The organism is Streptomyces sp. MS06 (assembly GCF_047200655.1).
Classification (GTDB): Bacteria; Actinomycetota; Actinomycetes; order Streptomycetales; family Streptomycetaceae; genus Streptomyces.
The window spans coordinates 1-51,561 of sequence record NZ_JBJZOJ010000054.1 but is presented as its reverse complement, the minus strand read 5'-3'; the positions used below and the strand labels follow the sequence as shown (position 1 = coordinate 51,561).

The 51,561-nt window shown below is 74.5% G+C and carries 47 protein-coding genes; 25 read left to right on the top strand and 22 right to left on the bottom strand.

What is annotated here, in order from left to right; translation table 11 throughout:
• Window positions 1-59: 59 nt before the first annotated feature.
• From ACL02U_RS25210 to sigK, 4 genes are all read right to left on the bottom strand, one after another.
• Window positions 60-722 (bottom strand): fasciclin domain-containing protein, encoded by a 663-nt coding sequence (locus tag ACL02U_RS25210; RefSeq protein ID WP_412793218.1) that lies wholly within the window; start codon window positions 720-722, stop codon window positions 60-62.
• A 95-nt stretch (window positions 723-817) separates the two neighbouring features.
• Window positions 818-2,575: a molybdopterin-dependent oxidoreductase gene (locus tag ACL02U_RS25205; protein WP_412793215.1), complete on the bottom strand. Its 1,758-nt coding sequence runs from the start codon at window positions 2,573-2,575 to the stop codon at window positions 818-820.
• 424 nt (window positions 2,576-2,999) lie between these two features.
• The gene (locus ACL02U_RS25200; protein WP_412793214.1) at window positions 3,000-3,752 is read right to left on the bottom strand and encodes an anti-sigma factor domain-containing protein; all 753 of its coding nucleotides are present in this window, start codon (window positions 3,750-3,752) and stop codon (window positions 3,000-3,002) included.
• Window positions 3,749-4,333: an ECF RNA polymerase sigma factor SigK gene (gene sigK / locus ACL02U_RS25195; RefSeq protein ID WP_412793213.1), complete on the bottom strand. Its 585-nt coding sequence runs from the start codon at window positions 4,331-4,333 to the stop codon at window positions 3,749-3,751. The genes ACL02U_RS25200 and sigK overlap by 4 nt, the downstream gene beginning before the upstream one ends.
• A 400-nt stretch (window positions 4,334-4,733) precedes the next feature.
• On the opposite strand from sigK, the gene ACL02U_RS25190 reads away from it, so the two are divergent.
• Entirely contained in the window at window positions 4,734-5,732 is a 999-nt protein-coding gene (locus ACL02U_RS25190) for a potassium channel family protein (RefSeq protein ID WP_412793212.1), read from the top strand.
• Window positions 5,733-5,869: 137 nt separating this feature from the next.
• On the opposite strand, the gene ACL02U_RS25185 is transcribed toward ACL02U_RS25190, so the two are convergent.
• From ACL02U_RS25185 to ACL02U_RS25165, 5 genes are read right to left on the bottom strand one after another with little or no spacing between them, the layout of a single operon-like run.
• Entirely contained in the window at window positions 5,870-6,829 is a 960-nt protein-coding gene (locus ACL02U_RS25185) for a YihY/virulence factor BrkB family protein (protein ID WP_412793211.1), read from the bottom strand.
• Entirely contained in the window at window positions 6,819-7,409 is a 591-nt protein-coding gene (locus ACL02U_RS25180; RefSeq protein ID WP_412793210.1) for a hypothetical protein, read from the bottom strand. Before ACL02U_RS25180 ends, ACL02U_RS25185 begins: the two co-directional genes overlap by 11 nt.
• Complete coding sequence (locus ACL02U_RS25175; protein WP_412793209.1) at window positions 7,409-8,821, bottom strand: DUF6286 domain-containing protein; 1,413 nt, start codon at window positions 8,819-8,821, stop codon at window positions 7,409-7,411. Before ACL02U_RS25175 ends, ACL02U_RS25180 begins: the two co-directional genes overlap by 1 nt.
• Window positions 8,818-9,003 carry a hypothetical protein gene (locus tag ACL02U_RS25170; protein ID WP_412793208.1) on the bottom strand — a complete coding sequence of 62 codons (186 nt, stop codon included), beginning with the start codon at window positions 9,001-9,003 and terminating at the stop codon, window positions 8,818-8,820. Before ACL02U_RS25170 ends, ACL02U_RS25175 begins: the two co-directional genes overlap by 4 nt.
• Before the next feature lie 58 nt (window positions 9,004-9,061).
• Window positions 9,062-9,568, bottom strand: coding sequence for an Asp23/Gls24 family envelope stress response protein (locus ACL02U_RS25165; RefSeq protein ID WP_412793207.1), 507 nt, complete (start codon window positions 9,566-9,568; stop codon window positions 9,062-9,064).
• A gap of 327 nt (window positions 9,569-9,895) precedes the next feature.
• On the opposite strand from ACL02U_RS25165, the gene ACL02U_RS25160 reads away from it, so the two are divergent.
• The 3 genes from ACL02U_RS25160 to ACL02U_RS25150 are packed head-to-tail and all read left to right on the top strand — an operon-like array spanning window position 9,896 to window position 11,705.
• Window positions 9,896-10,513, top strand: a complete 618-nt coding sequence (locus ACL02U_RS25160) for an RNA polymerase sigma factor (protein ID WP_412793217.1) — start codon at window positions 9,896-9,898, stop codon at window positions 10,511-10,513.
• A complete protein-coding gene (locus tag ACL02U_RS25155) occupies window positions 10,510-11,313 on the top strand; it encodes an Asp23/Gls24 family envelope stress response protein (protein ID WP_412793206.1) in 804 nt (267 codons plus the stop codon). The genes ACL02U_RS25160 and ACL02U_RS25155 overlap by 4 nt, the downstream gene beginning before the upstream one ends.
• Complete coding sequence (locus tag ACL02U_RS25150; protein ID WP_412793205.1) at window positions 11,310-11,705, top strand: hypothetical protein; 396 nt, start codon at window positions 11,310-11,312, stop codon at window positions 11,703-11,705. The genes ACL02U_RS25155 and ACL02U_RS25150 overlap by 4 nt, the downstream gene beginning before the upstream one ends.
• Window positions 11,706-11,815: 110 nt before the next feature.
• On the opposite strand, the gene ACL02U_RS25145 is transcribed toward ACL02U_RS25150, so the two are convergent.
• Window positions 11,816-11,941, bottom strand: a complete 126-nt coding sequence (locus ACL02U_RS25145; RefSeq protein ID WP_412793204.1) for a hypothetical protein — start codon at window positions 11,939-11,941, stop codon at window positions 11,816-11,818.
• 354 nt (window positions 11,942-12,295) lie between these two features.
• On the bottom strand, window positions 12,296-13,747 hold the full coding sequence (locus ACL02U_RS25140) for a WGR domain-containing protein (protein ID WP_412793203.1): 1,452 nt from the start codon (window positions 13,745-13,747) through the stop codon (window positions 12,296-12,298).
• A gap of 435 nt (window positions 13,748-14,182) precedes the next feature.
• Here ACL02U_RS25140 and ACL02U_RS25135 point away from each other — a divergent pair, with 435 nt between their 5' ends.
• A complete protein-coding gene (locus tag ACL02U_RS25135; protein WP_412793216.1) occupies window positions 14,183-15,472 on the top strand; it encodes a phosphatase PAP2 family protein in 1,290 nt (429 codons plus the stop codon).
• Window positions 15,473-15,704: 232 nt separating this feature from the next.
• On the opposite strand, the gene ACL02U_RS25130 is transcribed toward ACL02U_RS25135, so the two are convergent.
• Window positions 15,705-16,238 (bottom strand): cysteine hydrolase family protein, encoded by a 534-nt coding sequence (locus tag ACL02U_RS25130; protein WP_412793202.1) that lies wholly within the window; start codon window positions 16,236-16,238, stop codon window positions 15,705-15,707.
• A 332-nt stretch (window positions 16,239-16,570) separates the two neighbouring features.
• Here ACL02U_RS25130 and ACL02U_RS25125 point away from each other — a divergent pair, with 332 nt between their 5' ends.
• The 12 genes from ACL02U_RS25125 (at window position 16,571) to ACL02U_RS25070 (ending at window position 34,193) form a co-directional block, all read left to right on the top strand.
• Window positions 16,571-17,881, top strand: a complete 1,311-nt coding sequence (locus tag ACL02U_RS25125; RefSeq protein ID WP_412793201.1) for an NAD(P)/FAD-dependent oxidoreductase — start codon at window positions 16,571-16,573, stop codon at window positions 17,879-17,881.
• Window positions 17,878-18,657 carry a DUF1365 domain-containing protein gene (locus ACL02U_RS25120; protein WP_412793200.1) on the top strand — a complete coding sequence of 260 codons (780 nt, stop codon included), beginning with the start codon at window positions 17,878-17,880 and terminating at the stop codon, window positions 18,655-18,657. Before ACL02U_RS25125 ends, ACL02U_RS25120 begins: the two co-directional genes overlap by 4 nt.
• Window positions 18,654-19,955 carry a class I SAM-dependent methyltransferase gene (locus tag ACL02U_RS25115; RefSeq protein WP_412793199.1) on the top strand — a complete coding sequence of 434 codons (1,302 nt, stop codon included), beginning with the start codon at window positions 18,654-18,656 and terminating at the stop codon, window positions 19,953-19,955. The genes ACL02U_RS25120 and ACL02U_RS25115 overlap by 4 nt, the downstream gene beginning before the upstream one ends.
• Window positions 19,952-21,256: a class I SAM-dependent methyltransferase gene (locus tag ACL02U_RS25110; protein WP_412793198.1), complete on the top strand. Its 1,305-nt coding sequence runs from the start codon at window positions 19,952-19,954 to the stop codon at window positions 21,254-21,256. Before ACL02U_RS25115 ends, ACL02U_RS25110 begins: the two co-directional genes overlap by 4 nt.
• Entirely contained in the window at window positions 21,253-22,056 is an 804-nt protein-coding gene (locus tag ACL02U_RS25105; RefSeq protein WP_412793197.1) for a DUF1295 domain-containing protein, read from the top strand. Before ACL02U_RS25110 ends, ACL02U_RS25105 begins: the two co-directional genes overlap by 4 nt.
• Window positions 22,057-22,229: 173 nt before the next feature.
• Window positions 22,230-22,946: an alpha/beta family hydrolase gene (locus ACL02U_RS25100; protein WP_412793196.1), complete on the top strand. Its 717-nt coding sequence runs from the start codon at window positions 22,230-22,232 to the stop codon at window positions 22,944-22,946.
• Window positions 22,947-23,026: 80 nt separating this feature from the next.
• Window positions 23,027-23,971 carry an RNA polymerase sigma factor SigJ gene (gene sigJ / locus ACL02U_RS25095; RefSeq protein ID WP_412793195.1) on the top strand — a complete coding sequence of 315 codons (945 nt, stop codon included), beginning with the start codon at window positions 23,027-23,029 and terminating at the stop codon, window positions 23,969-23,971.
• Between the two features lie 292 nt (window positions 23,972-24,263).
• Window positions 24,264-25,463 carry an NAD(P)/FAD-dependent oxidoreductase gene (locus ACL02U_RS25090; protein WP_412793194.1) on the top strand — a complete coding sequence of 400 codons (1,200 nt, stop codon included), beginning with the start codon at window positions 24,264-24,266 and terminating at the stop codon, window positions 25,461-25,463.
• Window positions 25,464-25,774: 311 nt separating this feature from the next.
• Window positions 25,775-29,506: a sodium/proline symporter PutP gene (gene putP / locus ACL02U_RS25085; protein WP_412793193.1), complete on the top strand. Its 3,732-nt coding sequence runs from the start codon at window positions 25,775-25,777 to the stop codon at window positions 29,504-29,506.
• Between the two features lie 193 nt (window positions 29,507-29,699).
• Entirely contained in the window at window positions 29,700-31,277 is a 1,578-nt protein-coding gene (locus tag ACL02U_RS25080) for a hypothetical protein (protein WP_412793192.1), read from the top strand.
• Between the two features lie 127 nt (window positions 31,278-31,404).
• On the top strand, window positions 31,405-32,790 hold the full coding sequence (locus ACL02U_RS25075; RefSeq protein WP_412793191.1) for an AAA family ATPase: 1,386 nt from the start codon (window positions 31,405-31,407) through the stop codon (window positions 32,788-32,790).
• Entirely contained in the window at window positions 32,787-34,193 is a 1,407-nt protein-coding gene (locus ACL02U_RS25070) for a DUF2201 family putative metallopeptidase (protein WP_412793190.1), read from the top strand. Before ACL02U_RS25075 ends, ACL02U_RS25070 begins: the two co-directional genes overlap by 4 nt.
• 183 nt (window positions 34,194-34,376) lie before the next feature.
• Here ACL02U_RS25070 and ACL02U_RS25065 read toward each other — a convergent pair whose 3' ends face one another.
• Window positions 34,377-35,006 carry a hypothetical protein gene (locus ACL02U_RS25065; protein WP_412793189.1) on the bottom strand — a complete coding sequence of 210 codons (630 nt, stop codon included), beginning with the start codon at window positions 35,004-35,006 and terminating at the stop codon, window positions 34,377-34,379.
• Window positions 35,007-35,166: 160 nt separating this feature from the next.
• Window positions 35,167-35,823, bottom strand: a complete 657-nt coding sequence (locus ACL02U_RS25060; protein WP_412793188.1) for a TetR/AcrR family transcriptional regulator — start codon at window positions 35,821-35,823, stop codon at window positions 35,167-35,169.
• 147 nt (window positions 35,824-35,970) lie between these two features.
• Here ACL02U_RS25060 and ACL02U_RS25055 point away from each other — a divergent pair, with 147 nt between their 5' ends.
• Window positions 35,971-37,149: a medium chain dehydrogenase/reductase family protein gene (locus ACL02U_RS25055; protein WP_412793187.1), complete on the top strand. Its 1,179-nt coding sequence runs from the start codon at window positions 35,971-35,973 to the stop codon at window positions 37,147-37,149.
• Between the two features lie 208 nt (window positions 37,150-37,357).
• Here ACL02U_RS25055 and ACL02U_RS25050 read toward each other — a convergent pair whose 3' ends face one another.
• On the bottom strand, window positions 37,358-38,878 hold the full coding sequence (locus ACL02U_RS25050; protein WP_412793186.1) for a hypothetical protein: 1,521 nt from the start codon (window positions 38,876-38,878) through the stop codon (window positions 37,358-37,360).
• 421 nt (window positions 38,879-39,299) lie between these two features.
• On the opposite strand from ACL02U_RS25050, the gene ACL02U_RS25045 reads away from it, so the two are divergent.
• Window positions 39,300-40,208, top strand: a complete 909-nt coding sequence (locus tag ACL02U_RS25045; protein ID WP_412793185.1) for an ADP-ribosylglycohydrolase family protein — start codon at window positions 39,300-39,302, stop codon at window positions 40,206-40,208.
• A 245-nt stretch (window positions 40,209-40,453) separates the two neighbouring features.
• On the top strand, window positions 40,454-40,675 hold the full coding sequence (locus ACL02U_RS25040; protein WP_412793184.1) for a hypothetical protein: 222 nt from the start codon (window positions 40,454-40,456) through the stop codon (window positions 40,673-40,675).
• Between the two features lie 510 nt (window positions 40,676-41,185).
• Here the strand turns inward: ACL02U_RS25040 and ACL02U_RS25035 are convergent.
• A complete protein-coding gene (locus ACL02U_RS25035) occupies window positions 41,186-42,727 on the bottom strand; it encodes a sigma-70 family RNA polymerase sigma factor (protein ID WP_412793183.1) in 1,542 nt (513 codons plus the stop codon).
• 935 nt (window positions 42,728-43,662) lie between these two features.
• Between ACL02U_RS25035 and ACL02U_RS25030 the strand changes: the two genes are divergently transcribed.
• Entirely contained in the window at window positions 43,663-44,070 is a 408-nt protein-coding gene (locus ACL02U_RS25030; protein ID WP_412793182.1) for a CAP domain-containing protein, read from the top strand.
• Window positions 44,071-44,228: 158 nt separating this feature from the next.
• On the opposite strand, the gene ACL02U_RS25025 is transcribed toward ACL02U_RS25030, so the two are convergent.
• Window positions 44,229-44,693 (bottom strand): ArsI/CadI family heavy metal resistance metalloenzyme, encoded by a 465-nt coding sequence (locus ACL02U_RS25025; protein WP_412793181.1) that lies wholly within the window; start codon window positions 44,691-44,693, stop codon window positions 44,229-44,231.
• A 28-nt stretch (window positions 44,694-44,721) separates the two neighbouring features.
• Window positions 44,722-46,107, bottom strand: a complete 1,386-nt coding sequence (locus ACL02U_RS25020) for an NAD(P)-binding domain-containing protein (protein ID WP_412793180.1) — start codon at window positions 46,105-46,107, stop codon at window positions 44,722-44,724.
• A 147-nt stretch (window positions 46,108-46,254) separates the two neighbouring features.
• Between ACL02U_RS25020 and ACL02U_RS25015 the strand changes: the two genes are divergently transcribed.
• On the top strand, window positions 46,255-46,632 hold the full coding sequence (locus ACL02U_RS25015; RefSeq protein WP_412793179.1) for an ArsR/SmtB family transcription factor: 378 nt from the start codon (window positions 46,255-46,257) through the stop codon (window positions 46,630-46,632).
• Here ACL02U_RS25015 and ACL02U_RS25010 read toward each other — a convergent pair.
• The 3 genes from ACL02U_RS25010 to ACL02U_RS25000 are packed head-to-tail and all read right to left on the bottom strand — an operon-like array spanning window position 46,563 to window position 48,864.
• Window positions 46,563-47,702, bottom strand: coding sequence for an ArsO family NAD(P)H-dependent flavin-containing monooxygenase (locus ACL02U_RS25010; protein WP_412793178.1), 1,140 nt, complete (start codon window positions 47,700-47,702; stop codon window positions 46,563-46,565). The two genes, ACL02U_RS25015 and ACL02U_RS25010, sit on opposite strands and share 70 nt — an antisense overlap.
• Window positions 47,699-48,559 carry an aquaporin gene (locus tag ACL02U_RS25005; RefSeq protein WP_412793177.1) on the bottom strand — a complete coding sequence of 287 codons (861 nt, stop codon included), beginning with the start codon at window positions 48,557-48,559 and terminating at the stop codon, window positions 47,699-47,701. Before ACL02U_RS25005 ends, ACL02U_RS25010 begins: the two co-directional genes overlap by 4 nt.
• Entirely contained in the window at window positions 48,556-48,864 is a 309-nt protein-coding gene (locus tag ACL02U_RS25000) for an ArsR/SmtB family transcription factor (RefSeq protein WP_412793176.1), read from the bottom strand. The genes ACL02U_RS25005 and ACL02U_RS25000 overlap by 4 nt, the downstream gene beginning before the upstream one ends.
• Before the next feature lie 91 nt (window positions 48,865-48,955).
• Between ACL02U_RS25000 and ACL02U_RS24995 the strand changes: the two genes are divergently transcribed.
• From ACL02U_RS24995 to ACL02U_RS24985, 3 genes are all read left to right on the top strand, one after another.
• The gene (locus ACL02U_RS24995; protein ID WP_412793175.1) at window positions 48,956-49,369 is read left to right on the top strand and encodes an arsenate reductase ArsC; all 414 of its coding nucleotides are present in this window, start codon (window positions 48,956-48,958) and stop codon (window positions 49,367-49,369) included.
• Window positions 49,366-50,361, top strand: a complete 996-nt coding sequence (trxB, locus tag ACL02U_RS24990; protein WP_412793174.1) for a thioredoxin-disulfide reductase — start codon at window positions 49,366-49,368, stop codon at window positions 50,359-50,361. The genes ACL02U_RS24995 and trxB overlap by 4 nt, the downstream gene beginning before the upstream one ends.
• Window positions 50,362-50,518: 157 nt before the next feature.
• On the top strand, window positions 50,519-51,238 hold the full coding sequence (locus ACL02U_RS24985) for an alpha/beta fold hydrolase (RefSeq protein ID WP_412793173.1): 720 nt from the start codon (window positions 50,519-50,521) through the stop codon (window positions 51,236-51,238).
• 43 nt (window positions 51,239-51,281) lie between these two features.
• On the opposite strand, the gene ACL02U_RS24980 is transcribed toward ACL02U_RS24985, so the two are convergent.
• Window positions 51,282-51,561 (bottom strand): hypothetical protein (locus tag ACL02U_RS24980; RefSeq protein ID WP_412793172.1); only part of this gene is annotated, 280 nt, incomplete at its 5' end.

The window sequence follows — 51,561 nt, the reverse complement described above, 5'->3', positions numbered from 1 at the left end:
ACCCCTTCGGCTCCCCCCCCCCCCCCCCCCCCCCTTCCCCCCCCCCCGCGGTCCCGGTGTCAGGAGGTCGGCATCAGCACCGAGTCGATGATGTAGACGTTGGCGTTGGCGGTCTTGACGTTGCCGCAGACCACCTTCGCGGAGTCGTTGACGGTGTACGACTCGCCGGAGCCGGACGTGGTCAGCTTCGACTTCTCCAGCGTCTCGAAGGAGCCGTTCTGCAGGTCCTGCGGGGTGAGCTTCTGGCCCACGACGTGGTACGTGAGGATCTTCGTCAGCTCGGCCTTGTCGTTGAGGACCTTGTCCAGGGTGGCCTTGGGAATCTTGGCGAAGGCGTCGTTGGTCGGCGCGAACACGGTGATGTTCTGGGCGTTGTTGAGGGTGTCGACCAGACCTGCCTTCTTGACCGCGGAGACCAGCGTCGACAGGGCCGGGTTGTTGGAGGCGGCCGTGGCGACCGGGTCCTTGGCCATGCCGTCGAAGGAGCCGGCGCCGCTCTCGGGCACCGCCGAGCAGGCCGGCCCGAAGGGGCCGTCCATGGCGGAGGCGGTGCTGCCGGAGTCCGCCATGGCGTCGCCGGAGGCGGTGGCCGAGGCGGCCGCCTTCGCCGAGGTGCCGGAGTCGGCGGAGTCACTGCTGTTGTCGGAGCAGGCGCTCAGCGCGAGCGGCAGCACGGCCGCGGCGGCCAGCGTGACGGCGGTACGGCGGGCTCGGGTGTTCATCCTCATGGTTTCTCTCCTGTTGCTCGGGGCGGCGCCTGCTGCGCTCGCCTGCGCGGGTGAGGGGTGCTTGCGGGGGGTGGCGGACGGCTCGTCGGTCAGTCGACGGTCACCACCACGGAGTGCCATCCGGACGCCCCGTCGGGGATGGTCCGGGTGCGTTGTTCGGTCTGCAGGCGGCCGGTGCGGTCGGTGGCGCGCACGGTGAGGGTGTGACTGCCCGGGGTGGCCTGCCAGGGGTAGGACCACTGGCGCCAGGTGTCGCGGCTGTCCTCGGCGGCGAGACGGGCCTGCTGCCAGTCGCCGTCGTCGATCCGGACCTCGACCCGGTCGATACCGCGGTGCTGGGCCCAGGCGACACCGGCCACCATGACCGTGCCGGCCCGGGGACGGGCGAACGGCTTGGGCGTGTCGATGCGGGACTCGGTCTTGATCGGCGCCCGCCGCGCCCAGCCCCGCTTCACCCAGTAGGGGTCGTAGGCGTCGAACGTGGTCAGTTCGATGTCCTCGATCCACTTGCAGGCGGAGACGAAGCCGTACAGGCCGGGCACGACCATGCGGACCGGGAAACCGTGCGCGAAGGGCAGCGGCTCGCCGTTCATCCCGACGGCCAGCAGCGCGTCCCGGCCGTCCATCACGTCCTCGACCGGGCTGCCGATGGTCATCCCGTCCACCGACCGGGCCACCAGCTGGTCGGCCGGTCCGCCCCGCGAAGGCGGTACGACCCCGCAGCCGGCCAGCAGCTCCGCCAGGCGCACGCCGATCCAGCGGGCGTTGCCCACGTACGGCCCGCCGACCTCGTTGGACACGCAGGTGAGGGTGATGTCCCGTTCGACCAGGTCGCGCCGGAGCAGGTCGGCGAAGGAGAGGGTGACCGGCCGGGTCACCCCCTTGCCGTGGATGCGCAGCCGCCATGCGGTCGCGTCGACCTTCGGCACCACCAGGGCGGTGTCGACCCGGTAGAACGAGGCGTTCGGGGTGAGGAAGGGGGACACCTGGGGGATCCGCAGCCCGGCTCCGCGGGGTACCGGGGGTGCCGGGGAGGCGGGCTTCGGCAGGGCCAGCCGGTTTCGGGAAGCCACCGCGTCCTGACCCCGGTTGCCGTTCAGGGTCCGGCCCAGCAGCCCCACCCCGGCGGACGCGGCAGCGGCAGCGGACGCGGCGAGGACGAAACCCCGTCGATCCCAGTCACCACCGCGCGCAGCGCGCGCCACGCCCGCCGGGGCAGCTCCGTCCGCGGGACGCGCGCCGCTCGCGTCCTCCGCGGGGTCCGGGTCCTTCGCGGGGTCGGTGCCGCCGCCCTCCGCGGGGTCCGTGCCGCTTCCGCCGCCGGCGGGGTCCGTGCCGTCCGTGCGGGCGGTGGACCCTGCGGCTCCGGGCTCCCGTGCCGGCCGGCGGGCCAGGCGGCCGGCGAGGACGTAGAGGAGCAGGGCTCCGACGACCCCGCCCACCGCGGACGGCAGCGCGTCCAGGCCGCCCGCGTCGGGCCTCCCGGCCGCCGCCACCGCTCCGACCAACCCGAACACCAGGACACCGGCAGCACCGACGCGCCGGAAACGCAGGGAGAGCATTCCGAGCGCCAGCGCGAAAAGAGCCAGCACGGCGAGAATTCCGGACTTGAGAACCAGCTTGTCGTCGGTTCCGAAATTCCGGATCGCCCAGTCCTTCACCGCGGCCGGGGTGCGGTCGATCGCCGCACCGCCCACCGCGACGACCGGACTGGCCTGCGGGCGGACCGCCGCGGAAGCCAGCTCGGCCGCGGCCAGCGCGGCGAATCCGGCAACGGCGCCGCTCAGCGCGCCGGCCACCGGCCGCAGCCAGTCGCGGGGAGCGTCTTCCCTCTCGGTGTCGGTCACGTGGGGAATACGGCTCCGCCTGCGCGGCGGATTGGTCGTGCACCGGATCGGATGAATTTGTTTCTTGCACCCATCCGGAAGGGCTTTCGCTCCGTATTACCACCGGGTACTGAAAGGTAATCGGACTTTCTGCTTGCTCCGGCCGGGAAAAGGACCGGCGGCGCGCCGCCGCTCGACGGGCGTGAGCGACGGGCGTGAGCGACGGGCGTGAGGGACGGGCGTGAGGGAAAGGGTGACGACCGGGAACGAAAACGCCCGCCTTCCCCCTCCGGCGGAAGGGGAAGGCGGGCGGGAGAAGCCGTTCCGGCGTTACGTCACCGGCGTCACCGGCGTCACCGGCGTCACCGGCACCATCGGTGCGGGGCCCCGGGGGGAGGCCGGCGGACGAGGTGCTGCCGTCATCTCAGGTCGGGAAGCCGTCACCTCAGGTCGGGAAGGGGAGCAGGGCGAGCGGCGCGGAGGTGGGTTCTTGCGACCCCCCGGCCGGTTCGACCGTCACCCCCATGCCGGAAGCGCCGTCGACATCGCCGCGCAGCAGCACGGCCTGGTCGGTGAGGCCCGGGTTCATCAGACCCGCGGACCGCATGGTGCCGCCGTCGTTGTACCAGAGCTGGTAGACCTTCCCACCCGGCGGAGGCGCCATCCCGGACACCACGAACACGGCCCGGTCCCTGCTGGCGGAGACGACGACGGTGCCGGTGGCCCCGCCTTCCAGCGCGGCCGTGCTCGTGCGGGCGTCGGGCGCCGCGAGTACGGCGGCGATCCGGTCCGTGCTCTGCTCCGCGCGTTGCGCCTGGCGGAGGGCGTCCTCGGCGCGCCGGTGTTCCCAGACCGCCGTGCCGCCGAACGCCGCGGCGGCCGCCACACAGGCGGCCAGCGCCCACCGGGACAGGGCGCGGCCCCGCAGTGCGGAACGGCCCGGCCGGACCGCGGCCAGGGGGCCCGGCGCCTGCTGCCGGACGGTGGAGATCCTGCCCAGGACCCGGGCGCGCATCTCCCCCGGGGGCGTCACGGTGACGGCGAGCCCCAGCCGGGTCGCGGTCGCGGACAGCTCCCCGGTCTCCTGGGTGCACGGCTCGCAGGACGCCAGGTGGCGCTCGAAGGCGTCGCGCTCGTCGTCGGGCAGGGCGTTCAGGGCGTAGGCGCCGGTCAGTCGGTGCAGGTCGGCGGTGGTCATGCGGTCACCCCCAGGCAGTCGCGCAGTCGGATCAGCCCGTCCCTCAGCCGTGTCTTCGCGGTACCCAGCGGCAGGGTCAGCGCGTCCGCCACCTGGCGGTAGGTCAGCCCGCGGTAGTAGGCGAGCGTGACCGCCTGCCGCTGGATCTCGGTCAGGGTGCGCAGGCAGCGCCGCACCTGCTCCCGCTCGAGCCGCGCCTCGACCTGCTCGGTCACCTCGTCGAACTCGGGCGTACGGTCCAGCAGCGCGGCCTTGTGGTCGCGGGCCGCCGCGGCCTCCACGGAGCGCACCCGGTCGACCGCCCGCCGGTGCGCCAGGGTGAGGATCCAGTTGATGGCCGTCCCGCGGTCGGCCCGGTAGCGGGGAGCGGTGCGCCAGACTTCCACCAGGACCTCCTGGGCCACCTCCTCCGACTGGGCCCGGTCCCGCAGCACGGCACGCGCCACGCCCAGGACCGGTCCCGCGACGACGTCGTACACGGAGGCGAAAGCGTCCTCGTCGCCCAGCGCCACGCGGCCGACCAGCTCTTCCAGGTCGGGTTCCGACGAGGGATCTCTGCCGATGTACACGGCTTCTTTCACGGGGGCCTCCGCGGTTGGGACATCTCCGGACGTAATCCGGTCCCGACGGGACGACGGATTGGTCGGGGGAACGAGGAAAACGACCGGATTCCCCGTGGGTCCGGTCGCCCACCGCGGGCCGGCGGGGCCGGCCGAGCGGCCGGAAACCGGCCACCCCGAAGTCTGCCAGCCCGCCCGGCGCCGACGGGCCCGCCCGGACCGAAGGGCCCGCCCGGACCGAAGGGACGGCCCGGAGGGGACACCGCCGAAAGAGCCACCGCCGCATCAGCCACCGCCGCATCAGCCACCGCCGAATGAGCCACCGCCCCGGGGCCGTCCCGGGGTCCGGCGTGGCGCGCGATCGAGTCCGCGCGCTGTCCGACCCATGCTTGACCCGAGGCAGGCGAGACCGGGAGGTCGCATGGATTGGCTGGTCACACTGATCGGCGCCGCGGTGGTGCTGATCATGTTGCGGGACGTGTTCCACACCCTGTGGCATCCCACCCGCCACGGCGGGCTGAGCAGGTTCGTCATGACCCGGCTGTGGCGGCTGTCGATGCTGGGCGGACGGAGCAGCCGCACCGCCGGGCTGGCGGGGCCCGTCGGCATGGTGCTCGTGGTGGGCACCTGGGCCTGCACCATGGCCGTCGGCTGGTCCCTGGTGTACTGGCCGCACATGCCGGAGGGGTTCTCCTTCTCCAGCAGGCTGCAGCCCTCCGAGCACTCCGGACCGGTGGACGCCCTCTACCTCTCCCTGACCACGGTGGCCACCCTCGGCCTCGGCGACATCGCGCCCGCGGCCGCCTGGCTGCGCATCGTCGCACCGCTCGAAGCCGTGGTCGGCTTCGCCCTGCTGACCGCCACCGTGTCCTGGATCCTCGGCATCTATCCGGCCCTGGCCCGGCGGCGCGCGCTGGCGCTGCGCATCTCCCAGCTCCGCCGCGCCGCACACGCGGCCGGGCAGGCGGCGGCTCGTCCTGCGGCCGGACGGGCGGCGGGATCGTCGGAGGGACCGGCGGAGGGACCGGCGGCGGGACCGGAGCCGGGACCGGAGCTCGGGCCGGAGCCGGGACTGGTGGCCGGACCGGCGGAGGGCCCGGCGGCCGTGGTTCCGGGGCCGGCCGTCCTGGACCGGCTCGCCTCCGACATCGCGCGCACCAGCGTGGACTTCCTCCAGTACCCGGAGTCCTACTACTTCCACGACGGTCCCGGGGACACCTCGCTGGCCCTCACCCTCGGCTACGCAGCCGACCTCGCCGAGCGGACGCGCCACTTCGGGACCCCGGAGGCCCGAGGCGCCGCGGCCGTGCTCGCCACCGCCCTCGACGACCTCGCGACCGTGGTCGACGAGCGCTTCCTGCACACCGGGGGCCCGCGCGAGCGGATCCTGGCCGCCTACGCCCGCGACCACGGCTTCTGAGCAGCGCGGAGCGGTCCGTTCCGCGCCGGCGCGGCCGTCGTCGGGCCGTACGAGCGGTGGCGTCACGTCCCGTCCGCCCGCGAACGGACCGACGCACCCGCGGTCCCGGGAACCGCGGGTGCGTCGGGGCCGGGCTGCTACGGAGCCGCGGCGCCGTCCGCGGCCCGGTCCGCGCCGCTGCCCGAGGCCCGGTCCGAGGCCCGGTCCGCGGCGCCGTCCTTGGCGAGCTCCGCGGTGAACTGGGCACCGGTGAGGAGCGCCAGGTTGGACAGCCACAGCCAGACGAGGAAGACGACGACGCCCGCGAGGGAGCCGTAGAGCCTGCTGTACGCGCCGAGCACGGACGTGTACAGCGCGAACGCGGTGGAGACGCCCAGCCACAGTGCGGCCGCCAGGACACCGCCGGGCAGACTGTGCCGGCGCCTGCGGGCCGGGGCCGGGCCGGTGTGGAAGACCACCACCACCAGCAGCGCCACCAGGCACAGCAGCAGCGGCCAGCGCAGCACGCTCCAGCCCCAGGCGGCGGTGCTCCCCAGACCGAGCAGCCGGCCCGCCGCCTCGGCCAGCGGCCCGGTCAGCAGCAGGGCGAGGGAGCCGCTCAGCAGCAGCGCCAGCAGCACCAGCGCGGTCAGCACGATGCGGTGCATCCGGCGCCACGTCGAACGCCGGTCCTCGACCCGGTGCATGCCGTGCAGGGCCCGGCGGAAGACGGCGAGGTAGCTGGAGGCGGACCACAGCGCGCTGGCGGTACCTGCGACCAGCAGGGGCCAGACGCCGCCGTCCGCGCCGAGCACGCGAGACAGCACGGCATGCAGGTCGGCCGCGGACTCGGCGGGCGCGTAGGCGGTGACGTGCGCGACGAACTCCTCCGCCGTACCCGGACTGATCAGCCCGAACGCCAGCACGGTGACCAGCAGCGCGGGCAGCACGGCGAGGATCGCGTAGTACGTCAGGGCCGCCGCGTGGTCCGCGATGTCGTCGTTCCACAGGGACGCCGGTGTGCGCCGCAGCGCCGGCCACCACTCGGCGGGCAGCCGGGAGGCGACCGTGCGGCGGACGGCGGGGCGGGCGTTGCCCGCGTACGGCTCAGCGGACACGGCGTCTGCGGCGCGGTGCGGCGGCGCTGAGCCGGATACGGGTGTGCGCGGTGTACGGCGCCGCAGACTCCTCCGCCTCCGCCGCGACCGCGCACAGCAGGGGCAGCACGGCCTCCGGGGACGCGTCCGGGCGGAGCCACACCCGCACCCGCACCTCCAGCCTGCGACGCGGCCGGGGCAGCACCCGGGCGCGGCTGCGGACGACTCCGGGCACCGCCGCCGCACGCCCGGTCAGTGCCCGGGCGAGTGCCTGCGCCCGGACCGTGCCGCCCGGACCGGCCGGTCGCAGCGGTCGGCGCCGGCCGGAGTGGAACCGGGTCAGGGACCAGCATCCGAGGAGCGCGGCCAGGGCGACCGCGGCCGCGAGGACGGAGGGTGTCCACCAGCTCTCCGCCCGCAGCCGCGCCAACCGGGCCGGTGCCAGCAGCGCGTGGTGCCCGGCGGCGGGCCCGGGCCACCAGGAGGGCAGCCGCCCGGCGACCGCGCTGCCGGTGACCGCGAGCCAGGCGCCCGCGAGGAGTAGCGAGAGGCCGACCGCGCCGAGGGCGAACCGGTTGACGGCGGTACGGGTCTGCCGCATCAGGCCTCCCCTTCCGCAGCGCCGCCGAGGGCGCGGGACGCGGGATGCCGTTCGGGTGCCGGCGGCGGTGCCGACCGCGGTCCGGGGGGCGGCGCCGGGTGCGGCGCGCCGGCTGCTCCCGCGTCCGGTTTCGTGCCGCGGGGTGAGTCCGGTGCCGCGGCGGCCGCCGAGGCGAACTCCGCGTCGGCCGCCTCGCGCGATGCCGGTGCCATTGCCGGTTTCGGTGCCGGTGCCGGTGCTGTCGCCCGGGCCGGGGTCTGCCGGGCTGCGTCGGCCGCAGTTCGGATCCGCACCCGCAGCCGCGGGACGCGGCGCAGCCCGCAGGCGGCCACGGCCTCGCCCGCCGCCGCCTCGATGTCGGCCCGTGCCTGCGCGCCCTCCCCGAAGCGGAGCCCGGCGCGCACGGTGATACGGCGCCGACGCACCCGGACCCGCACCGTCCCGACCCCGGCAACCCCGCGCACCGCGTCCTCGACCAGCGTCGCGACGGCAGCCCGGTCCACCGCCGCGACGACGCGCGGGGACCGGGTGCGCACGGTCGAGCGGCGGCGCAGACCCGGTGTCACGGCGAGCGTGAGCGACCACAGCCCGAGCAGGGCCGCCAGCACGCCCGCCACGACCACGGGACGGTCGCCCGTTCCGTGCTGCGACAGCCAGTGCACGGCCGCGACGCGCCAGGCGGCGGCCGGCCGGTGGCCGGCGTGCACCAGGATCAGGTCCGCGGCGAGAACGCCGCAGGCCGCGGCGGCCGCCGCGGCCTGAACGGCGGCCGGGACCCGGCGCGGGGACCACAGCCGCCGGGGTGCGCGGCCGGCCGCCGCGGCCTCCGGGCCGGCAGCCCTCCCCGACCCGTCCGCCGTGTCCGCGCCGGTGGGCCCGGCCGGCCCGGCCGGTCCCACCGATGTACCCGCGCTGCCCGCGCTGCCCGGGGCGACGGAGGCGCCGTCGACCGTCGCGCCCGCCACCGGGGCGGCACCGGCGGCGGGCGCGGCCGGTGTGCAGCCGGTCGGGAGGGACGGGGAGGCTCCACCGGCCGCTGGAGCGGGTGAGCCGGGCCCGGCCGGTGGGGCGGGTGACGCGGGCCCGGCCGGTGGGACGAGTGCGGTGATGTCGGGCGGAGGGGCGAGCGAGGCGACCCCGATGTGCGCGGCCGGGACGTCGAGCCCGGTCAACTCCCGGGTGCGCCGGGCCACATGATCCCGCACCTGCGCCACCGTCCCGGCCAGCGGCACCGGATAGGGCAGCGCCACGTCGACCGACACCTTCGCCCGGCCCGCGCGCACGGACGCCGTGCTGCTCGTGGTCCGCGCGGTGGGGCGGTCCGCCAGGGCCTCGGCGGCGGCTCGCTCGGCGATCCGGCGCACGGCACGCTCGCTGACCGTGGTGGTGCCCCGCTGAACAGCAGTGGTCATCGCCTGCCCCGTTCCAAGAAGTCCCGCACATCCGGGGCGCGGCCGCCGTTCTCGACCCAGCGGCCGGCCGCCCAGCCGAGGCCGCCGAGGGCGGCCACCAGCAGGAACGCTCCGAACCCGCCGAAGTACCCGGCGAACGCCAGGGCCATCCCCGCGATCATCCCTGCCAACGGTGCGCTCATGCCCTGCCGCCCTCCGCCTTCACCTGGACACGCTGCCTGCGTCTCATGCCGGGGAGCCCTACTCCACCCGGGCTTCGGCGGAGGACTCCTCCTCCTCTTCGGGCAGCCGGACGTCGTTGACGGTGATGTTCACCTCGACGACCTCAAGGCCGGTGATGCGCTCCACCGCGGAGATCACGTTCTCCCGCACGTCCCGGGACACGTCGGTGATGGGCACCCCGTACTCGACGACCAGGTCGAGGTCGACGGCCGCCTGCCGCTCGCCCACCTCGACCTTCACGCCGCGCCCCACGTTGGGCCGGCCACCGGGCACCCGGTCGCGGACGGCGCCGATGGTGCGCGAGAGGCCGCCGCCCATGTCGTACACCCCCGGGATCTCCCGGGCCGCGATGCCGGCGACCTTCACCACCACGAGGTCGGCGATCGAGGTCCTGCCGCGGGTGGCGGCGGGCTGGTCCGCGCCGGTCGCGCCGCCTGCGACGGCCGTGGTCCGCTCGGTGCCGGTGCCGGTGCCGGTCCTGGGTGCGGGGGTGTCCTTGGTGGCGACCGCGGTCTGTGTGGCCATGGTGTTCGTCCTTCCTGCTTCGGCTCGTCGGTGAAGTACCTGTCTTCGTCGGACCCGTCTCGGCCCCCGATGTGACGCGGATGCCCGGAAAAAGCCCCGGGGAACGCGGGAGGGGCCGCGACCGTACCGTCTCGGCGCGTTTTTCCGACGGCCCGTCACCCGTGCCGCGCGTGCCGCGGTTCCGCCATGCGGGGGCGACCGCCGGGCGCGGCACGTGACGGGGCGGACCGGGGCGCATCCGCGGGAGCCCCCACCGCCGAAACGGTGCGTAACAGGAACGGTGCACAGGTGTCCCACCTGAAGAGACCGGACGAGAGGAGCCGCCCCGTGGCGGGCGCCCGCAGACCGACCGCACCACCCGGCGCCGCCGCGGACGCGGATGCCGACGCCGCCGACAGCGGGAGCGCCACCGGCACCGCCCTGTTGGCGGTCCGGGCCGCGGAGGGCGACGAGGACGCCTTCGCGGTGCTGGTGCAGCGCCATGCGCCGGCGCTGATCCGGCTGGCCGCCCGCCTGCTCGGCACCTCCGCGGAGGCGGAGGACGCGGTACAGGAGGCCTTCCTCAGCGCGTGGCGCCGGCTGCCGGAGTTCCACGGGCAGGCGTCCTTCGGCACGTGGATGTACCGGATCGTCACCAACCGCTGCCTGAACGTGCTGCGGGCCCGCCGTCCGACGGCGCCCCTGGAGGCGGCCGGGCAGGTGCCGGCGGCCGAGCACACCACCTCGCCGGCGCGTATCGCCGAGGCCCGCGACGCGGTGCGCGAACTGCGGGACGCCCTCGACCTGCTCTCCGCCGAGCAGCGTGCCTGCTGGGTGCTGCGGGAACTGGACGGCCGCTCCTACGAGTTCATCGCGGGAGCGGTCGGTATCAGCCAGGAGGCCGTCCGAGCCCGCGTCTTCCGCGCACGCCGCTGCCTGACACAAGCACTGGGGGCCTGGCGATGACCGCCCGCAACGACCCGCCGCCGGACGACGTCCGCACCGGGGAGGACGACGACGAACTCCTGCCGTGCGGACGGCTGCTGTCGCAGGTCTGGGAGGACCGGGAGGGACGGGGCGAGGACCCCCACGCGGACTCCTGCCCGCACTGCCGGGAGGCCGTGCGGGGCCTGGACCGGCTGGAGTCCGCCGTGCTCGGCCTGCGCGAGGAGGTTCCGGACACCTCCGGGTACGACGCCGAGCGGTTGACCCGGCGGGTCATGGATCTCGTGCGCCTGGAACTGCGGCCAGGCCGGCCGCTGCCCCTGGGGCTGCCCGCCGAGGACCTGTGGATCATGGAAGCGGTCGCCGCCCGCACCCTTCGCGCGGCGGCCGAGGCGGTCGACGGCGTACGAGCGGGCTCCTGCCGCATCACCGCCGCCGACGGCCCGGACAGCGGCTCTGCGGACGGTGCTCGCCCGGACGGCGGACGCTTGGACGGCGGTCGCGCGGACGGGCGCGGCGCGTACGGTGACGGCCGGGGCGGTGGCCGGGGCGGTGGCCGCGCCGGCGATCGTGGCGCGGATCGTTCCGGCAGGGAGGGTGCCGGCAGGGATGGTGCCGGCGGGGAGGGTGCCGGCGTCCGGGTCCGCCTCGACATCCACGCCCCCGCCGACGCGTCGCTGCCGCAACTGGCGGAGCGGGTGCGGCAGCGGGTGCGGGACGCCGCCGACCGGGAGCTCGGCCTGGTCACCGCGGCCGTGGACATCCGGATCACCGACCTCGTCGACCTGCGGGGCGACGGTCAGGAAGGGCGTACCCCGTGACCTCGCACAACCCGCGCACACCGCGGACCGCGCACGCCCCGCCCCCGGCGCCGGCCGAGGAGATCGCCGGGGTCGTGCAGAGCGTGCCGGGGGTCGCCTTCCTCGAGCCGGGACTGGCCGCCCGGCTCCGCTCCGCGGTGCAGCGGACCGATGCCGGCTCCGCTTCCGGTCCCGGCGCCGGCCGGGCGCCGTCCGCAGGGGTGCGGGTGACGCCCGGACCGGGCGGTGCCGGCGGCTGGCATGTCGACGTCCGGGTGGTGGCGCTGAGCCGGGCCGCCAGGACGGTGGACGTGGCCCGTGCCGTGCGGGCCGCCGTCGAGGGTCATCTGGCCGGTTCGGTCCCCGGCCGGCCGGGCGCGCGGGTGACCGTGACGATCACCGGTCTGGTCTGACCCCTCGGGTCCCCCGCCCGCGGTGACGCGGCCGGGACTCCCTTGGTGACGCCGGCGGGGACGCCCACCGTGACGCCCGTGGGGATGTCCCGCACCCGCCCTCCCGCGTCCTACGGGTGCGGGAGCGGAACGGTCAGCGTCAGGTGCAGGAACAGGGCCCACGCCGTGGCCGCGGCGGTCAGCGCCCGGAGCCTGCGCCGGCGCTCCGGCGCGACCGGATCGGGCGCGCCTCCCACCGGCCGACCGTCCCGCACCGGGGCCCGGCCGCGCAGGACCGCCGCCGGGGCGCCGCCCGGCCGTTCCGCCGGCGCCGTGCGGCCTCGCGGGAGCGCCGCCGCGGACTCCCGTCGAGGTCCCGCGGGGACCGCCCGCCCACCCCCGTACGGGTTCCTCGCCGCCGCCCCCGCCTGCTCCGGCAGAACCGCCGGCGTGGCGCTCGGCCCGGTGACGGGCGACCCGGTGGGATGCGCCCCGGCTGCCGAGGTTCCGATGGTGCGCGTCCCGTCCCGGGAGGTGCCGATGGTGCGCGTCCCGGTGGCCGGAGGCGGGGCGGCGGGCCCGCCGGTGGCGGGTCGGCGCGGGCGCTCCGCTCAGAGCAGCCGGCGGATGTCGCCGCGGACCCGGTAGAAGCCGCCGGCCGCCGGGTGCAGGGCGTCCACCACGTAGCGCGCGCCGGGCTCCCGTATCGCGCGCGGGAACTGCACGTTCCACGACGGGTCGTAGCCCTCGGACACCACGTGCACGCGCACCCGGCCGGACTCCTGGACGCACTCGACCACGATCGCCCCCGCGGAGACCCGGCTGACGGAGGCCATGCTGCTCACGGCCGTGTCGGGGGCGTAGGTCGGCAGGGCCGCGTCCAGCTTGACGTCCCGGGCCGCCGGCACCGAACCCTGCTGCGCGGCGGAGATCGCCGCCTCGCTCGCGTCCACGCACACCAGCGAGCCGTCCGTGGTCACCAGGTACAGGCGCTCGTCGTGGTACTGCATGGACAGCGCCGAGCCGCCGCCGGTGCCCAGTTTCCACAGGCGGGTGCCGGCCCGGTCGAAGCAGTAGACGGAGGAGGACGAGTCGCCGGCGAAGACGAACTGCCCGCCGGGCGAGGCTGCGCACGAGTAGACCGCGCTGTCGCAGGCGTAGGTGGCCTCGACGGCGCCGTCCGCCTTCGCCAGCCGCTGCACGACGCGGCGCGCGGTGCCCGCGTACACGGCGTCGTCCTCCTGCCAGCCGAACAGGACGCCGCCCCGGGTGGGCGTGTGCCACAGCTCGCCGCCGCCGTCGGGTGCGTAGGCGGTGACGCCCTGCCGGTGGCCGTGGTACACGGCGCGGTCGTCGGCCCGGACCATCCAGGCGTCCGCGCCCTCGCTGCGCCGGGCCCACTGGTGCTCGTCCTCGTGGTCGATGACGGTGAGCCGGCCCTCGCGGTCGGAGACGTCCAGGACGCCCTCGTGGATGTCCAGCCAGAAGATGTCGACGTCCGCCGCGATGTCGTAGGCCGCGAACGGCAGCTTCGAGGACAGGTCGTACACCCGGCCGTCGTCGCAGCCGGCGTAGATCCAGAAGTCGTCGGCGACCAGGCACTTCACGCCGTCGGGGAGGCTGAACCGGGCCAGTACGCCGCCCTCGTGGTCCAGGGTGTAGACGTCGCCCGCCTCGTTGCCGACCCAGCAGCGCTCGTCGTCGACGTGGATCCCGAACGCCGAGGAGCCGGTGCGGAACCGCCACAGCACGGGCGCCGAGGCTCGGGCGGTGGAGGGTGCCGAGGACACCTGGCGCCGGGTCACCGGGCGCGGCGCCCGCCGGCCGGCCACCGCCGGTGCGTATCCCTTGCGGACCTTCTCCCCGATCTTCTTCGTCGCGGCTGCCTGCGCCTTCTCCGCGGAGGGGAACGTGGTCGTCTGGGTCTGCCCGTCCGAGCCGATCCGGCCGTAGCGCACCCGCACCACCCGGCCGTCGACGGCCACCTCGTAGAACTTGTGGGCGCCGCCGCCCTCCTGGGACAGCTCCAGATACGTGGTCGACACCGTGGTCCCGGCAGACATGGCACACCCCTCCCCGATGGTTGGACCCGCGGCCTCCCCGGCGGGTCCCACTGATCAAAAGGTAGAGGCACCCACTGACAACGACCGGGCGCGCCCGCCACCCGCCGCCCCGGGCGGGCGGGCGGTGTGAACGGCCCGTGAACGCCCTCGCGCCCTCCGGCGAACGTTCTCCGGACTCACCCGTATGGCTCCGATAACATGTTCGATCTCGCGATGAACGTTTTGTCGCTCACCTTCCTCATACCGGGAAGAAACGCAGTTCGGCTCGACGTGCAACCAGTGATCCCGACGAAAGAAACCCACACACCGGTCAAGCAAGTGATATCCACGACATCGCGGGTCCTCTCCCGAATACGAAGCACGACCGACCTCTCCGCCCGGTCCCGGCGCCGGACGGTGCTCTGGGCCGCCGCGGGCGCCGTGGCCCTCGGATTCATGGCCGCGCTGGAGATCGCCGCCCGCCACTACGGCGTGCCGGGTCCGGTCACCGCTCAGGTGCGGGAGGTCGTCCACGCGCCCGAGTCGGGCTTCCTGCTGTACGCCAGCATGGCGTTGATGATGGTGGTGCTCCCCTGGCGGCAGCGGTTCGTCGCGATCGGCGCCGCCGTCGGCATCGACCTCTGCTTCGCCCTGGTGCGGTGGGCGCTCGGTGTGCGGGTGACCGACGGCCACCCCTTCGGCAACGGCGCGCTGTGGGTGATCCTCGGTTGCGGCGTCCTCGCCCTGACGCGCCGCACCGGCCGGGATCGCGCCCTGCTGCTGAAGGGCGTCGGGCTGGGGCTGCTGCTGGTGACCGGCCGCAAGACCGGTGACACCTGGCTCCTCATCACCTCCAAGACCCGGCCGACCGTGCTCGACCCGTACGTCGCCACCGCCGACCACGCGCTGGGCAATCCGTCGTGGCTGGTCGGCCGGGCCCTCACGGCCACCGGCGCCGTCGGCTTCAACTTCCTCGACATCGTCTACGGGCAGCTCGCGGTGGCCGCGGTCGTCGTCGCGCTCTACCAGCTGCGCAACGTCGCGGTCGAGCGCCGCTTCCCGGGCCACCACCTGGTGCGCACCTTCCTGGCGATAGGCCTGGTCGGGCCAGTCGTCTACATGATCTTCCCGGTGGTGGGCCCGATCTTCGCCTACGGCACCGGTGCCGAGCACTGGGCGTCCGTCAGCCTGTGGGCCGACACCGGATCCAGCGGCCACTGGGCGGTGGCCGACCTGTGGCCGCACACGCCGCCGCCGATCGCCGCCCCGCACCCCATTCCCTTCGACGGGATCACCCCGCGCAACTGCATGCCCAGCCTGCACACGGCCTGGGCCACCACGATCTTCATCCACTCCCGCAGAGGCCCGCGCCCGCTGCGCTACGCGGGTACGTTCTGGCTGGTCGCCACCCTCTGCGCCACGCTGGGCTTCGGCTACCACTACGGAGCCGACCTGGTGGCCGGCGTGGTGTTCGCGCTGACCGTGGAGGCCGCAGTGCGCGCGTTCGACCGCGGCTGGGACCGCTCGGTCGCCCGACTGGTCGCCCACGGCACGGCGGTCTTCACCGCGCTGCTGCTGTCGTACCGCTTCCTGCCCCTGGAGATGGCCCGGCACCCGGTGATCGCCGGTCCGCTGCTCCTGCTGGCGATGATCTCGGTGATCTACGGATACCTGCGGACCACGGCGCTCCGGGAACCGGCGGCCGCACCCGTCACCCGCCCGGAACCGCAACCCGAACCCGCCTGACGCGCCCACCGGGCACGCACCGGGCACGCACCGGGTGCCCACTGGGTGCCCACCGGTCACGTACCGGGTCGTGCCGCCCGCCGCCCGACCCGCCCGCCGTTCTGACACGCGCCCGGCGCCGACCTTCGGGCCGCGCCTCCGACCCCCCGGGCCGCGCCTCCGACCCCCCGGGCCGCGCCTCCGACCCCCCGGGCCGCCGTTCCGGCCCTCGGTTCGGTGTCCGGCCGTCGGGTCAGGCGTCCGCGGCCCGCGGAGCTGCGAGGTCGGCGACCCGGGCGGTGCGCACGCCGAGTGCCGACAGTTCGTCCAGTGCCCGCAGATGCTGCGCCTCGTCCACGCTGGCCGTGGCGTCCGAGACGACGACCACGCGGTAGCCCAGGCGCACCGCCGTGGTGGCCGTGGCCGCCACCCCGTGCGCGGTCGACAGCCCGGCGACCACCACCTCGGTGACCCCGGCGCCGCGCAGGACGCCGTCCAGCCCGGTGTCCTCGAAGGCGTCGAGGCCGTTCTTGGTCACCAGCCGGTCGCCGGTGCGCGGCGCGCACGCGGGAACGAGCCGGTTGGGGGCGGCGCCGGTGCCTCCGTCGGCGCCGTCCGCACGGACGTACCGGACCAGGACCGTCTCCACGGCGCCGGTGCCCGCGAGGTGCTCGCGCAGCCTTCCGCAGGCGTCGGCGACCGCGTCCCCGTCGATCGGCTGCCATGGCATGTCCACGATCCACCGTTGCAGGTCGATCAGCAGGAGTGCCGTGCGCTCGCGGGCCAAGTGTTCTCCCTGGGACGGGCTTTCGGCGGATCCGGGCGGTCCCCGGCACCGTACCAAGACGGCACGTCCGCGGGGCCGCCGGGCGGATCCGGCCGACCCGGGAGGCCGCGCCGCGGAACCCCGCGAGGCCGTGCCGCGGAGCGTCCGGGAGGCCGTGCCGCGGCGCGGGCGCGGCGCGGCTGCGGCCCGGCCGCCGCGCGGAGGGCAGTCGTCCGCGGTCCGGCCGCGGCGCGGGCGGCAGGTTGTCCGCCACCCGGCCAATCCGCTGCGCGACCGGCTCCGGATCACAGGTGACCCGCCTGATCCTGATGCCGGCCCGTGGAGGAGAGACCATGACCCGCACGTCCCCGGGTGCTTCGCGGCGACCCGAGACGCGGAGCGAGGGGCGGCGCACGGCCGTCCTCGGGGCCGGAGTCGCGGGGCTCACCGCAGCCCACGTCCTGGCCGCCACCCGGCACGTGACCCTCTACGAGGCCGACGACCGGCTCGGCGGGCACGCGCACACCCACGAGCTGACGTCGGCGCACGACGGGCGGGTGCACCGCGTCGACTCCGGGTTCATCGTGCACAACCGCCGCACCTACCCGCACCTGCTGCGCCTCTTCGACGAACTCGGCGTCAGAACGCAGGAGTCGGAGATGAGCATGTCGGTGCGGTGCGAGGGGTGCGGCCTGGAGCACGCGGGTGCCCGCGGTCCGGCCGGGCTGTTCACGCATCCCCGTACCCTGCTGCGCGGCCGCTACCTGCGGATGCTGGCGGAGGTCCCGGCGTTCCACCGGGCGGCCCGGCGGCTGCTCGCGGCGGGCGGCGAGGACGCGCTCACCCTGGGCGGGTTCCTCGACCGGGAGGGATTCTCCGCCTACTTCCGCGCCCACTTCATGACGCCACTGGTGTCGGCCGTGTGGTCCTGCGACGCGGCGACCGCGCAACGCTACCCGGCCGCCTACCTGTTCCGGTTCCTGGAGCACCACGGGCTGCTGTCGGTCACCGGCTCGCCGGTATGGCGCACGGTCACCGGGGGCTCGCGGTCGTACGTCGACCGGATAGCCGACCGGCTCCCCGACGTGCGCACCGGCACGCCCGTCCGGGCCGTCCGGCGCCACGCCGACGGAGCCGACGTCACCGCCGAGGACGGGACGACCGAGACGTACGACTCGGTGGTGGTCGCCGTCCACCCCGACCAGGCGCTGCGGCTGCTCGCCGACGCCACCCCGGGGGAGAAGGACGTACTCGGCGCCTTCCGGTACTCCCGCAACCCCACTCTGCTGCACACCGACACCGCCCTGCTGCCGCGCGCCCGCGGGGCGCGGGCCTCCTGGAACTACCTGATGCCGTCGTGCGCGGCGGGTGCCGACCGGGTGCGGGTCAGCTACGACATGAACCGGCTGCAACGCCTGGACGCCGCCGAGACGTTCGTGGTCACCCTCGGCGGCGGGGACCGCGTCCGGCCCGACCGGGTGCTGGCCCGGATGACGTACGAGCACCCCGTCTACACGCCCGAGTCGGTGGCCGCGCAGCGGCGCCTGCCCGAACTGGACAGCCCGGTATGCGTGTTCGCCGGCGCCTACCACGGCTGGGGGTTCCACGAGGACGGCTGCCGCTCCGGCGTCGAGGCCGCCGCCGCGCTGGGAGCGCAGTGGTGAGCACCGCACCCGCCCGCGCAGCGTCCGCCCGCACCGCACCGGCCGGCACCGCACCCGCCCTGTACCCGTGCACGATCACGCACGTGCGCACCACACCGTGGCGCCGCACCCTGCGGCACCGCACCTACCTGTGGCTCGTCGACCCCGACCGGCCGCCCCGGCTGCCCCGACCGCTGCGGCCGCTGGCCCGGTTCGACCCGCGCGACCACTTCGACGGCACCCGGCCCACGATCCGCGCCGGGCTGGACGCCTTCCTCGCCGCGCACGGCGAGCCGCCGGCCGGCGGGCGGGTGCTGATGCTCACCCAGGCCCGCGTGTTCGGGTACGTCTTCAACCCGCTCACCCTGTACTGGTGCCTCGGCCGCGACGGCGAACCACGGTGCGTGGTCGCCGAGGTGCACAACACCTACGGCGGCCGGCACGCCTACCTGCTCCACCCGGACGAGGCCGGCACCGCCCGCGCCGACAAGCGGTTCTACGTCTCGCCGTTCTTCCCCGTGGACGGCGGCTACCGGATGCGGCTGCCGCCGCCCGGACCGCGGCTCGACCTGACCGTCCGCCTGGACCGCCCGGCCGGCCCGGCCCTGACCGCGACCGTGCGCGGCACCCGGCGTGCGGCGACTCCCGCGGCCCTGCTGCGGCTGGCACTGCGCCACCCCTGGTCCACGCTGGTCGCCTCGGCCGCGATCCGGGCCCACGGCATACGCCTCTACCTGCGGGGACTGCCCGTTCAGCCCCGCCCCGACGACCACCGCACACCGGAGAACACGACATGAGGACAGCCGAGCCCCGTACCGCCGCGCACGGGCCCGCCGTCGCCGCCGACCCCGCCCGCCGGCCTCCAGCGGCCGCCGACCCCGGCCGCTGGCCCGACGTGGCGGCCGTCCCGCGCGCCTCGCGGCCCCGTACCGCCGTCACCGCGGCCGTCGTCCGGCGGGCCCTGCGCGGGCTGCCGCTGCGGGCCCGGTTCGCCGGCGCGGACACCGTCGGCCGCGGCGGCCCGCTGCTGCAGGTGCACGACCCGGCGGCGTTCCACGCCCGGATCGGCACCGGCGGCCTGGTCGGCTTCGGCGAGTCCTACATGGCCGGCGAGTGGGACGCCCCGGACCTGGTGGGCGCGCTCACCGTGCTGGCCGCGCACGCCGCCGACCTGGTCCCGGCCCCGCTGCAGCGGCTGCGCCCCCTGTGGGCGCTCCGGCAGCCGCACGGCGAACGCAACACACCCGACGGCTCCCGCACCAACATCAGCCGCCACTACGACCTGTCCAACGAGCTGTTCTCGCTGTTCCTCGACGACACCCTCACCTACTCCGCCGCCCGGTTCCGGGGCTTCCCGGCGAGCTGGGACCTGCTCGCCGCGGCCCAGGACCGCAAGATCGACCGGCTGCTCGACCTGGCCGGCGTCGGCGCCGGCACCCGGCTGCTGGAGATCGGCACCGGCTGGGGGCGGCTGGCGCTGCGGGCGGCCGGACGCGGCGCCCGGGTCACCTCGCTCACCCTGTCGCGGGAGCAGCGGGACCTGGCGCGGGCACGGGTCCGCGAGGCCGGTCTCGAGCACCGCGTCGCCGTCGAACTGTGCGACTACCGGGAGGCCCGCGGGGAGTACGACGCCGTCGTCAGCGTGGAGATGATCGAGGCGGTCGGCGCCGAGTTCTGGCCGGTGTACTTCCGCACCCTGGACGAGCGGCTGGCGCCCGGCGGGCGGGTGGCGCTCCAGGCGATCACCATGCCGCACGCGCGGATGCTCGCCACCCGCGGCGGCTTCACCTGGATCCACAAGTACATCTTCCCCGGCGGGCAGATCCCGTCCGCCGAAGCCGTCGAGGAGAACGTGCGCGACCGCACCGGGCTGACCGTCGCCCGCAGCGACGCGTTCGGCGCGCACTACGCGGAGACGCTGCGGCTGTGGCGGGAACGGTTCACCGAGCGGGCCGAGGAGGTCGGGGCGCTCGGCTTCGACGAAACCTTCCGCCGCATGTGGACCTTCTACCTCGCCTACTCGGAGGCCGGTTTCCGCTCCGGCTACCTCGACGTACGGCACTACCTGCTCACCAAGGAGGACTCCGCCCGATGACCAGTCTCCAGGCCCCCTCGCGGCCCGGTGCCGCCCACCGGCTCGCCGCCCTCGCCGCGGACGCGCTCGGCGGCCCCCTCCCGGTCCGGCTGCGCGCCTGGGACGGCAGCGAGACCGGACCGGCCGACGGCCCGGTCGTCGTCGTACGGTCCCGGCGCGCCCTGCGGCGCCTGCTCTGGCAGCCCGGCGAACTGGGCCTGGCGCAGGCGTACGTCACCGGGGAACTCGACGTCGAGGGCGACCTCGCGCAGGGGCTGCGGGCGATGTGGTCCGCCGCCCGGGAGCGTGGACTGCGCCCGCCCCGGCTCACCCCCGCGGACCGGGCCCGCGCGCTCGCCACCGCCGTGCGGCTGGGCGTGGTGGGCCCGCCGCCCGCGGCCCCCGCCTCCCAGGCCCGGCTGCGCGGCGCGCTGCACACCCGGGCCCGCGACCGGGCCGCCATCAGCCACCACTACGACCTGTCGAACGAGTTCTACGCCCTGCTCCTCGACGACACCATGGCCTACTCCTGCGGCTACTGGACGAGCGAGGACCCCGGCGCCCGCCCGGAGGCCGCGCAGCGGGCCAAGCTGGAGCTGATCTGCCGCAAGCTCGCCCTGCGCCCGGGGTCGCGGCTGCTGGACATCGGCTGCGGCTGGGGGTCGCTCACCCTGCACGCCGCGCAGCGGCACGAGGCCCGGGTCACCGCCGTCACCCTGTCCCGGGAGCAGGCGGCGCACGTCCGGGACCGGGTGCGCGAGCGAGGCCTGACCGACCGGGTCGAGGTGGTCTGCCAGGACTACCGGGACATCGCCGGCGGCGCCCACGACGCCGTCGCCACCGTCGAGATGGGCGAGCACGTCGGCGACGCCGAGTACCCGGCGTTCACCTCCGCCCTGCACCGTCTGGTCCGGCCGGGCGGGCGGGTCCTGGTGCAGCAGATGTCCCGCGGCCGGAACGCTCCCGGCGGCGGCCCGTTCATCGAGGCGTACATCGCCCCCGACATGCACATGCGCCCGCTCGGCGAGACCACCGGGATGCTGGAGGAGGCCGGCCTGGAGGTCCGGCACGTCGAGTCGATGCGCGAGCACTACGCCCGCACGATCGGCGCCTGGCACCGCACCCTGGAGGACGACCGGGAGTCGTTCGTGCGGCTGGTGGGCGAGGAGACCGCACGGGTGTGGCGGCTGTACCTGGTCGGTGGGGCGCTGGCGTTCGAGGAGGGGCGCATGGGAGTGGACCAGATCCTCGCCGTGCGGCCCGGCCCCGGCGGGGACAGCGGCCTGCCGACCGCCGCACCGGACTGGTACGAGGGCCTGTGAACGGCTTCCCGTGGGGCGCCTTCGCCGCCAACCTGCTCTGGGCCGCCGCGGCGGCGCTTGCCGTGCTGCTGCTCACGTTCGCGGTCGCCGTGCGCCGGGGTGTGCACCGGATCGTCGACATCGCCTGGGGCGTCGCCTTCACCGCGGTCGCCGCCGTCACCTTCGCGGCCTCCGCCGGGCACGGGGACCCGGTGCGCCGGACCCTGGTGACCGTCCTGACCGCCGTGTGGGGGCTGCGGCTGGCCGTGCACATCGCCCGCCGCGGCCGCGGGCACGGCGAGGACCCGCGCTACGAGGCGATGCTGGCCAAGGCCCCCGGCAACCCGAACGCCTACGCCCTGCGGATGGTCTACCTCCTCCAGGCCGCCCTGGTGTGGCTGGTGTCCCTGCCCGTCCAGGCGGCGCAGTACGTGCCCGGCAGGCCGTCCGCCCTCGCCTGGGCCGGCGTCGCCCTGTGGGCCGTCGGGCTCTGCTTCGAGGCGGTCGGCGACGCGCAGCTCGCCCGGTTCAAGGCCGCCCCGGCGAACCGGGGACGGATCATGGACCGGGGGCTGTGGTCGTGGACCCGGCACCCGAACTACTTCGGCGACTTCTGCGTCTGGTGGGGCCTGTTCCTGCTGGCCTGCGACGACGCCCCGGCGGCCGCCGTGTCGGTGGTGTCGCCGGTGGTGATGAGCCTGCTCCTGACCAAGGGCAGCGGGAAGCGCCTGCTGGAGCGGCACATGCGCGACCGCCCCGGCTACGCCGCGTACGCGGCCCGTACCAGCGGTTTCCTGCCGCGACCGCCGAGGGCGCGGTGAACCGCGGGACCGGCCGCCGGCCGGCACCCGCGGACCGCGCCCGCCCCGCCGGCCCACCCGCGCCCGCACCCGCGCCCGCACCCGCGCCCGCACCCGCACCCGCGCCCGCACCCGCGCTCGCACCCGCGCCGGCGCCGGCGCCGGCGCCGGGAAACCGACGAGGAGTGCCCACCGTGCGCCGGAGCGACGCCCGGCGCCTCCCCGCGCCCGGGGAGGCGCTCGTCCCGCTGCTGCTTCCGCCGAACCCGCGGGCCGCCGTGCTGCTGCTGCACGGCGGGCGCGCGCACGACGGCGGCCCGTCCCGCTCCTGGCACCCGGCGGTGCTGCGGATGCGTCCCTTCCGGCGGCCGATCACGGTCGCGCTGCCCCACCGGGACGTCCTGCTGGCCCGGGTGCGCTACCGGCTCCGCGGCTGGAACGAGGAGCGCGCCGACCCCGTGCCGGACGCCCTCGACGCGCTGGAGCGGCTCGCCCGGCTGGCCGGACCGGTGCCCACGGTGCTGGTCGGCCACTCCATGGGCGCCCGGGCCGCGCTGCACGCCGCGGCCCATCCGCAGGTGCGCGGCGTGCTCGCCCTGGCCCCGTGGTGGCCGCCGGGCGAGCCGGTGGGGACGCTGGCGGGCCGCCGGGTGATCGTGCTGCACGGCGACCGGGACCGGATCACCTCCCGCGCCGACTCCGCCGACCTGGTGCGCCGGGCGCGGGGCACGGCGGCCCGCGCGGGGATGGCGGTGGTCCGCGACGGCGACCACGCCATGCTGCGGCGCCACGGCTTCTGGCACCGCACCGCCGCGTCCGCCGTCGCCCACCTCCTCGACCCGTCCGGCTGCCCCGACCCGCTCCCGGCGGCGGCCTACCGCGACGGGGCGGCGGCGTTTCCGGTGCTCTGACCGGGCCCGGTGCACCGCCCTGCCGGACCGGCCGCACCCGAGCCGTATGGCGGGTGCACCGGCGCACTATGCTCGCGACCATGGCGCTGACCACGGACGAGGTGGACCGGTTCGAAGCCTGCAGGCCCCGCCTGGAGGCCATCGCCTACCGCCTCCTCGGCTCCGCGAGCGAGGCCGAGGACGCCGTGCAGGAGGCCTTCCTGCGCTGGCAGGCCGCCGACGTCGACCGCATCGACGTCCCCGAGGCCTGGCTGACGAAGGTCCTCACCAACCTGTGCCTCAACCAGCTCACCTCCGCCCGCGCACGGCGGGAGACCTACGTGGGCCAGTGGCTCCCCGAGCCGCTGCTCGCCGGGGACCCGATGCTCGGCCCGGCCGACACCGCCGAACAGCGCGAGTCGGTCTCCTACGCGGTGCTGGCCCTGCTGGAGCGCCTCTCGCCCAACGAGCGCGCCGTGTACGTGCTGCGGGAGGCCTTCGACTACCCGCACCGGGAGATCGCCGGGATCCTCGACCTCAGCGAGGCCGCGAGCCAGCAGATCCTGCACCGCGCCAGGAAGCACGTCGCCGACGGCCGGGCCCGCACCGAGGTCGACGAGGCCGCCGCCCGGCAGATCGTGGACGAGTTCCTCGCGGCGGCCACCAGCGGCCGCACCGAACCGCTGGTGCGGCTGCTCACCCGGGACGCCGTCGCGATCGGTGACGGCGGTGGCAGGATCCCCGCCCGCACCAAGGCGTTCGAGGGCGCCGTCGCGGTCGCCAAGTTCATGCGCGGCCTGTTCAAACCGAGCCGGGCCAAGCGCGAGCTGGCGGGCGGCTCACCCGGGCTCCACCTCACGACCGCCAACGGGGGGCCCGCCCTGGTGGCGGTCGTCGACGGCCGGGTCGTCGGCGTCCTGTGCCTGGAGATCACCACCGAGGGCATCGCCGCGTTCCGCAACCAGGTCAACCCGGACAAGCTCGCCCGCGCCAACCGGCAGTGGGCGGCCACCGACCACGGCGCCCCCCTGGTCCAGGTCTTCTGAACCCGCTCCACGCCTGCCGCACCCGCCCGACACGCGTCCCACGCCTGCCGCACCCGCCCGATGCGCGTTCCACGCCTGCCGCACCCGCCCGATGCGCGTTCCACGCCTGCCGCACCCGCCCGACGCGCGTTCCACGCCTGCCGCCCCCGCTCCACGGCCGCTGAACCGGTGTGAGGCACGACGGGGATGCGAGGTACGACCGGGATGTGAGGCACGTCACCCGCCACCTCTGTCAGGAAACGGCGGGCTGCCCGGTTCAGGGGGCGAATCCGCTGAAGACAGGAGCAGGGACATGCAGCACCGAATCGTCGTCCTCGGAGCCGGATACGCCGGAGCGGCCGCGGCCGGGCGCCTCGCCAGGAGGCTGCACGGCGACGACGTCGCGCTCACCCTCGTCAACGCTGAGCCCGACTTCGTCGAGCGGGTCAGGCTGCACCAGCTCGCGACCGGCCAGGAACTGCGGAACCGCCCGTTCGGCGCAATGTTCGAGGGCACCGGCGTCACGCTGAGGGTGGCACGGGTCACCGCCGTCGACGTCGACCGCAGGGAGGTCACCGTGGCCGACGCGCACGGCGCGCGGGACGTGCTCGGGTACGACACCCTCGTGTACGCCCTCGGCAGCGGCTGGAACGACCAGGGCGTCCCCGGCACCGCCGAGCACGCCGTGCAGATCGCCGGCCGCCCCGGCGCGCTCCGGGCCCGCGAGCGACTGGCCCGCCTGGGCGCCGGACGGCCCGTGCTCGTGGTCGGCGGCGGCCTCACCGGGTTGGAGGCCGCCGCCGAGATCGCCGAGGCCCGCCCGGACCTCTCCGTCTCCCTCGCGACCCGCGGCGCCCTCGGCGACTGGCTCTCGCCCAAGGGCCGGCGGCATCTGCGGAAGGTCTTCGACGGGCTCGGCGTCACCGTGCACGAGCAGACCGCGGTGACCGGCGTCGAGGCGGACCGCGTCACCACCGCGGCGGGCGGGACCGTCCCCGCCGCGGTGACGGTGTGGACCACCGGCTTCGCCGTGCACCCCCTCGCGCAGGCCACCGCCCTGGACGTCACCGACACCGGGCAGATCGTGGTCGACGCCACCATGCGCTCCGTCTCGCACCCCGACGTGTACGCCGTCGGCGACGCGGCCATGGCGATGGGGCCCGGTGACAAGCCGCTCCGCATGTCCTGCGCCACGGGCACCCCCATGGCCTGGCAGGCCGCCGACGCCATCGCGGCCCGGCTGACCGGCAGGAAGGTCCCGAAGGTGCCGATGCGCTACTTCAACCAGTGCATCTCCCTCGGCCGCAGGCAGGGCCTCGTCCAGTACGTCACCGCGGACGACCGCGCCGTGCGGGCGGCCCTGACCGGGCGGCCCGCCGCCGTCTACAAGGAGCTGATCTGCAAGGGCGCGGCCTGGGCCGTCGCCAACCCCATGCTCGCCCTGCCGACCCGGCGCCGCCGCCTGGTACCGGCGCCGGTCCCGGCGGACGCGGCGGCCGGCACACCGGCCTGACCCGGGGCCCGGCGGCGGCCCGCTCCGCGGGGCACGCCGCCGGGAGCCGCCCCCGTCGCCGCCCCCGTCGCCGCCCCCGTCGCCGCCCCCGTCGCCGTCCCCGTCGCCTCCGTCCCTGTCGCCGTCCCCCTCCCCGTCGCCTGCGTCCCCATCGCCTCCGGTCCCCTCGCCTCCGGCCCCGTCGTGGACGTTTTCCGACCCGCGGGACCGGCCGCCGCGTCCGACAAGTCGCCTCCCGACAATCTGGATGTGTAGATTTGTACCGCCGGGCGCACAGCTGTCAGGCGCGCCGACGGTCGCCCCCGGCGCGCATGAGCCTTGCAGGCGAGGGCCCTATGTTCGACTTCAGCGCGCCGATCGTGACCACGTTCCTGGTGTACGTGGCCGCCATGATCGGAACGGGTGTGTGGGCGTACTCCCGTACGCACACGTTCTCCGACTTCGCGCTGGGCGGCCGCAGGCTCAGCGCGCTGGTAGCCGCGCTGTCCGCCGGAGCCAGCGACATGTCCGGCTGGTTGTTCCTGGCCCTCCCCGGAGCGGTGTACGCCGCCGGTATCGGCGCCAGCTGGATCGCCGTCGGGCTGGTGATCGGCACCTATCTGAACTGGCTCTTCGTCGCTCCGCGACTGCGTACCTACACCGAGCGGGCCGGGAACGCCGTGAGCCTGTCGGGGTACCTGGAGAAGCGCTTCGAGGACCGCACCCGGGCGCTCCGGATGGCCTCGGCCGCGGTCACCCTGGTGTTCTTCACCGTCTACGTCGCCAGTGGGCTGGTGGCCGGCGGACTGCTGTTCAAGAACGTCTTCGACGTCCGCTTCGGCCTCGGGGTGACGCTGACCGCGCTGGTGATCGTCATCTACTCGTGCCTCGGCGGCTTCCTCGCGGTGAGCCTGACCCACGTCATGCAGGGCACGCTGATGTTCCTGGCCCTGCTGGTGCTCCCGGTGTCGGGCATCGCGGCGGTCGGCGGCTTCGGCGCGCTGGGCGACGCCCTCGACGCCAAGGCGCCGGGACTGCTGAGAATGGGCTCCGACGTCGAGTACGCGGACGGCAGATGGTCGGGCGGCGGGTCGCTGGGCACCATCGCGATCGTCTCCCTGCTCGCCTGGGGGCTGGGTTACTTCGGCCAGCCGCACATCCTGGCCCGCTTCATGGGCATCCGCAGCGTCCGCGCCATCCCCGCGGCCCGCCGCATCGGCACGGCCTGGGTCGTCGTCGTCCTCGGCGGCGCCACGCTCGTCGGCCTCGCCGGCATCGCCCGGCTCGGCACACCGCTCGGCAACCCGGACATCGTGTACATCGTCCTGAGCCGGACCCTGCTCAACCCGTGGATCGCCGGGCTGATGCTGATCGCGGTGCTGGCCGCGATCATGTCGACCGCGGACAGCCAGCTCCTGGTGTCGTCCGTCGCCCTGACGGAGGACTTCTACCGCGCCCTGTTCAACCGCCGCGCCTCGGACCGGGTGCTCGTGTGGGTGGGGCGCGGGGCCGTCGTCGCGGTGATCGTGATCGCCTACGCGATCGCGCTCAGAGCCGACGAGCTGCTGAGCATCGTCGCCTACGCCTGGGCGGGTTTCGGGGCGGCCTTCGGCCCCGTCGTGCTGCTCTCGCTGTACTGGCCGCGCATGACCTGGGCGGGGGCCATGGCCGGGATCGTCTCGGGGGCGGCGACGGTACTGCTCTGGAAGAGGATCAACCCGCTGCTCGGACCGCTCGAGTCGGGCATCTACGAGATCATCCCGGGCATGCTGGTCGCCACGCTGGCCGCGCTGGTCTTCGGCAGATTCGTCGGCAGCCCGCCGAAACAGGCCTTCTGGCGGATGCCGGGCGGCGGGGTCAACCAGTTGATGCTCGCCCCGTTCCTCAGGCACGCCCCGGTCGGCATCGCCGTCCTGGACATGGACCTGCGCTACGTCTGGGTGAACGAGCCCCTCGACCGCATGATCCCGCTCGCGCAGCGGCTGGGCCGGAAGGTGAGCGAGGTGCTGTCCGAACCGGACGCGGAGGCGTTCGAGGCGCACATGCGGAAGGTGCTCGACACCGGGCAGCCGGTGATGGACCACGAGTTCCGCGGCGCCAGCCGCAGCGACCCGCACCGGGAGCGGGCGTACTCCGCGTCCTTCTTCGCCATGAAGGACCACAAGGACCGCACGGTCGGCATCTGGTACATGATCATCGACGTCACGGAGCGCTGGCGGGCACAGGAGCGGCTGGCCCTGCTCAACGACGCCGGCGCCCGGATCGGCAGCACGCTGGACGAGACCCGGACCGCGCAGGAACTCGCCGACGAGGCCGTCCCGTCCCTCGCCGACTTCGTCGCCGTGGACCTGCTGGACACGGTCATGCGGGGCGAGGAACCCGCCCCCGGACCGGTCGGGATGACACCCGTCATCCGCCGGGCGGCACAGCGTTCCGTCCGCGAGGGCAGCCCCGAGGCGACCCTGGCCGTCGGGGAGGCGGTACGGCGTGCCCCCTCCTCGCCGGTGACCCGCTGCCTGCTGGAGAGCAAGACCCTGGTGGAGCGGTCCCTGGACCCCGCCAACAGTGACTGGGTCACCGAGGACGAGCCGCTCGGCGCCTCCATCCGCGCGTTCGGCTTCGGCTCCCTGATGGTGGTCCCGGTACGGGCGCGCGGCGTCACCCTGGGCGTGGCCACGTTCGCCCGGTCCCGGCGCGCGGGCCCCTTCGAGGACGACGACGTACGCCTCGCCGAGGAGATCGTCTCCCGGGCGGCCGTCTGCGTGGACAACGCCCGCCGCTACACCCGGGAGCGGACCGCGGCCCGCTCCATGCAGCGCTCGCTGCTGCCGCAGAAGCTGACCGGAGGATCGGCCCTGGAGGTGGCGTCCTGGTACCTCCCGGCGGACGCCCCCAGCGGGGTGGGCGGCGACTGGTTCGACGTGATCCCGCTCTCCGGAGCCCGGATCGCCCTGGTCGTCGGGGACGTCGTCGGCCACGGCATGAACGCGGCGACCACGATGGGACGCCTGCGCACCGCGGTCCGCACCCTCGCCAACCTGGACCTCTCCCCGGACGAACTGCTGGCCCATCTGGACGACCTGGTCATCGGGCTGATCGGGGCGAGCGACAGCAGCGCGCCGCCGGCGGCGGGGGACGAGGCGGCGGGCGTCGCGTTCCTGGGCGCCACCTGTCTGTACGCGGTGTACGACCCGGTCAGCAGGCGGTGCACCCTGGCGCGGGCCGGTCACCTCCCGCCCGTGATCATCCGTCCGGACGGCACCGCCGAGATCCTCGACCTGCCCGCCGGGCCGCCCCTCGGCCTCGGTTACCTGCCCTTCGAGTCCGTCGAACTGGAGCTGGCCGAGGGCAGTCTCCTCGCCCTCTACACCGACGGCTTGGTCGAGACCTCCGACCGGGACATCGACGTCGGGCTGTCCCGCCTGGGCGAAGCCCTGACGGTGCCCGGACCGACCCTGGAGGACATCGGCCGCAAGACCGTCGAAACCCTGCTGACGGGGCCCCCGTCCGACGACGCGGCCCTGCTCCTCGCCCGGACCCACGTGCTGGCCCAGGACCGGGTCACCTCCTGGGACCTGCCGAGCGACCCGGCCGCCGTGGGGCAGGCCCGCACCCTCGCCGTCCGGCAGCTCGCCGACTGGGGGATGGACGAGCTGGGGTTCACCACGGAACTCGTCGTGAGTGAACTGGTCACCAACGCCATCCGCCACGCGGCCGGACCGGTCCGGCTCCGCCTGATCCGGGACCGCGCCCTGATCTGCGAGATCTCCGACGCCAGCAACACCTCCCCGCGTCTGCGCCACGCCCGGACCACCGACGAAGGGGGGCGGGGCCTGCTGATCGTCGCCCAGCTCGCCCAGCGCTGGGGCACCCGCTACACCGCGACCGGCAAGACCATCTGGGCGGAACAGGCCATCCCCACCGAGAGCCTCGCGGGCGAGGTGGGCGAGGTGGGCGGGGTGGACGAGGTCGGCATGTCCGGCGGGACAGGTGGCGCCGAAGGAACTGCTGGGATGGATGGGTTGGATGGGTCGGGCGGGATGAGCGGGATGGACGGGGCCTGACGGGTCGCCGAGCCGGTCACGGCTGCCGGGCCCGGAGAGGCCGGTCGCCGAGCCGGGCGGGGATGCCGAGTCGCCCGTGCCGCCGCGCAGCGATATCGACGTGGCGGTCCGGCACAGCGGTGCCTATGATGCTCGCGATGAAGAACTTCTCCTCGTACGGATTGGGGGAATCGTTCGCACAGGGTGAGTGCTGATGGCACATCACTTCGCGAACGACATCCCGCCCCACCTGCCGATGTGGCAGCGCGTGCGCGCCTACGCCGTGCCACCTTCCATGATCGAGACCGCGAGCGCACGGCGTGTGCTCGGGGACTGGGCGGGGGCCTGCGCCGCCGCCAGGGTCGACGTCGCTCTCGATCTGCGCGCCGTGCGCAACCGCCACGGCACCGATCTCGCCACCCGCCTTCGCTCGGATCTGCGCCGCTTGGCGCCCGACCTGCTCCGCTGGCACATGCCCCGGATCGCCCCGCACGGGCGGCTGCGACCCGGCCTCACCATCGCCCTTGCCACGTACCGGAGTTCCGGCGCCGCTCCGCTGCGGTTGGTGGTGCGGACACCGCCGCCCCGGGCGGACGCCGGGCAGCGGATGTCCCTGGACCTGTGGGAGGGCTCCGCAGCCGGCCCGCACCGGTACCACCCGCATCCTCACCCGGACCGGCGGTTCCGGCTCGACCTGCATCGGCACCTCTGGGACGCCGGCCGCAGCGGCGAACTGGCCCGGCGGTGCGGTCGGGGCGGGGTGCCGTCGTCGCTGCCGCGACTCCCGCCCGGTACGGCCGAGGCCGACCTGCCGGACCTGGCCGTCCCGCCGGGCCAGGCCGGCTCGTGGAACCGGCCGGGTCCGCAGGATGTGCCGGGTCCGCAGGTTCGGCCGGAGAACCCGGCGGAGCGCCACCTGCCGTGGGCACCGGCCAACTGGGCCGCGGAGGCCGAACTCCTGTTGCGGGCCGAGGGACGTTCCCGCGGGGCCTTCACCGTACGGCTCGGTGCGCGCCGCCGCGCCGTGTTCGAACTCGTCGCCCCCGACGACAGCCACGCCCCGACGCTCCGGTCCCCGCGGGAGGATCCGCCTGCGCAGGAAGCGGCGGCGCTGCCGGTGCTTCCGGAGGCGTCGGCCCGGCTCCTGCCGGATCTGCTGCTGCTCAGGGCCGGGTTGGTCACCCCCGGGGAGCTTCACCCGCTGGTCACCGCAGCGTTGGCGGTGTCCGACGCGGTGCCCTCGGCCGGCTCCGCGGCGTCTCACGGACCCGTCCGCGACCTCGGAGACCCGCACCGGGTGGAGTGCCGGGGTGAGGTGCACCGGCTCGCACTGCGGGACGGGGTGCTCACCGCGGTCGACCACGACCCGGACCAACTGCGCCGGGAGGAGCTGCTGGTGGCGCTCGGCGGGCCGGGGCTGCCGTGTCTGCGGGCGATCGACGCGGTGCACCGCAGCCCGGAGGCGCTGCCCGCGGTCCGCGAACGACTCGGGCACGGCGACGTCGCCGGGGCTCTGGCAGCCGTCGAGGGGCTGCTCGGGCCCGGAGCGGTCCTGCGCGAGGGACCACTCCGGGACGAGCTGGCAGCGGCAGCGGCCCGCCGCGTGGACGACGGGCTCTACCGCGCCGGCCTGGTCGCCGTGCCCGGCGATGCCGGCACGGCCCGGAGCGGTCCCGCCTCGCGTGCAGGGCGCGGGGCAGGCGGGCGCGGCCCGCGCCTCGACCGCCGTACGCCGCCCGCGGTGCGCCGCAAGCGCAACAGCCGGGCCCGGCCCCGTACCGGCCTGATCTGAACCCGACCCGCCCGTTCGGCGGCCTCTCGAAGAATCCCGACCTCCGCGCGGGCTCCGCACCGCGCGCCGCCTCCGCCACGTCCGGGACCGGCTTCCCCGGTCCCCCTGACCAACCCCGGTGATGCCGATGAACTCCAGAACCCGCACGCCCGCCTTCGTCCCCGCCCCCGAGGAGCCCCCGGCACCCGCCCCCGGGGAGCCCCCGGCGCCCGCCGCCGGGACGGCTCCGACCCGGGCGCCGGGCACCACGACGCCCGCGCACCCCCTCGCCGCCCCGCCCGGAGACGCCACCCGGATCGCGCTGGCGGAGCAGCTCCTGACCCTGCTGCGGACGACCACCACGGAGCCGCGCCCCGACGAGCAGCTCGAAGCGCTCACCCTGGCCGTCGCTGCGGACCTGCCGGTGCTGCTCTGGGGGGAGCCGGGTATCGGCAAGACCGCCGCGCTGACACAGCTCGCCACCTCCCTCGATCTGCCGCTGACCACCGTGATCGCCAGCGTTCACGAGCCGTCCGACTTCTCCGGGCTGCCCATCGTGGGCGAGGATCCGGCCGTGCAGGGGGTACCGATGGCACCGCCGCAGTGGGCCGTGGAACTCGTACGGGCCGGACGCGGTCTGCTTTTCCTGGACGAGCTCTCCACCGCCACCCCGGCCGTCCAGGCAGCGCTGCTCCGGGTCGTCCTGGAACGCAGGGTCGGTACGCTGCGACTGCCGCCCGCCGTAAGGATCGTGGCCGCGGCCAACCCCCGCGCGTCGGCGGCCGACGGATGGGAGCTGAGCCCGCCACTGGCCAACCGGTTCGTCCACCTGTACTGGCAGCACGACCGGGACGTCGTGGTGCGCGGGCTGGGCGGAGTCTGGCCCCGGGCGGAACTGCCCACGCTGGTACCGGAGCGGCTGCCGGAGGCCGTGGCCTTCGCCCGGGACGCGGTGTGCGGGTTCCTGAAGGTCAGGCCGACGCTGATCCACCGGCTGCCGAGCAGCGAGACGCGGCGCGGTGGTGCCTGGCCCTCGCCGCGCAGTTGGGAGGCCGCGCTGACACTGCTGGCCTTCGGCACGGCGGCCTCCGCCTCCCGGGAGGTGCTGGGCCTGCTGGTGCGGGGCGCCGTGGGAGACGGGCCCGGCCTCGAACTCCTCGCCCATATCGACCGGATGGACCTCCCGGATCCGGAGTCCCTGCTGGCGGACCCGGTCTCCGCCGAGCTGCCGGCGCGGGGTGACCTGCGCCAAGCCGCGCTGGAGGCGGTGGTCGCCGCCGTCGGCGCGCGCCCGCAGCGGGAACGCTGGGAGGCGGGCTGGGCGGTGCTCGTCCGGGCACTGGAGACCGGCACCCCCGACGTGGTCGTCGCCCCGGCGACGGCGCTGGCCGCGCTGCGCCGCGACGACTGGGAGGTGCCGGAGGCGGTGGAGCGGCTGACCGGGCTCGTCGGCCTCTCCAGGCGGGCGGCCCGTTCGGTGAGCCGGGCCGTGGCATCGACCGGCGCCGGCCGTCCGACGCCGGTGTCGCGATGACGGGAGCCGAGCACCCGCGTCCACGCCCTGTGCCCCGGCCCGGCCCGCCGCGACCTCCCCGACCGGCGCCGGGTACCGGGCCGAGGCCGCCGACGGGCCCCGACGGGCCGGCCGGGGGTCCGGGGCTGCCACTGGACACGGAGAAGCTGCTGGCCGCGCGGCTGCACGCGGTGAAGGTCCGCCCCTACCTGGCCGACGCGCTCTTCGCCCTGCACGTGGTGGAGGACCGGTCGGTGCCGACGATGGCGGTGGACGCCCACTGGCGCTGCTACGTCTCGCCCGGCTTCGTGGCACGCACCCCGGTGGAGGAACTGGCGGGCGTCTGGGTGCACGAGGTCTCCCACCTGCTCCGCGACCACCACGGGCGGGGCGAGCGGTACGCGCGCGCACACGAGGAGCCCGGACCCGACGAGCGCGCCGGCGCGGGCACCCCGCCGGCGGGCGCGGGGTGCCCTTCGGCCGGAGACCGGAGCCGGCTGCGGCGGAACATCGCCGCGGACTTCGAGATCAACGACGACATCTACGGCGAGGGGCTGCCCCTGCCCACCGGGGCGGTGCTGCCGTCGCTGCTGCGGCTGCCGCCAGGGCTGCTCATGGAGGAGTACCTGCGGACGGCGTCGTTGTCGGCACTCACCGCGGACCTGGCCTGGCTGGACTGCGGAAGCGGTGCCGACGGACAGGAGCGGCCGTGGGAGCTGGGGCCCGACGGGGCGCACGGGCTCAGCAGGCAGCAGCGGGACGCGGTCCGCTTCCGCGTCGCGGAGGGGATCAAGGGCCGGCCGGGCCATGCACCGGAGGGGTGGCGCCGTTGGGCCGAGGAGGCGTTCCATCCGCCGCAGCCGTGGCGGCAGTTGCTGGGTGCGGCGGTGCGATCGGCGACGGGTGCACCTGGGGCGGGCGAGAACCACAGCTACCGGCGCCCGTCCCGGCGCTCGGCCGGTGTCCCCGGCGTGCTGCTGCCGCACCTGTCCCGCACACCTCCCCGGGTCTGCGTGGTGATCGACACCTCCGGGTCGGTGAGTGACGCCGAACTGGGCAGCGCGCTGCTGGAAGTGGCGGCGATCGCCCGGGCGGTGGGCGGTCGGCGCGATCTGGTCTCGGTGCTCTCCTGCGACGCGGCTGCCGGGATCGCCGTCCCGGTCTGCCGGGCCGAGGGAATCCCCCTGATCGGCGGCGGCGGAACCGACCTGCGCTCCGGCTTCGCCCGGGCACTCCGCTCCCGGCCCCGCCCGGACGTGATCGTCGCGCTGACGGACGGACAGACTCCGTGGCCCTCCGCGCCGCCGCCCTGCCGCACCGTGGTCGGCCTCTTCCCCCGTCCGGCCCGCGCCGCGGACGAGCGGAACCCCGAGTACGTCCCGGACACCCCGCCGTCCTGGGCCCGCACCGTCACGATCGGCTGATGAGTCGGCCAGGTGAGTCGGCCGGGTGAGCGGCCGGGGACCGGGCGGGGAACAGGCCGACCGTCGTGCCCCCTGAGGCGCACGACCTCTGCGCCCGGTCCCGTGCACTCCCTTTGCGCGAGCCTCGTGCGGGGCGTGACCGGTGTGACGGATGCGATGGGTGCGCCGGCGTACGCGACCGGTTCACCACCCGCAGTCGAGGTCGGTCAGTCCCCCGCGGAGGACGGGATCGGTACGCGTACCGCTGACCCGCAGGAGCCCGCCGTCCGGTCCCCATTCCAGCGTGTAGCCGCCCGCGCCGACGGGCCGGTAGCCGTCGTCGACCGTCCAGGACCCGGCCTCGCCGAGCGCCCAGCCGGTACGTCCCACCGCGTACGCCTCTCCGTTGCCGATCACCAGGAAGGACGTCTCGCGCACCACGGCCGTGCAGCCTCCCGGCCCCGGAGGACGCAGTACGTGGTAGCGCGCGTCCGAGACCAGGTCGTCCACGGCTCCCCAGGCGGTCCCGAGCAGTGCCGCCGCGGCCAGCAGGCTGCTCCCGACCCGTGTCCACGGTGCTGCCCACCCGGCTCGCCTGCCCGGGAGTCCGCACGCGCCCGGAGCGCGGCCGGCTCGGGTGAGGGTCCGGCGGAGGACGAGTGCCCCGACCAGCAGCGGGGCGCTCACGGCCCAGCCGGGAACCACCCGCCCCCACACGAGCAGCAGCAGGTTGCCCCAGCTCGCCACCGCGGCCAGGGCCAGGCCCCCGATGCATACCGCGGTGGCGACGGCGGGCGGTGGACTCGCCGGGTGGCGTGTGCGTGTTCGGGTCACGGCAGGGGAGACTCCACGGACGCGCCGACAGTTGCGGTACGCGGCCGGAGGGCCCGTCGCCGCAGTCCCCGGGGTGTGCCCCGTACCGCCGTCGGTCCCGGTCGTCCGCACCGGACGGCGTGCTGCGCCCGCGAGCCGGGCCGGGCCGGGCGGGGCGCGGTCAGCTCGCCGGCGTACCCGTCAGGGTGGCCAGCTCGGCGGCGAAGAGCCGCGCGGGGTCGAATCCCATACCGGTGAAGTGGCCGGCCAGTTCCAGTGACAGGACGCCGTGCAGCCGGGTCCAGAAGGCCAGGGCCCGGTGGAGTGCCGCGGGCGGGGCCGGGTGGCCGTCCGCCCAGTCCCGGTGGCCCTCGACGTGCTCGGCGAACGGTGTCGCCGGTCCGTCCGAGGGCAGCGCGGCGCAGGCGTCCAGCAGGATCGCCATGATCTCGGAGGAGATCGCGGTGGTGTCGTCGGGCGCTCGGTAGCCGGGGACGGGCGTCCCGTACACGAGGAAGTAGCGCTGCGGGTCCCGGAGCGCCCAGTCCCGCAGGGCGTGCGCCAGCGCGGTCACGTCGGCGCCGGCCTGCGAGGCCGCGCGGAAGGTGTCGGCGAGGCTGCGGTACGCGTCCCTGACGAGCTCGGTGATCAGCGCGTCCCGGCCGTCGAAGTACCGGTACAGCGCGGGTCCGCTCATGCCCATCTGCTTGGCGATCGCGTTGAGGGAGAGTGCCGACGCGCCTGCCGTGGCGATCTGCTCCCATGCGCGTTCCTTGATCTCCGTACGCACCTGCGCGCGGTAGCGCGCACGCGGGGTCCGTGCGACCTGCTCCGTCACCGGCCTACCGCCTCTCCGTCGCCGCGGCCCTCGCAGCGTCCTGTTAGAGGTTATCACGAAAGCTATTGACTATCCGTGACGGATTGCGTTAGAACCTCTCACGAACACGAAGTCAGGTAACGAAAGTCGAGCACCCCGGAGGTCGCCATGAACGCCGAGCACGCCAAGCGCACGGAGCAGGCCGAGCGCACGGAGCAGGCCGAGCGCACGGAGCAGGCCGAGAACACGGAGCAGGCCGAGAACACCGGGCGCGTGGAGACGGCGAACCGGCACCTGGAGCGCGTCCGGTGCGTGGAGGGCGCCGAAGAGCTCCTCGAGGTCGTGCTGCCGGGCAGGGTCGAGCCCGAGGGCCTCCGGATCCGGCGGGGAGCCGTACCCGTCCCGGGCCCTGGCCAGGTCGTGGTCCGGATGGAGGCGACCGGCGTCTCCTTCGCCGAGCAGCAGATGCGGCGAGGCCGCTACTACGACCAGCCGCCGTTCCCGTTCGTCCCCGGCTACGACCTCGTCGGGACGGTCCGGGCGACCGGCGAGGGAGTCGGGCGGGGCCTGGCCGGCACCCGGGTCGCCGCGCTGCTCAAGGTCGGCGGCTGGGCCAGCCATGTCCTCGTCGACGCGGCGGACGTGGTCCCCGTGCCCGACGGGATCGGCGCGGCGGAGGCGGAGACCCTCGTCGTCAACGGCATCACCGCCTGGCAGATGCTGCACCGCAAGGCACGTGTCCGCACGGGGCACACCGTCGTGGTGCACGGTGCGAACGGCGGCGTCGGATCGGTCCTGGTCCAACTGGCCCGGTCCGCCGGCGCGCAGGTGATCGGCACGGCGTCCACGCGCCACCACGAAGCCCTGCGGGAGCAGGGCGTCGTCCCCGTCGACTACCGCGCCGGCGACGTCGCAGCGCGGATCCGGGAACTCGCCCCGCACGGAGTGGACGCCGTCTTCGACCACGTCGGCGGCCGCGGCATCGTCGACTCCTGGCGCCTCCTCGCCCCCGGCGGCACGCTGGTCTCGTACGGCAGCGCCTCGACCAGGGACGACGAGGGCTCCAAGCAGTGGCCCGTCCTCAAACTGCTCGGCCGGGTGTGGCTGTGGAACGCCCTGCCCAACCGCCGCCGTGCGTACTTCTTCAACGTCTGGGCCGGCCGCGCGCTGGCCCGGAACCGGTTCCGCGCCCGCCTCCGCGCCGACCTCACCCAGGTCTTCACAGCCCTCCAGCGCGGAGAGGTCACCGCCCGGATCGCCGCCCGGCTCCCACTCACCCGCGCCGCCGAAGCCCTGCGGCTGGCCGAGTCGGGCACCGTCGCCGGAAAGGTCGTCCTGCAGCCGTAGCACCACGCCGCCCGAAGCGAAGCACGCGCGGGACCGCTCCCGCCGTCACCGCTCGGCGCCGGTCGTGGCGCCGACCGTGCGGGCGACGGCGAAGGGTCCCGCCGGAGACCGGCGGGACCCTTGGACTTGCCTGTTCAGGCGCGGAATCGGCTTCTCCCGTCCCGGCGCGGGCGGGGAACCGCGCTCACCGCGGCCGCCCCTTGGCTGCTCACCTCGGGGTGAACACCAGCAGTCGGTCCAGGAGAAGGGACGACAGGGCAGGGCGAGTGAGCGTCTGCGGCTGCATGTAGGCGCGGGCCACAGCGCGGATCCTGGTCATGTCGACGGGACGGTCGGTCCCGTACTGCGAGCAGAAGTTGGTTTTGGCGGAGGGGAGTTCGGTCACGTGCGGCCCGGTGGGTCCGGCGTTGCCGGCGCGGCTGAACGTCCAGGCGTAGAACTTGTCCGCGTTCGGACGGTCGCCGAGGAAGTCCCGTGCGGTGCCCTCCAGTTCGCGGTTGTTCTCCGCGGTCAGGGACACGGCCGCCCTGGGGCCCGCGTACATCGCGATGCTCGAGTAGCTGGCCTGCCGGGTGGCCACGTGGTTGGTGCCGTAGGCGACGGCGAAGGAGCCGTCCGGCAGGCGGAAGTTCCGGGTGATCGGGTCGTCGGCGTCGTTGGACAGCGCGGCCACCCCTGTGATGGGCGGATCGGTCACCAGGTTCTCCTGCAGTCCCGGATTCGACTCCTCGAAGCCGCGCCTGACGACGATGTCCCGTGCCTTGTAGCCCGGGTGGGCTGCGATGATCCGTTGCCGCAGGTGCTGCAGCGTGGGGTTGAGGTCGAGCTCGGTGGCACCGGTCCCGGAGACGCGCATCCGGGGGACGGGCAGGGGGTTCGGACGGTAGACGGGCTTCGTCTGGTTCTGGGAGTGGCCCTGCGGCCGCACCCGGAAGACCTCGATCGGGGGTGCCGCGCGGTAGTCGTCGAGCGCCTTCTCGAAGCCGGGCTTGGCCACGATCGTGCGGATGCCGATCAGGAACTCGTCGGACCGCTTGCCGAGGCCGAGCCGGTACATGGCCGGAGGGATCGTCATGTTGTTGGTCCCGCGGCCCAGCCCGGAGGCCGCCAGCATCCGGTCGACCTCGTCCCTGGTGCGCCGGTTGCCCGTGATCACCAGGGCGAACGGCTTGCTGTACGGCGTCCTGCCGTTGGTGCGCACCGTCTTGTTGTTGACCGGGTCGACCACGGAGGTCCACACGACCGGTCCGGTGTGCAGCGACCCCTTGATCCGGGTGAGGTCGACACCGAAGTACTCCTCCGGCGGTGGCGTCGTACCGATCATCACGACGGCCTCGTCCTGCCGCAGGCGCCACGACCGGGGCGGGTTGGTGTTCGGCGCCTGCCCCGGTACCTCCGGCAGGCCGGTGAGGATGTAGGGCGACTGGGGGTTGGGCCACATGCCGCTGAAGACGGTTCCGTCGCAGTACCTGCCGTTGAGGTCGAAGACGCCCTCGGTGCCCGACTGCGACACGTAGCCGGACTCGGCCAGCCGGCGCTTGAACCGCGCCACCTGCCGGCTGGTGTCCGAGTGCGGAGAGCCGTGGTCGGTGACCGCGGTCGGGGACCCCTTCGAGGCGCCCGAAGCCGATGCTTCGGGAGGGGCGGCTGCCATGGCGAACGGCGCGGCCACGATCATGGCCAGCAGGGCGAGGACACCGGGGCGTCGACGTAGAGAGGAACGGACCATATGCGATCTTTACCTCCCTCGCCCCTCCGAGTCCGCGTCACCACCGCGTAGCCGGCCGCGGAAATCACGCACACGGAGCAGGTACGCGGCGGTCGCCGTGACGGGTGGGGCGTACATGAGCGGTGGGGGCCGACATGACGACGCGTCGTGACGGGTGGGATTGGTGTGACAGATGAGGCTGACGTGATGAGTGAGGCTGCGGGCGAGGCCGGAGTAACGGGCGAGGCCGGCGTAACGAGTGTGGCTGGTGTGGCCGGTGTCGGTGACGCCAGTGAGGCCGGTGTGACGGGTGAGGCCGGGTGACTGATGAGGCCGGTGTGACTGGTGAGGCCGGTGTGACGGGTGAGGCCGGGTGACTGATGAGGCCGGTGTGACTGGTGAGGCCGGTGTGACGGGTGAGGACCGGGCTGCAGGTGCCGTGGTGGGCTCCGCTGTGGGGGACGCGCTCGGAGCCCCGTTCGAGTTCACCCTGGAAGGCGGCTTCTCCGCCCGCTTCCCGGATGAGCAGGCCGGCGGGGAGATGTGCGGAGGCGGCGGCTGGGAGCCCGGTGAGGCCACCGATGACACGCAGATGGCCGTGCACCTCGCAGAGTCCCTGTTGGAGCGGGGTGGGCTCGATCTCCCCGACGTCTTCGCCCGCTTCCAGCGGTGGGCGTCCGACGAGCCGAAGGACATCGGCCTGCAGACCGAGGACGTGCTCACCAACGGATCCCCGTGGGATCTGGCGGCGGAGCTCCACTTCCGGACCACGCACCGCGCGGCCGGAAACGGCTCGCTCATGCGCGCCACGACCTCCGGCGTCTTCTTCGCCGGCGGGGGCCGCCAGGTGACGATGGACGCCGCCCGCCGCATCGCCGCGCTCACCCATGGCGACGCCGCCGCCTGGGAGGGCACCGCGATCTACCACGAGCTTCTGCGGGTCGCACTGGACGGCGAGGACCCGCTTGCCGCCGTCCCCGACACGCTCACCGCGGTGGAGGCGGAACACCGGGAGCGGTACGCCGTCGTCCTGGACCCGGACTGGCATCCTGACCAGGCCACCGAGTTCAACGGCGCGGTGTGGCCGTGCCTGGGCTCCGCGGTCTGGGCGCTGCGCACCACGAACTCGTTCGAGGCCGCGCTCCGGGCCGCCGTCGACCTCGGCGGGGACACCGACACCGTCGCCGCGGTCACCGGCGGACTCGCCGGAGCCGTCCACGGACTCGACGCGATCCCCACCCGCTGGACGCGGCCACTCCACGTCCCGCTGCCGGGCGGCGGCGGCCGCACACTGGCCCTGTGCGACCTCGTCCGGCTGGGCCGACGGCTCGACGAGAGGGGCACTCGGTAGCCGAACGGCTCGCTGTCGGTGCGGTGTGCCAGAGTCCTCGCATGCTGAAGATCGTGGTGGGGACGGAGAACGGGGAGCGGCACGTCCAACCGTCGTGAGTCCCGCGGCCAGCACAGCAGTCCCAAGGTTTTGTGCTGCCTCATCGGAGGTCGAAACGCCAGGTCAGCGGCACGAGGCGAGTGTGCTCGTCCGGATCTGTGCCGACGGCCACAGCGAGGACGCTCCTCCGAGGCGCATACTGAGCCATGACAAAGCCTGCTGCGTCCAAGCGTCACCTGCCCACCAGCCCCTTTGCGGCCCCGGTCGCACCGGTTCCCAAGCACTTCGCCGTGGGCGACCAGGTCACCCACGACATGTACGGTCTCGGTCGAGTGATCGGCATCGAGGACGGGGTGGCGGCGCTGGTGGATTTCGGCCCCGCGCAGAAGCGGATCTTGAGCCCCTACACCAGGATGACAAAGCTGTAGGACCGCTGTGCCCGGTCAGGGCACACCGGGTCCCTTCCGGGACCCGCAATGAAAGAGGGAGTACTCCCATCGACTTGACCTCGCTGTTCTCCGCCCGGCAGGGGCAACCCCGCAGCTCTGCCCCGGCATCGCCGCCTCCGTCGACCGACCCCTTCCGGGCCCCTGACTTCGGTGGGTGCGAGACCTCGCCGCTCGAGGACGCTCAGGAGCAGACGTGGGCCGCGCCTCGCGCGGCCCACGCAAGGCGCGGCCCGAGGCGGCGCTAGCTTTCCCGAACGACGCCGACGCCGACGCCGACGCTGATGCCGACACCGACGCTGATGCCGGTGCCGGCATGGGCCACCGGGCACCGGCCGGCTCGCCGCCCCATGGCCCGGAGCTGGAACGGTCGGGCTTCGGCGAGTGCCCGGGGCACGCTCGGGCGGGGACCGTCCTGGGTGACGGCGGATGCGCCGCGGGCCTTCGGTGCCGTCCGGTCTCGGTTTCCGGCCGGCCCGCCACCCGACCGGGTCAGGCGGGCTGCGCGAGATCCAGTACCCATACCGTCCCGTCGGGACCCTTCGCCGTACCGACGCCCACGTCTCGATATGCGCAGTCGAGCATGTTCTCCTGATGGATCGACCCGTCCATCCAGTCCTCGACCACGGCCGACGGATCCGAGACGTCCCGGTCCAGGTTCTCTCCCCAGGCGCTCCAGTCGTACCCGGCGGCGCTGATCCGCTCGTCCGCGTGCTGTCCTTCCGGGTTCTCGTGCCCGAAGTACCCGCGCGCCACCATGTCCGCGGCGTGCTTGCGGGCGGCCTCGCCGAGCCGCGGGTCGATCCTCAGCGGGGTACAGCCGGCCTGTGCCCGGCGGGCGTTGACGAGTCCGGTGAGCCGTTGTGCGGGCCCCACTGCTGCGGGGGTGGGGCTGGGAGTGCTGCGTGCGGGGGTGGGCGTGGGGGTCGGCGTGGGCGACGGGGCCGACGGGGCGGGGGACGCGACCGCCGTGCGGTCGGTGCCGGGCTCGGGCGCCCGCTCGGAGCCGGGCCACAGCAGGGCGAGCAGGAGCGCGCCGGCCAGCGCTCCGCCCCCGGCGGCGCCGACGACGGGCCACCTCGTCGCGGCCCCTCCCGCCGCTTCACCTCCGGTCCCCGGGCCCGGTGAGGGGTGCACCCCGCTTGCGGCGACCGAGGGGTCGGCGGAACCGGCGGAACCGGATGAGCCGGCGGAACCGGTGGGACCGGATGAGCCTGCGGAAGCGGAATGACCGCTCAGGCCGTACAGGTGGGGCGGTGCGGCCGGGTAGCCGTGCAGGGGTACGACGAGCGCCGTGCCCGCCAGCAGACCCTGCGGCGGCACGAGGTCCGTCCAGTGCTTGGCGCACGCGGGGCAGGTGCGCGCGTGCCTGGCGATCCTCTTGCGCCACACGGACGAGGGCGTACCGTCCCAGCCCGCGGTGACCTCTCCCAGTTCCCCGCAGCGGGCACGGAGGCCGACGGCGCGAACGACGACTCGGCTCACCTCCAGTCGCTCCTTCATGCGCTGCACGCGCACACCGGCGTGCTGGGGAGTCAGGCCCAGGGCCGTTGCCAACTCGTCCCGGGTGAGGCGGCCGGCGGCCTCCTCCCACCACAGGGCGAGGACCTCCCGGTCGTTCTCGTCGAGCCATCGGGTCGCTTCGGCCACCTCTCGGCGCTGTCCCGAGAGTTCGAGTCGGAGGATGGTCAGGTCGACGAAGTCGGGGCCGCGGTCGGCGCCTTCGGGAACGGAGTCGAGGGGGGCTGCGGTGTCGCGCTGCCTGCCGTGCCAGCGGTGACGTATCTCGTTCACGGCTATGGCCACCATCCAGGAGCGGAAGCGCGCCGGCTCCCGCAACCCGCTCAGGCCGTGGAGCACGCGGAGCATGGTGTCCTGGACGACGTCGTCCACATCGGTGTGACCGTCCAGCGCGCGTCCCACGATGTTGTAGACCAGCGGCAGGTAGTCCGCGACCAGTTGCTCCTGCGCATGCCGGTCCCCGTCGCGCGCGGCGGTGACGATGTCGACCCCGTGCAGGTTTTCCCTTTTCATCCGCTCCTCCGCCCTTCCTCCCCCCTCCACGAAACCGGTCGTCGGGGTACGCCTCGGCGACCGGCCGAGACGCCCGCACGCATGCCCTGCGGTTCGAGTCAGGGACAGTACCGCACGTGTGTTCCGGTTCCCGCCGGCCCTGGCGCCCTCCGTCCGTGGCCGGCAGCCACCCCGGCGCCTCTCGGCCGGCCGGTCTCCGCTCCAGGGACACGACGGCCGACGCACTGCCCGCACGGACGGGCCGCCGCGGAGCCCTCCGGGACTTCGGCCCGGTGGCGACCGGGATCGCGTTTGGCGGGAGTCGCTCCCGCAACCGACGCCGGCCTCCTGCGGAATCCGTTCCGGAAAACCTGTTATGCGGGCTGCGCGGACCGCTCTCCTGTGCGCCGGACCGACCGGCCCGGGAAGGAGCCACCATGCACCACCAGGAACGCCGTCACGCGCACAAGCGGGGCGGGAGCCGGCCGTCGCCCCCGGCGACGCACGACCTTCCGGAGATACCCGGCGACACCCGATCCCTGGGTCACCGCAGGTCGCGCGCATTGAGAAGGCGGCAGCGTCGGACGCGGGCCGGCAAACTCGTCGTCGCCGCGCTGACCGGTTTCACGGTCACCGTGGGGGTGGGCTACGCCCTGAGCGGCCACGGGGACGGTGCACGGACCGATGCGTCGAATCGGGTGGAATCCCTGGAGAGCGAACCCGAAGCGCCCCCGGCCGAGGCGTCCGTCACACCCCGGCCCCGGACGTCCGCGTCCCCCACGGCCTCGGCGTCCGCCACGGCGACGCCCACGGCGGAACCGTCCGGGACCGGGAGCCCCGACGCCCGTCGCGGGTCCGGTGCGGACACGGCCCGCTCCGCGCCCGTGAACCGGCCGCGTCCGACGCGGTCGACCGCGACGCCGACCCCCGCGCGCACCGCGGGCACCCCCCGTCCCGTGGGCTCGGCGTCCGGCGCAGCCGCAGAACTCGCCCGGGAAGTGGTCCGCCTGGCCAACGAGGAGCGGGCAAAGGCCGGCTGTGCACCGCTGCGCACCGACGACCGCCTTCAGGCCGCCGCTCAGGGCCACGCCGATGACATGGCCGCTCGCAACTACTACGAGCACGACAGTCCGGACGGAAGGGACCCGGGTGACCGGATCGGAGCGGCGGGCTACGACTGGCGAAAGTGGGGCGAGAACATTCACAAGGGTCCGAAGGACGCCGCTACCGCGATGCGGGACTGGATGAACAGCCCCGCGCACCGCGACAACATCCTCGACTGCGGCTTCAAGGACCTGGGTGTCGGCGTCAACCTCAGCTCCAACGGCCCCTGGTGGGTTCAGGACTTCGGCACTCCGAGCTGACCGGCGGCCGAGCCCCCGATGCCGCCCGGCCGAGCAGGGCAGAGTGGTGCGGGGCAGAGTGGGGTGGGGCGAGCAGGGCGCACGGGGCGGTGCGGGGCCGTGACCGGTCGCCCGTTCCGGTCACGGCCCCGCAGGTGGGGAGGTCGGTCACCGACGCGTCAGCAGCAGCCGCCCTCGGCGGCCGGTTCCTTCGTGCCGGTATCGGGCGAGGCCTGGCCGGTGCAGCAGGCACTGCCCGGTTGCCTGGCCAGGGAGTCGGCGTCGGCCTTGACGACGTACACCTCCCAGGGCTCCAGGCCGGGGCCGCGGACCCAGACCTTGTCCTGGAGGGCGTAGCAGCAGGCGGTGTCGTTCTCCTCCGTCGTCTCCAGGCCGGCCTCGCTCAGCCGGCCGGTGGCGGCGTGGACGGCCTCCGTCGACTCGACCTCGACGCCGAGGTGATCCAGCCGGGTGTCCTCGTTCGGGACGCCCTCGATCAGGACGAGCTTCAGCGGGGGTTCGGCAATGGCGAAGTTGGCGTAACCGTCGCGGCGTTTGGCGGGCTCGGTGCCGAAGAGCCTGCTGTAGAAGGCGATCGACGCGTCGAGATCCGGGACGCGCAGTGCGAGTTGTACGCGAGACATGGCGAACCTCCTTGTGCGGGGCGGGTTTTCAGCGGCCACCGGACGTGGTCGCCGGGGCGGCGGTGCCGATCTGGAGCGTGGTGGGGGCGGCGCAGCATCCGCCGCCGGACTGCTCGGCGTTCTCCGGCTCGTCGTAGAGGCCCGCGCCACCGCACACGCCTGTCTCCGGGAGGGTGAGTTCGACGCGCTCGGCGGCCTCCCGGTCGCCCGCCATGGCGGCGGCGATGGAGCGGACCTGCTCGTAGCCGGTCATCGCGAGGAACGTCGGGGCGCGGCCGTAGGACTTCATGCCGACCAGGTAGACGCCCTCCTCGGGGTGGGAGAGCTCCTTGGCCCCGTGCGGGTAGACGGTGCCGCAGGAGTGGGCGTTGGGGTCGATCAGCGGGGCCAGCGCGGTGGGCGCCTGGAGGCGCTCGTCGAGGCCGAGGCGGAGTTCGGAGAGGAAGGACAGGTCGGGGCGGAATCCGGTCAGGACGATGACCTCGTCGACCGGGTCGAGGCGGCGGCCGTCCTCGGCGACGAGGGTGATGCGGTCGCCGTCGCGTTCCACGGCCTGTGTGCGGAACCCGGTGACGGCGCTCGCGTGGCCGGCCTCGACGGCTTCCCTGGCGCGCAGGCCCAGGGCGCCCCGGGCGGGGAGCTGGTCCGCTTCGCCGCCGCCGTAGGTGTCGGCGCCGATGCCGCGGCGCAGGATCCACACCGCGTGCGTGCCGTCGCCGTCCTCCTCCTTCGCGAGGTCGGCGAGGAGGGCCAGGGCGGTGAAGGCGGAGGCGCCGGAGCCGACGACGGCGGTGCGACCGCCGGCGTAGCGGGCGCGTACCTCGGGGTCGTTCAGGTCCGGGACGCGGTAGGAGATGCGGTCTGCGGCCGACTTCTCGCCGAGGGCGGGCAGTCCGTCGGCGCCCACCGGGCTCGGCACGGACCAGGTGCCCGAGGCGTCGATGACGGCGCGGGCGCCGATCCGCTCCTCGCGTCCGTCGGCGGACCGGACGTGCACGGTGAAGGGCTGCTCGTTCCGCCCGGCGTCGACGACGCGGTCGCGGCCGGCGCGGGCGACACCGGTGACCGTCGTGCCGTAGCGGACCTTGTCGCCGAGGGCGTCGGCGAGGGGCTGCAGGTACCGCTCGGCCCAGTCGCCGCCGGTGGGATAGGACGAGGCGTCGGGGCGGACCCAGCCGGCCGGGGCGAGGAGCTTCTCGGCGGCAGGGTCGACGAGCTCGCTCCAGGTCGAGAAGAGGCGGACGTGGGACCACTCGCGCACGGCGCTGCCCGCGGCGGGTCCGGCCTCCAGGACCAGGGGTTCGATGCCGCGCTCGACGAGGCGGGCGGCCGCGGCCAGGCCGACCGGGCCGGCTCCGACGACCACGACGGGCAGCCGCTCGGCGGTCGGCACGCTGTTGATGGGCACAGCCACGGGATTCCCCTTTGCTTCGACGTTCGTCGATGTTCTGTCCGGCCAGGGTGGCACCCGATTAGATAATCGTCAACATAGACATGCATCGAATTTGCTGAGGTGTCGCATCCCTCGCCAGCCTGGTTCGATGTATGTCAACATAGATGGATGTCGCATGAGAAGCTGCTGCCGCTGCTGGAGCCCGAGGTCTCCGAGGCCGTGGCGCCGTGCTGCCCGCCGCTGACCGAGCGCCCCTTCACGGCCGAGGAGGCCGAGACGGCCGCGCGGATGTTCAAGGCGCTCGGCGACCCGGTGCGTGTGCGGCTCTTCTCGGCGGTGGCCTCGCACGAGGGCGGCGAGGCGTGCGTGTGCGACATCTCCGACGTCGGCGTGTCCCAGCCGACCGTCTCCCACCACCTGAAGAAGCTCAAGGACGCCGGCCTGCTCACCTCCGAGCGGCGCGGCACCTGGGTCTACTACCGCGTGGAACCGTCCGTGCTGGCCGCGATGGGCAGACTGCTGACGATCGCGCCGCCCCCGGCCTGACCGGCACGGCGGGTACGGCCGACCAGGTTCGCGATCCGGCGTGCGGCGTCCCGCGCCGGACGGCCGACGCCGATCAGGGTCGCGGAGGCGGGCCCGGTCCAGTCGCCGTAGCCGAGCAGGTGCAGGCGCGGCTCGTCCACGGACTGCGTCCCCGTGACGGCGATACGGCCGCGCGGGCCGCGTAGACCCAAAGGCGCCAGATGGGACAGAGCCGGGCGGAAGCCTGTGCACCAGATGACCGTGTCGGCCTCGGCGCGGGTGCCGTCCGCCCATGCGACACCGTCGGGCACGAGGCGGCCGAACATCGGTTCCGCCTTCAGCAGGCCGAGGTCCCGGGCCTCGCGGACGGGCGGTACGGCGACGATGTCGCCCAGCGAGGCCACCCCGCCGGTGTCCGAGCGCCCCTCGTCGAGGGCGCGGCGGCGGGCGGTGGCGGCGTCGAACAGGGCACGCCCGTCGATGTCGTCGGCGAGGAAGCGGGGCGGGCGCCGGGTGACCCAGGTCAGGGTGGTGTCGTACGCCAGGTCGGCGGCGATCTGGGCGCCGGAGTTGCCGCCACCGACCACGATCACGCGTCGGTCGGCGAGTTCGGCGGGGCTGCGGTACTCGGCCGCATGCAACTGGCGCCCCTCGAAGGCTGCTCGGCCGGGGACGGCAGGGAGGAAAGGCCGCCACCAGGTGCCGGTGGCGCTGATCACCGCACGGGCGCGCCAGGTGCCGGAGTCGGTCTCCACCCGCAGGCGGCCGCCGTCGCGGTGGACCCCGGCGACGCGTACGGGGCGCTCGACGGGCAGTTCGTACCGCTTCTCGTAGTCGGTGAGGTAGTCCACCACGTGCTGCGCGTCGGGGTGGATCTCGCCGGGCTGCGGCGGCATCAGGCGGCCCGGCAGTGAGGAGTAGGCGGCCGGGGAGAACAACCGCAGCGAGTCCCATACGTGTTGCCAGGCGCCGCCCGGTGCGGCCTGCGCGTCGAGGACCACGAAGTCGAGGCCCAGGCGGCGCAGGTGGTAGCCGGCGGCGAGTCCGGCCTGGCCGCCGCCGATCACCACGACCTGCGTGCTGCGGCTCATTCGGCTGATCGTCCAGGCATGAAGACGAGGGCGACCAGGGCCAGGCCGACGGCCCCGCCGACGAGTTGCATGCCGATGAACCCGGCGACCGATCCGGGCGCGATGCCCGCGAAGGTGTCGGTGAAGGCCCGGCCGATGGTCACCGCCGGGTTGGCGAACGACGTGGACGAGGTGAACCAGTACGCCGCCCCGATGTAGGAGGCGACGGCCACGGGGGCGTACTGCAGGCGGTGGGTTCGGGCCAGGCCGAAGATCAGCAGGATCAGGCCCGCGGTCGCGACGACCTCGCCGAGCAGCAGGTGCCCGGCCGAGCGGTCGTGGGTGGACCACTTCACGAGGGGCTGGCCGAACATCGCGTCCGCCAGGATCGCGCCCCCGATCCCACCCGCGATCTGCGCCGGCAGGTACACGGCCACCTCGCGCGGGGTGACGCCGGCGCCGCCGCGGCGGGCGGTCCACCACTCGGCCAGGGTGACGACCGGGTTGAAGTGCGCGCCGGAGACCGGGCCGAGCAGCAGGATCAGGATGCCGAGTCCCAAGACGGTGGCCGTGGAGTTGGCCAGCAGTTGCAGGCCGACGTCCTCGGTCAGCTCGGTGGCCTGGATGCCGGAGCCGACCACGACTGCCACCAGCAGGGCGGTGCCCACGAGTTCGGCGGCGGCCCGTGCGACGAGCGGAGTGCGCGGCGGAGTGGCGCCGGGCGCGGGGGCGATGGTGTCGGTGGCGGCGTTGGTGACGGCGTCGGTGGCGGTGGTGGCGTCGGTGGCGGTGGCGGTGGCGGCGGTGGCGGCGGTGGCGTCGGGCGCGGGGCCGGCCGGCGTGTACTCCGCGGTCGGGGTGGCTTCAGCGGGGGTCATGGACAGGCCCTCTTGTTCTCTGCGGCGACGCGGGCGGACTCGGCCAGGTCGGCGAACTGGCCGGCGAGCTGGGCGATGACGTCCGGGCGCAGCTTGTAGTACGTGTACCGGCCGCACGGCTCCGTCTCGACGACCCCGGCCTCGCGCAGCACTCTCAGGTGGTTGGAGAGGTTGGTCTGCTTGGCGCCGGTCTCCTCCACCAGGTGGGTGGTGCACAGCGTCTCTCGGGCGAGCAGGGTCACGATCCGGAGCCTGAGCGGGTCGCCCAGCACCCGGATCAGGTCAGTGTCGACTGACGTCATCATGTACTGATACTGTCACATCAGTGGTGGCTGACACCACCGGGTGCTGACGTCATTCGCACCCGATGCCGTCGTGAGACAAGAGAGACCGTCGATGTCCGACAAGCCTTCTGTGCTGTTCGTCTGTGTCCACAACGCCGGCCGCTCCCAGATGGCCGCCGCCTGGCTGACCCACCTGGCCGGGGACCGTGTCGAAGTCCGCTCCGCCGGCTCCAACCCGGGCGCGGGTGTCAACCCGGCCGCCGTTCAGGCCATGGCGGAGGTCGGCGTCGACATCTCCGCCGAGGTGCCGAAGATGCTCACCGTCGACGCCGTCCGGGAGTCGGACGTCTGCATCACCATGGGCTGCGGCGACACCTGCCCCGTCTTCCCCGGCAAGCGGTACCTGGACTGGCAGCTGGAGGACCCGGCCGGCCAGGGCGTCGAGGCCGTGCGCCCGATCCGCGACGAGATCAAGGTGCTGGTCGAGGACCTGATCAAGCAGATCGCGCCGGAGCCCCAGGCATGAGCACGGCGACAGACACGACCACGGGCATCCGCGACGTCATCGTCATAGGCTCCGGCCCCGCCGGATACACCGCCGCCCTCTACACCGCCCGCGCCTCGCTGCGGCCGATGGTCTTCGAGGGCGCGGTCACGGCGGGCGGCGCGCTGGTGCAGACGACCGAGGTGGAGAACTTCCCCGGCTTCCGCGACGGCATCATGGGCCCGCAGCTGATGGACGACATGCGCGCCCAGGCCGAACGCTTCGGCGCCGAACTCGTCCCCGACGACGTCGTCGAGGTCGACCTGGCCGGCTCCGTCAAGACCGTCACCGACAGCGCGGGGACCGTCCACCGGGCGAAGGCCGTCATCGTGGCGACCGGCTCGCAGCACCGCAAGCTGAACCTGCCGGGCGAGGACCGGCTCTCCGGCCGGGGCGTGTCGTACTGCGCGACCTGCGACGGCTTCTTCTTCCGCGAGCACGACATCGTGGTGGTCGGCGGCGGTGACACGGCGATGGAGGAAGCCACCTTCCTCTCCCGCTTCGCCCGCTCCGTGACCGTCGTCCACCGCCGCGACACCCTGCGGGCCTCCAGGACCATGCAGGACCGCGCGTTCGCCGACCCCAGGATCTCCTTCGCCCTCGACCGCGAGGTCGCCGAGATCCACGAGGACGGCGGCAGGCTCGCCGGCCTCACCCTGCGCGACACGATCACCGGCGAGAGCTCCCACCAGGCAGCCACCGGCCTGTTCGTCGCCATCGGCCACGACCCGCGCACCGACCTGGTCACCGGCCAGCTCGACCTCGACGCCGAGGGCTACCTCAAGGTCGCCTCCCCCTCCACCCGCACGAACCTCCCCGGTGTCTTCGGCGCCGGCGACGTGGTCGACCACACCTACCGGCAGGCGGTCACCGCGGCCGGTTCCGGCTGCGCGGCCGCCCTGGACGCCGAGCGATACCTCGCCGCCCTGAGCGACACCGGCACCGCGGGCGAACCCGTCGCAGCGGCCGTCTGACCCCCGAACCGAGACGGACGGCAGGAACTGCCGGTGCGTACGGGGCACGGCAGTGCTCGCGCGGTGGTGGCACGGAGCTCTCGGAGCCGTGCGTTCGTATGCTGACCCGCGGTGGCGCGGACGGGATGGACGGACGGACGGGCGGGCGGTGCGGTCGGTGGCGACGTTTGTGCTGGTGCACGGGGCGATGCACGGAGGCTGGTGCTGGTCCCCGGTACGCCGGAGACTCACCGCGGCCGGGCACGAGGTGTTCGCCCCCAGCCTGACCGGACAGGGCGAACGGCGTGACGCGCTCACTCCCGAGATCGGTCTGACGACCCATGTACGCGACCTCACCGAACTGTTGTGGTTCGAGGACCTCACCGACGTGCACCTGGTGCTGCACAGCTACGCCGGTGTACTCGCGGGCCCGCTCGCCGAAGCCGTCGGCGAACGGCTGGCCTCGCTGACCTTCCTCGCGGCCTTCCTCGTGGAGCCGGGGGAGTGCCTGCTGGACGTGGAGCCGCCCGAGGTCGCCGACCGCTACCGGCGGACCGCCCGGGAGCACGGCGAGGGGTGGTTCCTCCCACCGGCACCGGCGTTCCTGGAACAGTGGGGCATCCCGGACGACCTGCGTTCCCACGTGGGCGAACGGCTGACGGCCTTTCCACTGCGGTGCCAGACCGACGCCGCCCACTACGATCCTGCGCCGCTCGCGGCCCTTCCCACCACCTACATCCGGCACACCCGGCCACCGCTGGAGAGCCTCCACCGCTCCTACGGCCGTGCGGTGCGGGCGGGTTGGGACATCCGCGAGATCGCCTGCGGACACGACGCCATGCTGGCCGAGCCCGAGCGGACGGCGGCGCTGCTGGAGTCGATCGCGCGCGGCCGGTAGCGCCTGGTCCCCTGCGTCCTGCGGCGCCGGTCCGCCTGCCGCGTCAGGCGATCGACGGATCGGCCTCGTCCTCCACCGTCCACTCCGTGTCCCGCAGCAGCGCGTCCAGCATCGCACTCGTGCCGCCCGTCACCCCCGTGAGCAACGCCGCCACCGCCAGCGCGCACAGCAGCCACGCCAGCGGTCCCGGCATCGACGACTTGGCCACCAGGAGCACCGGCAGGCACAGGAGCGTCGCCAGGACGCCGCCACCCAGTATCGGAAGATGCACCGGCGGGCGGAACTTCGCGTTTCGCGGCAGCGCCTTCGCCTTGCGGCTGGGC

Coding starts and splice junctions, on each gene's coding strand:
- ACL02U_RS25015 (WP_412793179.1), top strand. CDS start 46,255: ATGTCGCATGAGAAGCTGCTGCCGCTGCTGGAGCCCGAGGTCTCCGAG.
- ACL02U_RS25165 (WP_412793207.1), bottom strand. CDS start 9,568: ATGGCCACACAGACCGCGGTCGCCACCAAGGACACCCCCGCACCCAGG.
- ACL02U_RS25170 (WP_412793208.1), bottom strand. CDS start 9,003: ATGAGCGCACCGTTGGCAGGGATGATCGCGGGGATGGCCCTGGCGTTC.
- ACL02U_RS25075 (WP_412793191.1), top strand. CDS start 31,405: ATGAACTCCAGAACCCGCACGCCCGCCTTCGTCCCCGCCCCCGAGGAG.
- ACL02U_RS25155 (WP_412793206.1), top strand. CDS start 10,510: ATGACCGCCCGCAACGACCCGCCGCCGGACGACGTCCGCACCGGGGAG.
- ACL02U_RS24995 (WP_412793175.1), top strand. CDS start 48,956: ATGTCCGACAAGCCTTCTGTGCTGTTCGTCTGTGTCCACAACGCCGGC.
- trxB (WP_412793174.1), top strand. CDS start 49,366: ATGAGCACGGCGACAGACACGACCACGGGCATCCGCGACGTCATCGTC.
- ACL02U_RS25080 (WP_412793192.1), top strand. CDS start 29,700: ATGGCACATCACTTCGCGAACGACATCCCGCCCCACCTGCCGATGTGG.
- ACL02U_RS25115 (WP_412793199.1), top strand. CDS start 18,654: ATGAGGACAGCCGAGCCCCGTACCGCCGCGCACGGGCCCGCCGTCGCC.
- ACL02U_RS25070 (WP_412793190.1), top strand. CDS start 32,787: ATGACGGGAGCCGAGCACCCGCGTCCACGCCCTGTGCCCCGGCCCGGC.
- ACL02U_RS25210 (WP_412793218.1), bottom strand. CDS start 722: ATGAACACCCGAGCCCGCCGTACCGCCGTCACGCTGGCCGCCGCGGCC.
- ACL02U_RS25175 (WP_412793209.1), bottom strand. CDS start 8,821: ATGACCACTGCTGTTCAGCGGGGCACCACCACGGTCAGCGAGCGTGCC.
- sigJ (WP_412793195.1), top strand. CDS start 23,027: ATGGCGCTGACCACGGACGAGGTGGACCGGTTCGAAGCCTGCAGGCCC.
- ACL02U_RS25010 (WP_412793178.1), bottom strand. CDS start 47,702: ATGAGCCGCAGCACGCAGGTCGTGGTGATCGGCGGCGGCCAGGCCGGA.
- ACL02U_RS25180 (WP_412793210.1), bottom strand. CDS start 7,409: ATGCGGCAGACCCGTACCGCCGTCAACCGGTTCGCCCTCGGCGCGGTC.
- ACL02U_RS25050 (WP_412793186.1), bottom strand. CDS start 38,878: ATGGTCCGTTCCTCTCTACGTCGACGCCCCGGTGTCCTCGCCCTGCTG.
- ACL02U_RS25090 (WP_412793194.1), top strand. CDS start 24,264: ATGCAGCACCGAATCGTCGTCCTCGGAGCCGGATACGCCGGAGCGGCC.
- ACL02U_RS25140 (WP_412793203.1), bottom strand. CDS start 13,747: ATGTCTGCCGGGACCACGGTGTCGACCACGTATCTGGAGCTGTCCCAG.
- ACL02U_RS25035 (WP_412793183.1), bottom strand. CDS start 42,727: ATGAAAAGGGAAAACCTGCACGGGGTCGACATCGTCACCGCCGCGCGC.
- ACL02U_RS25125 (WP_412793201.1), top strand. CDS start 16,571: ATGACCCGCACGTCCCCGGGTGCTTCGCGGCGACCCGAGACGCGGAGC.
- ACL02U_RS25135 (WP_412793216.1), top strand. CDS start 14,183: ATGGCCGCGCTGGAGATCGCCGCCCGCCACTACGGCGTGCCGGGTCCG.
- ACL02U_RS25040 (WP_412793184.1), top strand. CDS start 40,454: ATGACAAAGCCTGCTGCGTCCAAGCGTCACCTGCCCACCAGCCCCTTT.
- ACL02U_RS25005 (WP_412793177.1), bottom strand. CDS start 48,559: ATGACCCCCGCTGAAGCCACCCCGACCGCGGAGTACACGCCGGCCGGC.
- putP (WP_412793193.1), top strand. CDS start 25,775: ATGAGCCTTGCAGGCGAGGGCCCTATGTTCGACTTCAGCGCGCCGATC.
- ACL02U_RS25000 (WP_412793176.1), bottom strand. CDS start 48,864: ATGATGACGTCAGTCGACACTGACCTGATCCGGGTGCTGGGCGACCCG.
- ACL02U_RS25190 (WP_412793212.1), top strand. CDS start 4,734: ATGGATTGGCTGGTCACACTGATCGGCGCCGCGGTGGTGCTGATCATG.
- ACL02U_RS25025 (WP_412793181.1), bottom strand. CDS start 44,693: ATGTCTCGCGTACAACTCGCACTGCGCGTCCCGGATCTCGACGCGTCG.
- ACL02U_RS25200 (WP_412793214.1), bottom strand. CDS start 3,752: ATGACCACCGCCGACCTGCACCGACTGACCGGCGCCTACGCCCTGAAC.
- ACL02U_RS25055 (WP_412793187.1), top strand. CDS start 35,971: ATGAACGCCGAGCACGCCAAGCGCACGGAGCAGGCCGAGCGCACGGAG.
- ACL02U_RS25110 (WP_412793198.1), top strand. CDS start 19,952: ATGACCAGTCTCCAGGCCCCCTCGCGGCCCGGTGCCGCCCACCGGCTC.